This window comes from Pontibacter aydingkolensis (assembly GCF_019443125.1).
Taxonomy (GTDB): domain Bacteria; phylum Bacteroidota; class Bacteroidia; order Cytophagales; family Hymenobacteraceae; genus Pontibacter; species Pontibacter aydingkolensis.
This window is the reverse complement of sequence record NZ_JAHYXK010000020.1, coordinates 1-55,008: the sequence shown is the minus strand read 5'-3', so window position 1 is coordinate 55,008 and position 55,008 is coordinate 1. Positions and strand designations below refer to the sequence as shown.

General features: G+C 45.1%; 41 protein-coding genes and 2 pseudogenes. 12 read left to right on the top strand and 31 right to left on the bottom strand.

Features of this window, described 5'->3' with window-relative positions:
* A pseudogene (locus K0O23_RS20600) lies at nt 1-103 on the top strand (IS982 family transposase); the annotation flags it as partial.
* 13 nt (nt 104-116) lie between these two features.
* On the opposite strand, the gene K0O23_RS17400 reads toward K0O23_RS20600, so the two are convergent.
* The 9 genes from K0O23_RS17400 to K0O23_RS17360 all read right to left on the bottom strand — a co-directional run bounded on the left by K0O23_RS17400 (nt 117) and on the right by K0O23_RS17360 (nt 19,700).
* Nucleotides 117-1,175: a carboxypeptidase-like regulatory domain-containing protein gene (locus tag K0O23_RS17400; RefSeq protein WP_219878730.1), complete on the bottom strand. Its 1,059-nt coding sequence runs from the start codon at nt 1,173-1,175 to the stop codon at nt 117-119.
* Nucleotides 1,176-1,934: 759 nt separating this feature from the next.
* Complete coding sequence (locus tag K0O23_RS17395; protein WP_219878729.1) at nt 1,935-3,323, bottom strand: SusD/RagB family nutrient-binding outer membrane lipoprotein; 1,389 nt, start codon at nt 3,321-3,323, stop codon at nt 1,935-1,937.
* A 19-nt stretch (nt 3,324-3,342) separates the two neighbouring features.
* A complete protein-coding gene (locus K0O23_RS17390; protein WP_219878728.1) occupies nt 3,343-6,612 on the bottom strand; it encodes a SusC/RagA family TonB-linked outer membrane protein in 3,270 nt (1,089 codons plus the stop codon).
* A 735-nt stretch (nt 6,613-7,347) separates the two neighbouring features.
* Complete coding sequence (locus tag K0O23_RS17385; RefSeq protein ID WP_219878727.1) at nt 7,348-8,829, bottom strand: SusD/RagB family nutrient-binding outer membrane lipoprotein; 1,482 nt, start codon at nt 8,827-8,829, stop codon at nt 7,348-7,350.
* A 33-nt stretch (nt 8,830-8,862) separates the two neighbouring features.
* On the bottom strand, nt 8,863-11,928 hold the full coding sequence (locus tag K0O23_RS17380) for a SusC/RagA family TonB-linked outer membrane protein (RefSeq protein WP_219878726.1): 3,066 nt from the start codon (nt 11,926-11,928) through the stop codon (nt 8,863-8,865).
* 784 nt (nt 11,929-12,712) lie between these two features.
* Entirely contained in the window at nt 12,713-14,011 is a 1,299-nt protein-coding gene (locus K0O23_RS17375) for an autotransporter outer membrane beta-barrel domain-containing protein (protein ID WP_219878725.1), read from the bottom strand.
* A gap of 573 nt (nt 14,012-14,584) precedes the next feature.
* A complete protein-coding gene (feoB, locus tag K0O23_RS17370; protein ID WP_219878724.1) occupies nt 14,585-16,738 on the bottom strand; it encodes a ferrous iron transport protein B in 2,154 nt (717 codons plus the stop codon).
* A gap of 9 nt (nt 16,739-16,747) precedes the next feature.
* Nucleotides 16,748-16,999: a FeoA family protein gene (locus K0O23_RS17365; RefSeq protein ID WP_219878723.1), complete on the bottom strand. Its 252-nt coding sequence runs from the start codon at nt 16,997-16,999 to the stop codon at nt 16,748-16,750.
* A gap of 241 nt (nt 17,000-17,240) precedes the next feature.
* Nucleotides 17,241-19,700: a bifunctional UDP-N-acetylmuramoyl-tripeptide:D-alanyl-D-alanine ligase/alanine racemase gene (locus K0O23_RS17360; RefSeq protein ID WP_219878722.1), complete on the bottom strand. Its 2,460-nt coding sequence runs from the start codon at nt 19,698-19,700 to the stop codon at nt 17,241-17,243.
* A gap of 190 nt (nt 19,701-19,890) precedes the next feature.
* Here K0O23_RS17360 and K0O23_RS17355 point away from each other — a divergent pair, with 190 nt between their 5' ends.
* Entirely contained in the window at nt 19,891-20,841 is a 951-nt protein-coding gene (locus K0O23_RS17355; protein ID WP_219878721.1) for an EamA family transporter, read from the top strand.
* 86 nt (nt 20,842-20,927) lie between these two features.
* On the opposite strand, the gene K0O23_RS17350 is transcribed toward K0O23_RS17355, so the two are convergent.
* The 3 genes from K0O23_RS17350 to K0O23_RS17340 form a co-directional block, all read right to left on the bottom strand.
* Complete coding sequence (locus K0O23_RS17350; protein WP_219878720.1) at nt 20,928-21,230, bottom strand: hypothetical protein; 303 nt, start codon at nt 21,228-21,230, stop codon at nt 20,928-20,930.
* Between the two features lie 93 nt (nt 21,231-21,323).
* Nucleotides 21,324-23,924 carry a DUF5686 and carboxypeptidase regulatory-like domain-containing protein gene (locus tag K0O23_RS17345; protein WP_219878719.1) on the bottom strand — a complete coding sequence of 867 codons (2,601 nt, stop codon included), beginning with the start codon at nt 23,922-23,924 and terminating at the stop codon, nt 21,324-21,326.
* A gap of 226 nt (nt 23,925-24,150) precedes the next feature.
* Nucleotides 24,151-25,029, bottom strand: a complete 879-nt coding sequence (locus tag K0O23_RS17340; RefSeq protein WP_219878718.1) for a DMT family transporter — start codon at nt 25,027-25,029, stop codon at nt 24,151-24,153.
* Between the two features lie 135 nt (nt 25,030-25,164).
* Here K0O23_RS17340 and K0O23_RS17335 point away from each other — a divergent pair, with 135 nt between their 5' ends.
* Together K0O23_RS17335 and K0O23_RS17330 are read left to right on the top strand one after the other, a co-directional pair.
* Complete coding sequence (locus tag K0O23_RS17335) at nt 25,165-25,647, top strand: regulatory protein RecX (RefSeq protein WP_219878717.1); 483 nt, start codon at nt 25,165-25,167, stop codon at nt 25,645-25,647.
* Nucleotides 25,648-25,755: 108 nt separating this feature from the next.
* Nucleotides 25,756-25,995 carry a PLDc N-terminal domain-containing protein gene (locus K0O23_RS17330; protein ID WP_219878716.1) on the top strand — a complete coding sequence of 80 codons (240 nt, stop codon included), beginning with the start codon at nt 25,756-25,758 and terminating at the stop codon, nt 25,993-25,995.
* A gap of 393 nt (nt 25,996-26,388) precedes the next feature.
* On the opposite strand, the gene K0O23_RS17325 is transcribed toward K0O23_RS17330, so the two are convergent.
* Nucleotides 26,389-27,024: a DUF4230 domain-containing protein gene (locus K0O23_RS17325; RefSeq protein WP_219878715.1), complete on the bottom strand. Its 636-nt coding sequence runs from the start codon at nt 27,022-27,024 to the stop codon at nt 26,389-26,391.
* 161 nt (nt 27,025-27,185) lie between these two features.
* On the opposite strand from K0O23_RS17325, the gene K0O23_RS17320 reads away from it, so the two are divergent.
* The gene (locus tag K0O23_RS17320; RefSeq protein WP_219878714.1) at nt 27,186-28,373 is read left to right on the top strand and encodes a hypothetical protein; all 1,188 of its coding nucleotides are present in this window, start codon (nt 27,186-27,188) and stop codon (nt 28,371-28,373) included.
* Here the strand turns inward: K0O23_RS17320 and K0O23_RS17315 are convergent.
* From K0O23_RS17315 to carB, 6 genes are all read right to left on the bottom strand, one after another.
* Nucleotides 28,345-29,244, bottom strand: coding sequence for a 1-aminocyclopropane-1-carboxylate deaminase/D-cysteine desulfhydrase (locus K0O23_RS17315; RefSeq protein WP_219878713.1), 900 nt, complete (start codon nt 29,242-29,244; stop codon nt 28,345-28,347). The genes K0O23_RS17320 and K0O23_RS17315 overlap by 29 nt on opposite strands.
* A 224-nt stretch (nt 29,245-29,468) precedes the next feature.
* Nucleotides 29,469-31,910: a YfhO family protein gene (locus K0O23_RS17310; RefSeq protein ID WP_219878712.1), complete on the bottom strand. Its 2,442-nt coding sequence runs from the start codon at nt 31,908-31,910 to the stop codon at nt 29,469-29,471.
* Between the two features lie 40 nt (nt 31,911-31,950).
* A complete protein-coding gene (locus K0O23_RS17305) occupies nt 31,951-32,241 on the bottom strand; it encodes a DUF4834 family protein (protein WP_219878711.1) in 291 nt (96 codons plus the stop codon).
* 534 nt (nt 32,242-32,775) lie between these two features.
* Nucleotides 32,776-34,146 carry an IS4 family transposase gene (locus K0O23_RS17300; RefSeq protein WP_219878710.1) on the bottom strand — a complete coding sequence of 457 codons (1,371 nt, stop codon included), beginning with the start codon at nt 34,144-34,146 and terminating at the stop codon, nt 32,776-32,778.
* A gap of 570 nt (nt 34,147-34,716) precedes the next feature.
* Nucleotides 34,717-35,637 carry a hypothetical protein gene (locus K0O23_RS17295; protein ID WP_219878709.1) on the bottom strand — a complete coding sequence of 307 codons (921 nt, stop codon included), beginning with the start codon at nt 35,635-35,637 and terminating at the stop codon, nt 34,717-34,719.
* Between the two features lie 212 nt (nt 35,638-35,849).
* On the bottom strand, nt 35,850-38,663 hold the full coding sequence (carB, locus tag K0O23_RS17290) for a carbamoyl-phosphate synthase large subunit (protein ID WP_219878708.1): 2,814 nt from the start codon (nt 38,661-38,663) through the stop codon (nt 35,850-35,852).
* Between the two features lie 257 nt (nt 38,664-38,920).
* Between carB and K0O23_RS17285 the strand changes: the two genes are divergently transcribed.
* The 5 genes from K0O23_RS17285 to K0O23_RS17265 all read left to right on the top strand — a co-directional run bounded on the left by K0O23_RS17285 (nt 38,921) and on the right by K0O23_RS17265 (nt 42,572).
* Nucleotides 38,921-39,157 carry a hypothetical protein gene (locus tag K0O23_RS17285; protein ID WP_219878707.1) on the top strand — a complete coding sequence of 79 codons (237 nt, stop codon included), beginning with the start codon at nt 38,921-38,923 and terminating at the stop codon, nt 39,155-39,157.
* 232 nt (nt 39,158-39,389) lie between these two features.
* A complete protein-coding gene (locus K0O23_RS17280; RefSeq protein WP_219878706.1) occupies nt 39,390-39,791 on the top strand; it encodes a hypothetical protein in 402 nt (133 codons plus the stop codon).
* Between the two features lie 205 nt (nt 39,792-39,996).
* Complete coding sequence (locus K0O23_RS17275) at nt 39,997-40,917, top strand: M28 family peptidase (protein ID WP_246597188.1); 921 nt, start codon at nt 39,997-39,999, stop codon at nt 40,915-40,917.
* A gap of 5 nt (nt 40,918-40,922) precedes the next feature.
* On the top strand, nt 40,923-42,284 hold the full coding sequence (locus K0O23_RS17270) for a 1-acyl-sn-glycerol-3-phosphate acyltransferase (protein WP_219878704.1): 1,362 nt from the start codon (nt 40,923-40,925) through the stop codon (nt 42,282-42,284).
* A gap of 66 nt (nt 42,285-42,350) precedes the next feature.
* Nucleotides 42,351-42,572, top strand: a complete 222-nt coding sequence (locus K0O23_RS17265; RefSeq protein ID WP_219878703.1) for a hypothetical protein — start codon at nt 42,351-42,353, stop codon at nt 42,570-42,572.
* Nucleotides 42,573-42,635: 63 nt separating this feature from the next.
* Here K0O23_RS17265 and K0O23_RS17260 read toward each other — a convergent pair whose 3' ends face one another.
* The 5 genes from K0O23_RS17260 to K0O23_RS17240 all read right to left on the bottom strand — a co-directional run bounded on the left by K0O23_RS17260 (nt 42,636) and on the right by K0O23_RS17240 (nt 47,267).
* On the bottom strand, nt 42,636-43,088 hold the full coding sequence (locus K0O23_RS17260) for a hypothetical protein (RefSeq protein ID WP_219878702.1): 453 nt from the start codon (nt 43,086-43,088) through the stop codon (nt 42,636-42,638).
* Between the two features lie 59 nt (nt 43,089-43,147).
* Nucleotides 43,148-44,251 (bottom strand): DUF3616 domain-containing protein, encoded by a 1,104-nt coding sequence (locus K0O23_RS17255; protein WP_219878701.1) that lies wholly within the window; start codon nt 44,249-44,251, stop codon nt 43,148-43,150.
* 154 nt (nt 44,252-44,405) lie between these two features.
* Nucleotides 44,406-44,921: a hypothetical protein gene (locus K0O23_RS17250; RefSeq protein ID WP_219878700.1), complete on the bottom strand. Its 516-nt coding sequence runs from the start codon at nt 44,919-44,921 to the stop codon at nt 44,406-44,408.
* Between the two features lie 246 nt (nt 44,922-45,167).
* Entirely contained in the window at nt 45,168-46,436 is a 1,269-nt protein-coding gene (locus tag K0O23_RS17245) for a zinc dependent phospholipase C family protein (protein ID WP_219878699.1), read from the bottom strand.
* Between the two features lie 39 nt (nt 46,437-46,475).
* Nucleotides 46,476-47,267 (bottom strand): phosphatase PAP2 family protein, encoded by a 792-nt coding sequence (locus K0O23_RS17240; RefSeq protein ID WP_219878698.1) that lies wholly within the window; start codon nt 47,265-47,267, stop codon nt 46,476-46,478.
* Between the two features lie 143 nt (nt 47,268-47,410).
* Here K0O23_RS17240 and K0O23_RS17235 point away from each other — a divergent pair, with 143 nt between their 5' ends.
* Nucleotides 47,411-47,971: a DUF4864 domain-containing protein gene (locus K0O23_RS17235; protein ID WP_219878697.1), complete on the top strand. Its 561-nt coding sequence runs from the start codon at nt 47,411-47,413 to the stop codon at nt 47,969-47,971.
* A 13-nt stretch (nt 47,972-47,984) separates the two neighbouring features.
* On the opposite strand, the gene K0O23_RS17230 is transcribed toward K0O23_RS17235, so the two are convergent.
* The gene (locus K0O23_RS17230) at nt 47,985-48,467 is read right to left on the bottom strand and encodes a GNAT family N-acetyltransferase (RefSeq protein ID WP_219878696.1); all 483 of its coding nucleotides are present in this window, start codon (nt 48,465-48,467) and stop codon (nt 47,985-47,987) included.
* A gap of 117 nt (nt 48,468-48,584) precedes the next feature.
* Nucleotides 48,585-49,082 carry a CHRD domain-containing protein gene (locus K0O23_RS17225; RefSeq protein ID WP_219878695.1) on the bottom strand — a complete coding sequence of 166 codons (498 nt, stop codon included), beginning with the start codon at nt 49,080-49,082 and terminating at the stop codon, nt 48,585-48,587.
* A 233-nt stretch (nt 49,083-49,315) separates the two neighbouring features.
* Between K0O23_RS17225 and K0O23_RS17220 the strand changes: the two genes are divergently transcribed.
* Entirely contained in the window at nt 49,316-49,906 is a 591-nt protein-coding gene (locus K0O23_RS17220; RefSeq protein ID WP_219878694.1) for a membrane-associated protein, read from the top strand.
* A gap of 157 nt (nt 49,907-50,063) precedes the next feature.
* Here K0O23_RS17220 and K0O23_RS17215 read toward each other — a convergent pair whose 3' ends face one another.
* The 5 genes and pseudogenes from K0O23_RS17215 to K0O23_RS20595 form a co-directional block, all read right to left on the bottom strand.
* Nucleotides 50,064-51,158 carry an efflux RND transporter periplasmic adaptor subunit gene (locus K0O23_RS17215; RefSeq protein ID WP_219878693.1) on the bottom strand — a complete coding sequence of 365 codons (1,095 nt, stop codon included), beginning with the start codon at nt 51,156-51,158 and terminating at the stop codon, nt 50,064-50,066.
* A gap of 62 nt (nt 51,159-51,220) precedes the next feature.
* Nucleotides 51,221-52,468, bottom strand: a complete 1,248-nt coding sequence (locus K0O23_RS17210) for an ABC transporter permease (RefSeq protein WP_219878692.1) — start codon at nt 52,466-52,468, stop codon at nt 51,221-51,223.
* Between the two features lie 135 nt (nt 52,469-52,603).
* Nucleotides 52,604-53,848 carry an ABC transporter permease gene (locus K0O23_RS17205; protein ID WP_219878691.1) on the bottom strand — a complete coding sequence of 415 codons (1,245 nt, stop codon included), beginning with the start codon at nt 53,846-53,848 and terminating at the stop codon, nt 52,604-52,606.
* Nucleotides 53,849-53,989: 141 nt separating this feature from the next.
* Nucleotides 53,990-54,709: an ABC transporter ATP-binding protein gene (locus tag K0O23_RS17200; RefSeq protein WP_219878690.1), complete on the bottom strand. Its 720-nt coding sequence runs from the start codon at nt 54,707-54,709 to the stop codon at nt 53,990-53,992.
* 196 nt (nt 54,710-54,905) lie between these two features.
* A pseudogene (locus K0O23_RS20595) lies at nt 54,906-55,008 on the bottom strand (IS982 family transposase); the annotation flags it as partial.

Below are 55,008 nucleotides of genomic sequence, written 5' to 3'. Positions count from 1 at the left end.
CGGCTTCTTCCCCAGGAAGATCCATGCCGTCACAGCCGAAGGATTCATCCTAAAGCTAATCCTCTTTATCTTCGCCTACACGCTAGCTCAAGTAATTGAGTAGCTCGCAACTTGAGTTAATTAGTACCTGTCTGGTAAAAGTCTTTTACATTATCAGGCTGCGGTGTGAGCGGCACCATCTTACCAAAGTCAGCACCTGGATACCACGACCAGTATGGGCGGTATAATTGTCCATTCATTTTTGGTCCCCAGCTTTCATCGGAACCATAGTCTATAATGCGTTGTCCGTCAAAAGAAGCCCAGCTTTCAGGATGTGTGCCTGGCTTATATTTGAAAATATAGTAACCTTCATTATCGTAGGTGGTACCAGGAGACCGAGAGTTTGAAGAGTAACCTCCTGCATACTCATCCTGATAAGGCATCATTACAGAAGGCCTTTCGAAAGCTGCAGACAGGTTAAGCTCTACTGTTGGAGCACCTCTTGTACCTTTCTTGCTTGTGATCATCACAACTCCATTCGCTGCCCGCACACCATAAAGCGCAGTGGCAGCAGCACCCTTTAGCACAGAGATGCTCTCCACGTTATCCATGATAACTGCATTCTGATCTGTAATGGTACCATCTACTACATAAAGTGGTGGCTGGCTTGTGTTCAGGCTGTTTGCTCCCCTGATCACAATGTTACCGTTGTCGAAGTTAGAGCTTGGAGATCCTTGTATCTGTACACCAGATACTTTACCCACCAACGCTGTGCTTACGTCGTTTGATTTGGCATAGGTCAGGTTCTCGCTGCTAACGGCTCCCACTGAGTAAGGTAGCGTCTCTTTTTCACGCTGATAGCCAAGTGCGGTTACAACTACTTCATCTAGTTGTCTTGTATCCACCGGAATGGCCACATCCATTGTAGCAGCGTTACCTATACTGCGCTCTATAGTCTGGTAGCCTATAAACCGGAATACGAGTGTATTGCCGCCCTCCGGCACATTTATAGTATAAGAGCCATCAACAGCTGTAGCGGTACCTACAGTAGTGCCCTTTACCAGCACTGCTACACCTGGTAACGGCTGATTAGTAGATGCATCCGTTACTTTTCCAGTAACTGTCCTCACCTGCGCCATTGCCTGCTGTAGCAAGGCAGATAGCAAGATGAAGCATACGAGTAAGGTTTTCTTCATTGTTTAATAGTTTAAGGTTTAGTAATAAAATTAGTATATTTATCCTTTTTTAAAGAACATGAACACCAATGAGTTGATTTGTTGAATGGTTTTGCTTTAAATTCACAATTGACTTCGACATCAAAACGCACCAGCAAATACACGCAGAGATAAAGACAAAAAGCTATGTTATTGTGCAGAGCAACAGATGAAATTGCGCTTATACTTTATAAAAGCGCAAAAACCCGACTGTATGAACCCTTAAATTTTGCACATACTTCATACATTAACACAATAGGTACAATGTAAAATAAAAACCAGATACGAAAGGCGTTTGTAGCTTTTAGGGAATTAGGGAGAGAGGGGTTAGGTCTTACGTGAAATAGCAGCAACATACCCTGAGGCGATCGCTTTATATAAACTGGATGATGGAGTTATGTACTCGCGTGTTTATATTCCATATTAGTTTATTTAAGGTGAGACACTACTAATATTACGAATATTATCTTTATTGGCAAATTTAATTTTAATATTTTTTAATGTCATTTTAATATCACCTTAATTTAGACTGTTATGGGCATAAAAGTATAAACCATCAAAATCTCCATCAGCTATCTATACATGGAAATACCTGTTACTACTGCACCATATATAAGCTTTAAGAAAAAAGAAAAGCCACCGGAAACCGGTGGCTTTTGCCCAATGAAGAAGACTACTACCTAGTATTCTTAATCTATCTACTTTATTAATCTATTCACATTCTATACTGAAGACCATTCCTTATTTATTAGCCGCAGTTGCTTCAAATAAACCAGGAAGCGGGTTTGGCACATTAGGATTAGCGTTAATTTCGCTCTGAGGGTAAAGGAAACGCTGTGGTAGTTTACTAGCCGTGCCCTTCACTGGAATTCCTACACGATTGTCGGTTCTTCTGGCATCGTTAAAGGCTTCTATGTTACCAATAAATGTCACGTAACGCTCCTCCAGTATCTCATCTATAAGGGCATCCTTAACTGAAAGTGAGCCTGGATTTTCTATACCATCGATAGCAAAATCAGTAATTAGATATGGGTCGTAGTTACCAGTTTCATACCTCTCGTCTAATAATTCTCTGTATTCATTTAGCGCCTCTAATGCGCCTGTTAGGTTATCCTGTCTTGCACGAGCCTCAGCAAGAATCAACTGATTCTCTGCATACGTTACGATTGGAAAATCTTCATCGAAGCCAAAAGCACCACCATAGTTTAGATCATAAGAACCTAATTTCCCTTTATAGTAGTACTTAAAACGACCAGTCTCATCTGTTTTAGCGTTGTTACGGTTTTTACTAAAAGTGCCTTCCTGTGCCGGATCAAGTATACGTGGCGCAAAAGCATTTTCTGCAGTCATGTACCCTTCACGAAAAATCATCCCGAATGAGTAATAAACGTTCACATCATATAAAGTACCGCCGTGCGGTGTGATCATGTTTCCTTCCGGTGATGGAATACCAAGCATGGCAGCAGCTTCCGCCTTAGCATAATCACCTACATGTAAGTAATAACGGGCTTTTAATGTGTAAGCTACATTAATCCAGTTTTGAGCCTTACCGCTAAAATAGATATCCTTCTCTGCTCTTAGTATACCTTTTCCAAGCTTCAGGTTTGTAATGGCATCATCCAACAGCTTTTGCACACCAGCATAAACCTCTAACTGTGGGTCAAACATTGGGCTTTCTACTTTAGTCACCTCAGAGAAAGGCACATCACCGAAAAGTGATGCAGCCGTACCGGCAGCATGTGCCTCTAATATTTGCGCCACACCTAACACTTTAGGATTCAATTCATTTTCGGCCTTCTCCTGCGCCAGGCGAGCCTGTGTGATAGCGGCATAATAAGCTGTAGACCATGGGCTATCAAAGTCGCCGGCTGTAACAAGGTACTGGTCAAGGTTAATATACTGCCTGTCAACTCCTGAGAATTGATCGGTCCACATACCTGTTAGTCGGGCTACTTCGCCTTCTTGCAAAAGCGCGTTGCCCAGCATCACCCCCTGAATCATATTGTTTACGTCAACAGACTCACCGCTTGGGTTATTCGGATCTTCTTCAAAACCTTCTATAAACCCTTCGCAACCCATAACAGACACAGCCAGCGAGAAGATGGTTATATATCTAAATATCTTTTTCATATAAATCGGATTATTGGAATTAGAAATTAAATCTGATAGAAGCTAAATATGAGCGGGTACCAGGATTGTTAAAGTACTCCAAACCACGGCCATTACCTGTACCTGTTAGGTTTGTCTCAGGGTCAACTCCTTTAAACTCTTTAGACCAGATGGCAAGGTTACGACCTGTTAACGAAAGCTCTACAGAACGGAACTTGGTAGCGTTTCTAAACCAGTCGCTATTTAGCGTGTAAGACAAAGTCATCTCTCTGATTCGGGTCCAGCTGGCATCCTGAATAAACTGCTCACCGTTAGGACCAAAGCCACCACCCAGCGAAGTATACCACGATTGGTCAAGCGCCACGTTGTTGCCACCAAAATTGTCTATTCTTCCACGGAAGGTATAAGAACCATCTGCATTCGGAGTGTAAGCCTCTGCTACAGTTTTGCCACTGTAAAGGAATGTTTCAGCAGCCTCCTGTGCAGATAAAGTAGTCTCAACAGCTGTGTATTCTGATGTACCAAAGTAACGCAATACACCTTCTGTACCAGCCCAGATATCTCCACCTTGAGAGAATTCGAACAGGGTAAATAAGCTGAAGCCTTTGTAAGCTATTCTTGTATTCAAGCCACCTCTCCAGTCTGGGTTCGGATCACCGATTACACCTTCTGTTTGAGCATTAATTGGAAATCCAAAGCTATCTAATGCCAGGCCACCGTTTTCGTTGCGCTCCCATCTGCCGCCCCAAAGTACGCCTACTGGCTGACCTTCAACTGCTCTTGAAGATACACCTGTAAAACCTGCCAGGAATATAGATTCAACACCTTGCAGGTCAGTTACTTTGTTTCTGTTTCTGGTCCAGTTACCACCAATATTCCAGCTAAAATCATTATTGCGTATAATGGCTCCATCAAAATCCAGTTCTATACCTTTATTTTCAAGTGTCGCTGCATTAGCAGTTAGGGAGGTATATCCAGAAGATGCTGGCTGAGGCAGGTTAAAGATTGCATCAACCGTCTCATTAGTATAATATGTTGCATTCAATGAAAAGCGGTTATCAAAGAAACGTAGGTCCGTACCAACTTCAAATTCTTTTTTGCGCTCTGGCTTAAGTTCAGCGTTGCCTTTTATGTTATCCCTAACAAATGCTCCGTCGTAGGCACCGGCATCTAAACCAGGGCCCCAACTTTCACCAAAGAAGGCAGGCGCCCAGTCAGTTACTGTTAGATATGGTCCTGGCTGCACACCTACTTCACCGTAACCTGCACGCAGTTTACCAAAGCTCAATATCTTGCTATCAGCAAATGGGGCTAGGTCACTAAACTGGAATGCTACATCAGCTGATGGGTAGAAGAACACACTTTTAGTTTGAGACCCAAAAGTTGATGCATTTTCCAATCTACCAGAAGCGTTCAGGTAAAGCATGTCCTTAAATCCAAAAGTCGCAGTTGCATAACCCGCAGAAGTACGAATAGTCGATTCAGAATCGAATGGTGAAGTATTTTCGTTTGTAGCGTTTGCAAAATCACTGATTCGCTGGTTAAGAATAAAGTTACGGTACGTAGCGCCTATACTATTAAATGTCCGCTGGTTTAGGTTTAAGCCTACCAGGAAAGATCCTGTAAAGTCTTCGCCGAAAGACTTATTTGCACGTGCAATAAAGTCTCCGTTCAACTGTGTCTCGCCTAAGGTCTGCTCTGTGCCTTCGCCACCACCACCGTTCTCAGCAGAGTTTACCGGGAAGAAAGTTAAGCGCTGATCGGTGTAGTTATCCACGCCACCACGGGCTATAAAGTTTAGCCAAGTCAGAGGCTCATAGCTTAGCTCAAATGAACCGATAAAACGGTTAACATCAGAGGTGTTGCGCTGGTCATTTATAGTCCAAAGCGGGTTGTTGTAAACTGGGCTGGCCGTGTTACCAAGGTATCTTCTGTAAGAGCGTTGTCTTCCTAAGAACGCATCTCCATTACTATTGAAGTATGTACCCTTATAGTCTCTAATATCAAAGTCAGGGGCATTACGCAGGAAACCCAAGTATAAGCCAGATGTGTTAGAGCCCTGCTGAATACGATTTGAGCCGATTTTGGAATAGGTAATATTTGCTTTCGCGTTTACTGTACTAGCTAACCTTTTTTCTGCATTCAAGCGCGCAGTGGTTCTGTTGTAGTCACTGTTGTTTTTAATAATACCTTCCTGATCTAAGTTTGATAAACTCAAGAAGAAGTTGCCGTCCTGATCACCTCCGCTAAAGCTCAGGTTGTTCTCAAGGAAGTGACCGTTCTGAAAAATAGCATCGAAGTTAGAGTCACCAAAGGTCTCACGGCTGTTCTTTGTTACGATCGGGTAGTACTCTGTACCATCCTGCGCCACAAATTTTTGACCGGTTGTATTTACCTCATCCGCACCTCCTGCTCTTTCAGAAATTTTATCACCGTATGAGAAAGCAGAAGTTGGGCTATATTTCCCACTGAAACCTTGTCCGTAAGTTTCCTGCAGATCGTGCGTATAGCTTATTTGATCTAAAGAATAAGTTAAGCCATAACTGATGTTGATTTTACCTTTGGCAGACGAACCGCTTTTTGTAGTGATGACCATTACACCGTTAGCAGCACGAGAGCCCCATAGTGCTGCGGCAGATGCACCTTTCAGAATCTGCACAGAGGCAATATCGTTTGGGTTTATGTCATTTAAGCGCGACTGCTGAACTACACCACCTACACCCGAACCAATGTTGCTGTTACTTACAGGTATACCGTCAATAATAATCAGTGGCTGCACAGAACTCGTGATAGTACTTTGACCACGAATCTGGATGTAAGCACCTGCACCAGGGTCACCAGACGAACGGGTAATCTGTACACCAGAGGCCTTGCCTGACAAACCTGTAACGGCACTTGTTTCACCAGACTGAGCGATTTTTGCGCCTGTAACCTGGCTGGTTGCAGCACCCTGCTTGTCTTTGTCTTCTTTAAAGCCTAAGGCTGTTACCACAACCTCCTCTAGCTGTTGCTGGTCTAATGCGAGCTGCGCATTTACAGTGTTGGTTGTACCGATAGCTTTTTCAATCGTTTTATAGCCAATAAAACGGAATACAAGTGTGTTACTTCCAGCTGGCACGCTTATAGAATATGTACCATCGGAACTAGTGGCAGTGCCCACAGAAGTGCCTTTAGCCACAACTGTAACGCCTGGCAAAGGCTGACTTGATGTTGCATCGGTCACCTTACCGGTTATTGTTCTTACCTGCGCCACTACCTGGTTTACCATAGCAGTGAGCAGCAAGAAACTCAACAATAGTATTCTTTTCATTTTGTTTTTTGTTAAATGTGGTTTTAACTATAGAAAAAGAGATTCCACCCCTTGTGCCAGACAAGGCACAGGGTAATAAACTATTTCTGGCAGCTGTTTGATGATTCAGCTTTTAGCTGGCACCTATTTGGCTATAACGGCAAATAAACACCTACAACGCACGTACACGCACGCTGGCAAAGCCTCCAAAAAGGCAATAAGAAGCAGTGGCACCTTAAAACCATAGCTTTAAGAGCCTTGCTGATCAAGCAGTAATCAGAAAATGATTTAGAGACACTACAGATCCTACTGGAGTGCCGTGGCAGATTTTCTAGAAGAACTCTGCGGAAGGATTGAGTAAAGTTTTTAGCATATTTTTTATTTAAAGTGAGATAATCTCTAAATATATAAAAAATAAATGTTATAACAAACAATATATGCTTTGTTACAAATTTTGCACTTTAGTAACCAAGAGTATTTTAAGCCGAACAAGTAACTACAATGTATAGATAAGTTAGCCGCGCTGCTCCACATCAACTCAAGCTGACACTTTTATATCTTTCAGAAGGCACCTCTTTTTGTCTGAGCACGATCCATTAAAAACAGAAAGCTCCACTTATAAATTAAGCGTGGCTTTTATATACAAAAGAAAAGCCACCGGAGTCCGGTGGCTTTGCCCAATGAAGAAGACTACTACCTAGTATTCTTAATCTATCTACTTAATTATTTTAATTTCTTACTTTCTGGATTTACACCCTAGTCTACATCCCACCACAATGGCTTGCCGAACAGAAAGTCAACAATACCTGAGCTGGCAGCATCTACGTTAGCTTTGTTAGTGCTTCGTTCCTGGTCAGTGTAAGAAAAACGCAACGGAACTCCTTTACCAGGGAAGAAAGACGCAGGCACTTCCTTAATAGTGTTTGGATAACCCATTCTACGGAATTCTGTGAAAGCTTCGATACCATTACCAAACAGAGCGATCCATTTCTGTGTGCTGATTGCCTCAAATTTGTTAGTCTGGGCGGCATAAGCTACAGAAGGCTGCATCAGGTAAGCTTCGATTTCGGCATCTGATACACCATTTAACATCATACTTGAACGAATACCAGCATTGTACGCTTCAGCGGCAGTCATACCCACGTTCCAGCCACGCGCTGCAGCTTCAGCCAGGATAAACATTACTTCAGCATGCGTCATGATATACATTGGCGCATTAGGTGTGTCGCGGTACTTCGCACCAATTCGTGAAACAGTTGGCAATGAAGGTTGAGCTACAGCGCCATTCTGCTGACCTACATATTGCTTGCCATTTACAGTAACACCTGCAGTTGGTGATGCTGGTTTCTCTGCAGGCTTTGCATAAACTGCAATACGCGGATCATTCTTAGAGCCAAGCAAATCTACCAAAGTCTTACTTACAGCATGGTCGTCACGCGTTACAGAGTTTTCGAACCATGGGTTACGATAAGGCTGAGCTCCTAAGTAAGTTAGCGTTGCATTATCTGCGTTGCTCTCGAAGATAGGATACTTAGTGCCGTCAGCCATTATTTTCTCAATACCCTCTTTTGCTTTATCTGGAGCTACTTTAGCCATATGGATAAGCAGGCGCAGGCGCAAAGAGTTAGTAAACTTTCTCCACTTCTCTGGACTTCCACCATAGATCAAATCTCCGCCTACAGTACCACCTGCTGCAAGCAATGTATTGGCTGTTTCCAGCTGCTGCAGCATGTCCATGTAAATAGACTCCTGGCTATCATACTTAGGTGTCATTTTACCTTCAGAGCCCTGTAAAGCATCAGAGTAAGGAATATCTCCCCAAAGATCTGTAATGTTCTGGAAAATCCAGGTGCGCCAGGTACGGCCTACACCTTCCATGCTGCTGTTACCTGTTTCCTGGGCCTTGTCTATTACCAGGCGAGTGTCCAAAAGCGGCCCACTGTAAAGCTGGTCCCAGTGTGTAGAGAAGTCAGAAGCTCTGAAGTTATAGCGGTCTTCGTCGATATACTGGATCTTAGCTATGTGCTGCGCCCATGTAGATGCATAAGTTAAATTAACGCTTGCTCCAAACAGTCTGCTCACAGCAGATTGCTCCGCCGCAGGAAGAATAACACTAGCCGGTACATCTTCAGGAGCGTTAGGGTTACGGTTAATCTCCTCGAAGTCTTTATCGCACGAGCTCAGGCTAAAACCCAGCAGTAGTGCGAAGCAAAATTTATATTTTGAAAATCTAGTCATTTTAAAATCTTTTGAGTTTGAACTCTTAATGAATTAAAGTGTCAGTCTCAGGTTAACACCCCAGCTCTTAGTAGAAGGAAGTGCACCGAACTCAAAGCCCTGGCTGGCAATATCAGCACCAAATGCAGTTTCCGGATCTACGTGCGGAATGTTAGAGTGAATCAGCCACAGGTTTCTGCCAACGACATTAATGCTAGCTCCTCTAAGTTTTACTTTACTTGTGATAGATTGCGGTAAGTCATAACCGAATACAACTTCACGAAGTTTCACAAAACTACCATCAAATACGTGCGCTTCGTGCAGGCCATATAGACCCTGGTTGTAACGCTGCGCAGAAACTCTTACAGTATTTGGGTTGCCGTCAGGTCCGATACCCTCTATTAGCAGACCTTCTTCACGACCTTCAAGTGTTTCTTCTGTAACACCGGCATAAAGGCCGAACATGTGCGTTACAGAGAAGATATCACCACCTTTACGAGTGTCGATCAAGAAGTTGAAGTTAAATCCTTTGTAAGCAAAAGAGTTACGAACACCACCAGTCCAGTCTGGCATGATGCTACCCAATACTTCGTTTGGACCTCTTCTAGGACGACCTGTTGCATCTATCAACTTTCTACCCTGATCATCTCTAAGGTAAGTAGACCCAACAAGTGCACCGTACTTCTCACCTGGTCTTGCCTCAAGGCCTACACCCCAGTACAATCCTAGCTGGTAGGCATTAAGACCTTCTGTTAATGATACCACTTCGTTTCTGATGCGAGAAAAGTTCACCAATACATCCCAGCTAAAGCCACCCTCTGTTCTTACAGGAGTACCACCTAACTGTAGTTCAATACCTTTGTTAGTAATCTCACCTATGTTTACAATCTGGTGAGTAAATCCTGATGATCCAGATCTTGTAACTGGTACAATCTGATCAGTTGTACTCTTCGAGAAGTAAGTTAAATCAATAAATGCTCTGTCCTGGAAGAAACGCAGGTCAGTACCTACCTCGAAAGATGTAGTTAACTCTGGTTTCAGGTTAGCATTCGCTAGTGTGTTTGTGTATGTCAAATTTGGACGGCCATCCCATGGATCGTTGGCAGCAAATGTACCAGCTACTCTATAAGGATCTGTATCATTACCTACCTGTGCCCAGCTGGCTCTTACTTTACCATAAGAAAGTACACCAGAGTTTAAGTTAAAAGCATCCGTGAACACTAAGCTTGTGGATACTGAAGGATAAAAGAATGAGTTGTTAGCAGCAGGTAACGTAGAAGACCAGTCGTTACGAGCGGTTACATCCACAAAGAAGTAGTCTCTGAAACCGAAAGTACCAGTACCGTACAAGCTGTTCACAACGCGCTGGCTTCTGAAGTTAGAAGGTGAAGGGTTACCTACTGCGTTAGATATGTTGTAGATTCCTGGTACAGCAAGTGCTCTTACCAACACATCATTCATTCTGTAAGTATTTCGGCGCTTGTTACCACCAAAAGAGCCGCTTAGCGTAATGTCGCTTGTAATATCTTTGTTAGCTGATAACAAGAAGTCAAGGTTAGTCTCGTTCTGGTAAATAGCCTGCTCATAGAAGCGTCCGTCTGGGAAATCCAGAGTACCTTTCGCCCATACACGCTTGCGGTCATCAGTAAAGAAGTCGCTACCACCACGTACCATCAGGTTCAACCAGTTAGTAAAATCATACTTAACTGATGCGTTACCGATAACTCGGTCACGCTGGTTTGAGTTTAGGTTTTCGTAAACAATCCAGTATGGGTTGTTGTGGTAGTTGTAGTTCCAGTTAAACTGGCTTCCATCCTCATTCTTGTAGTTTCTCAGTTTATCGATATCTACCTGACGGCCAAACCACACGAACTGTTGCATGATATTATCACCTGAGTAACCATTGGCAGGACGGTTGTCGCTGACGTTCTGAATGTAGTTAACACTAGCATTAGCACTTAGTTTGTCGCTAAGCTTCATACCTGCATTAAGACCAACAGAGTAACGACGAAGGTCAGTATTAGGAATAATACCAGTCTGGTCTATGTTGCCAAGAGAAAGACGAATGTTAGCTTTATCAGTAGCTGCTGTGATGCCAACGTTAGTGTTGTGTGTAACACCAGTCTGGAAGAAGTCTTTTACGTTATTTGGGCTTGCCACCCAAGGACCATCTCCGAAGAACTGTCGCTTAGTGCTGCCATCAAAACGAGGTCCCCAGCTTTCATCCACGCCATCCATTACACCGCCACCGGCGCCATCTACGTATTCAAATAATCCGTTAAGACCCTGGCCATACTCATCCTGGTAATCAGGCAAGCGAAGAGGGGTGTCAAAAGAAGTAGTGTGGTCAAGTGAAACACCTAAACCTTGTGTACCTCTACCAGACTTAGTTGTGATCAGGATAACACCGTTGGCAGCACGTGCACCATAAAGAGCCGCAGCGTTCGCACCTTTCAGTACAGAAATAGACTCAATATCATTCGGGTTGATATCAGAAGCAGCGTTACCGTAGTCAACACCACCATAACCTCGGTTTGTGTTAGTTGAGTTACTGATCGGAACACCGTCCACTACGAAAAGTGGCTGGTTATCGCCAGTCAGGGAGTTGTTACCACGTAGCGTGATACGTGAAGAAGAACCTACCGCACCACTTGAGTTCACAATCTGAACACCGGCTACTTTACCTGAAAGAGCGTTTACCACGTTTGTTTCACGGGCTTGGTTAACGGTTTCGCCGGAAACCTCCTGCAGAGCGTAACCTAGAGCTTTCTTCTCACGCTCGATACCCAGGGCAGTTACTACTACCTCACCAAGCTGTTTAGAATCTACTCCCATTGCTACATCTATCGTGCTAGCTGCACCGATGGCTCTTTCTACTGTACCGTATCCCACAAAACGGAATACAAGGGTATTGCTGCCTTGAGGCACGTTAATAGAATAGGCACCGTCTGCACTAGTAGCAGTACCTACTGTTGTACCTTTCACCAATACCGTTACACCCGGAAGGGGTTGATTGGTAGTGGCATCTGTCACCTTACCGGTGATCGCTCTAACTTGCGCCATGGCCTGCTGCAGCAGGGTGGACATAAGTAACAAGCATAGCATTAAAATTTTCTTCATTGCGCTGTCTGTTATAGGTTTTTATTAAATTAGATTAAGGTATTGCCTTTTATTATCCTGCCAGTTCTCAGACGACAGTGGGTTTTACAGTCTTATTGATTTTTATTTGAGATTAACTAACCTCTATTATCACCTCCTTCAGTTTTGCGTAGCTACATTCACTAATGCGCTTTTACTGATCCAAAATTTTATGTAAATTATTATGGTTTACAAAATCATTTGTTACTCCTATACTTTGCCAATAGCTGTAATGCTGATAAAACAAGCCTATTAATGGCTTCTAAACCGGTTAATGTAGAGCAGTAGATCTCTAAACCAAAATCAAAAGAAGCATGAAAGCTTCAAGCAATTTTGCTTAAAGAGGGGGTACAAACCGGATTCCGGCTTCAGTTAAAAGATTATTTAAGAAGTCGCCAGTAGAAAAGAATAAGCAGGGCGACAGTAAGAATTTAGTGACTCAATCAGTGGTATAAGTCTTTCCATTATATTTTTTGTTTAAGGTGAGAGGGTCAATTTTAAGGAATATTTACGGGTATAACAAAATAATTATTGCTTTTTTTCCTTTCTCCTTATTTAAGGCACTTAAATAATAAAATAAATGCGGTACCCCATTCTCACATCTTTAGCATAGGCATCACCCTCATTCACAAGTGGATGGCAATAGGCAGAATACCATCTTTAAAAGCGTATCAGAAGATATTTTGGAATGGCTGCTTCTTATACGGCTATAAAATATAAGTGGCTGCCTCCGTCTAAAGATTTCATTAAAATTCAGGCAAGCTTTCTACAGATCAGTTACTCTCACCTGTATACCAACGCCTCCGTACACTTGCTTTAAGCTCATTTTAAAGCTTCCTTCCTCAATGTCTGAAAAATATGAGCTGGCATCAAAGAAGTTTTCTCGTTTATATAACTCCACAAACAGCATAGATCGGTCTGTTAACACGTACTTTACCTTTCCACCATATGAGTAAGCGTATCGGTCATGGAAGTAGTCATTAAGTTTTGCCGCTCCCGAGAAGGTAAACGGCTGCTCCGTGAGCAATTCATAACGGGTATAGGATACCATTGGTGTTAGTCTCAACTTTTTATTGAGAGGTATATCATACTCAGTAAATAAAGTAAAGTTAAAGCGGGTATAGGGCCAACTGCCTTGATTATTAAGAAACTGGTTTACATATGCGCTTCCCTTCTCATACCTGACTCTCATGTTTTGCTCTCCTACTTGTGAGAGTTCGTAGCTGCCACTCCCGCCAATGTAGAAGTTGCGGAACGAAAACGCCAGACCAAGGCTAGTATTTAAAGATGCAAAGTATTTAGCGGTATAGTGATAAGACATATTTCGCTCATCGGAGTCAGGCTGATTTTTTACTCTGAAGAACATAGAAGCATCGCCTGAACCGGATGATAGCCCTCCAATAAAAATTAACCCAAATGCTCTTGGCTTATATACTTGTTTTTTTTCTAGCCCTGTTTTATTTTGTTCTGCCTCAGGTGTGTGTTTCTGTGCTAGCGGAGTATTTACAGGCATAAGGTTGTGCAGCAATAAAGTCACACTCCCCCCTATCCGATTATCGTATATCTCCACTTCCTTTTGCTTTTCCTCTGGCTTAAAATGAAAAGGCTTACCATCATCCAAGAAATTGTTATTGTTGTTACTGTCTATAAAATATACAAGCTCCTGATTCTTTTTCTGTGCTATCAACATCACATTTATAACTCCCGAGCTTGGTCTTAATGGGTTGCGCAGATACCACAGTACTGCTACTGTATCAGCATAGCCTTGAAGGTCAGGAAGAGCAACAGGTAATTTGATATAAGGGATTTTGTGCTTAGGAAACTCTTTTGCCAAAGGGGTAGTATCAATCTCCCTGCCTCGGATCAATCTTGTAACTACAACTGGAACTGCCGATGAGTCTTTGGAAGGGTTGTAAGCTTCATTAAAAAGTTTGCTTGTAACAGGAGAAAATCTATCGCCCCCTATTGGATAAACTATCTGCCCTGTAGCAACTTCAGTAGTTAGTAAAAGAAGAATGCCAGATAATAGTTTTATTAAGCAGCAATATAAATATTTTCCCATCATATAGTATAAAGTAGTATGTTTTGACTAAACTACAAAAAAAACTATATGAAATCATACTTAAAGCCAAAAACTACAAATTTTACAATTTAATGATTAATATTTTAAAATATGTATTCTGCATTTGACTTCTGCAAACAACTATATTTCTTCTTTTTCCAATTAACTACCAGAAGATAAACAATAATGCCTTTTACTAAAAACTTAAAGGAAGGAAACAAGCTTTCCATAGCATCTTTACAGCCTGGAATCTAATCAAAACAGTAATAAACTAAGAGGCTGTTTTGATTTTATTATTGGAAGCGAAAAGGAGATTTTAAGGGTTCTGGCGAGACTCTTTTTGAGTGGCATAGCAGCGCTATGGCGCGAAAAAGAGACGAAGCCAGGTTTCGTAAAATCAACTTTGCAGCCAAACGAATAAATTCAAAACAGCCTCTAAAGAAGATCTACATAAAAAGGCTGACTACCTTAAGCCAAAAGAAAAAGGCCTTGAAGAAGACAGCAGAAAAAATAAATACGGAAAGCATGCACCCACATTGGATACCATAAAGAGCACATTGAAAGGCAGAAAGTAAATCAGCTAAAAATAGTATACGTAATGTAAGCCATAACATAAGCCAGGCCGGTCATGTAGAGCAACTGTGCCAGAGGCCACATCCAGCTTTTGGTTTCGCGGCGCACGATGGCCAAGGTGCTCACGCATTGCATGGCAAACAGGTAGAAGATCATCAGCGAGAAACTGCGAGCAGGTGTAAAAAACGGCTCTCCCTTGTCATCCTTCACTGTTGTGAGTTTCTCTTTGATAGTAGAAACGTTCTCTTCGTCTCCTATACTATAAATCGTTGACATGGTACCGACAAACACCTCTCGGGCAGCAAATGATGTCAATAAAGCGATCCCGATCTTCCAATCGTAACCTAATGGCTTTATAACCGGCTCCATGGTGCGGCCGATAATTCCGGCGTAAGAAGACTCTAATTGATGGGAAGCAACAAGGTTCTCTGTTTGAACCTCGTTAAGGCTGCCTTGCTCTGCCTCTGCTAATGCCCTTTGCTCTGCTATCTCAAAGTTATTACCCGGCCCGTAAGAGGCAAGCACCCAAAGTATAATAGATACTGCCACAATTACTTTACCGGCCTCAAGCACAAAGGTCTTTGATTTCTCTATAATGGTAAGGCCTACATTTTTCCAGCGAGGCATTTTATAAACCGGGAATTCCATGATAAAGTAGCTGCGCTCTCTGGCTTTAAGTATAACTTTTAGCAACAGCGCAGAGAAAATAGCCGCCAGAAACCCGATCAAGTATAAGCCCATCAGCACAAGACCCTGCAGATTCAGGAAACCCAGGTAGTACTTCTCAGGCACAACCAGCGCAATTAATACAGTATAAACCGGAATACGTGCAGAGCAGCTCATCAGAGGCGTTACAAAGATGGTGATCATCCGGTCTTTCCAGTTCTCGATAGTACGCGCAGACATTACAGCTGGCACTGCACAGGCTACACCAGATATAAGCGGCACTACACTTTTACCATTTAGGCCAAACTTACGCATGATCTTGTCCATCATGAAGGTAACGCGGGCCATATAGCCTGTTTCCTCAAGTATGGCAATAAAGGCAAAGAGTATGGCAATCTGTGGAATAAAGATCAACACACCGCCAAGGCCGGCAATTACGCCTTCGGTAAGCAGGTTAATTAACGGGCCACTAAAGTTACTTTGGATCAATCCGTTTAAACCGGCAATTCCCTCGTCTATCAGATCCATGGGGTAGCTGGCCCACTCAAAAATAGCCTGGAAGATGAAGAAAAGGATGGTGAAGAAAATCAGGTAGCCGAACACTTTGTGCGTTAGCACCTGGTCCAGGCGGTTACTGAACTTTTCGTCCTTGGTTGCCTTCTCCACACGTACTACATCCAACAACAGCTCATTTATGCGTGTGTATCGCTCTATGGTCTCGTTGGCTTGTAAGGTATTAGATTTAAAACTACTTTCCTCTATCGCTTTGTCGAGCCAGGTTAGGTCCTGTTCGGAAAGGAAGCGGAGGTTTTTATACTGGTGCGCATAATGCAGCGCCAGGTAATCGTTTGTAAGCGAAAACCTTGCTTTTATACTTTGCAGCAAAGGCGTAAGCTCCACAGGAATCTCAAAGAAAGAAGCTGAGGAAGGCTCCAGTTGCTGCGTCATTACGATTTTAAGGGCTGCCACACCTATGCCTTTGCGGGCATTCATCGGGATTACAGGCACCCCTAATTCTCGCTGCAACGCCGGTATATCAATCTTTACGCCTTCTTTTTCTGCTACATCCACCATGTTAAGGGCAAGCACCGAAGGTATTTTAAGGTCTACCAGTTGCGTGAATAGCAGCAGGTTGCGCTTCAGGTTTGATGCGTCGGCGGTAACAATTACAAGATCGGGGTAGTGCTTAGATGCCGGATCATAAAGCAAGTCTATAATCACGCGCTCATCCAGCGACTTTGGGTATAGGCTGTATGTACCGGGTAAGTCGATTATCTCGGCGCGCAGGCCCGGAGTTAGCTGGCTATAACCCGTTTTTTTATCAACTGTAACACCCGGAAAATTTCCTACCTTCTGGTTAAGGCCGGTAAGCTGGTTAAAAAGAGATGTTTTACCTGAATTTGGGTTACCTATTAAAGCAATTTTAGCCATAGTATGGCTTACAGTAGCTTTTTCGGGCCTTATTACTTCAGGCTGGGTAGTTACAGTCATGTACTTGAGTTACTGCTTAAGCAAAATCGTTTCGGCTTCGTCTAATCTCAGAGAGAGCGTGTAATCATTTACAATGATGGTGATCGGGTCTCCGAAAGGGGCACGGCTGTTAAGTTTTACTTCTGTACCAGGTATGCAACCCATTTCCAGCAGCTTTAGGCCCATTTCAGGGTCCTGGAGGCAACAGATTATACCGCCTTCTCCTATCTTTAAGTCCCGCACACTTCTGCGGCCTTTATGCTCTTCTGGTTTATGTTGCACCTCTTGCCTCTCTTTATTTAGACTGTTTATAAACAACTGCAAGTTACAAGGTGTTCAACTTTAAAGCAAAAGATTTAGTCTGCTTGAATTGCTTAATTGTTAAATAACTGATTGCTAACCACTAAGCACCAAACAATTGAGAGTATCTAATAACTTAAAAGTTGCTACAATCTTTACTAGTGATGTATTAAAGGTATTTTTAGCCAACCATTAAGCAACAGAGCAATTTAGCAATCAAACCCTACTGCGCATAAAATACCCGCTTCACGCGTGTGCTCACATTGGTTAGCAACTCGTACGGAATAGTGCCGATGCGTTGCGCCAACTCTACCAGTGTTAGCTGCGGGCCGAAAAGTATAACTTCGTCGCCGGCTTTTACATCAAGGTCAGTTACATCTACCATGCACATATCCATGCACACATTGCCAATAACAGGACAGCGATGGCCGTTTATCAGCACCTCTCCTATGCCATTGCTGAAACGCCTGTCGTAGCCGTCGGCATAGCCAATGGCTATGGTGGCAATAGTCATGTCGGTAGCGGCGATGCCTTTGCGGCTATAGCCAACGGTATCGCCCTGTTTTATACTTTTAACCTGCGATACGGTGGTTTTAAGTATACTTACCGAACGTAGTGCCTCCTGCTCAGAGCCTGAAGCCTCTACACCGTAAAGCCCTATACCGAGCCTGGCCATATCCAGCTGGTGCTCCGGAAAACGAACAATGCCTGCAGAGTTTAATATGTGTTTGATGACTTTATAACCTAGCCGTGCCTCCATCTCTGTAGCCATACTTCTAAAAGTGGCGATCTGCTGCTGCGAGAAATCGTTGTGCAAGGCCTCGTCGGCACCGGCAAGGTGACTAAAAGCGCTGGTTACCTGTACTTGTGGGTAATCTTGCAACAAGTCAAACAAAGCGTCGAAGTCTTCTTCTACAAAACCCAGGCGGTGCATACCTGTGTCCAGCTTCAGGTGGATTTTATACTTTGCGCCGGCCTCGGCTGTTTGCAGCAATGCCTGCAGCAACTCCAGCGAATAAATTTCGGGTTCCAGGTTATATTGTTTGATCTTGGCAAAACTATCCGGCGAAGGATTCATGACCATAATAGGCAGTGTAATTCCGTGCTCGCGTAGCGTTACACCTTCATCAGCATAGGCTACAGCCAGATAATCAACCCTATGGAACTGCAGCAGGTTAGCTACTTCAAAACTACCGCTACCATAGGCAAAGGCTTTTACCATTACCATTAGTTTAGTGCCCGGGTTTAGCCTGGAGCGGTAGTAGTTTAGGTTGTGTACCAGTGCATCCAGATTTACCTCCAGCACCGTGCCATGCACCTTTTGCTGAAACGCATGCACAATCTTTTCAAACTCAAATACCCGCGCGCCTTTTACAAGTATAACCTCATTCCTGAAATCGTCAGCTGAAAAATGTTGTAAAAACTCACCTGTAGAAGGATGGAACTCGGCAGGCAAACCAAACAGGCTTTTATACTTGCTGATAACCAGCCCTATGGCAATAAGACGTTCTACACTATGCGCCTGCACCAGCTCTGCCACTTTGCTGTAAAGTTTTTCTTCTGCCAGGCCAGACTCCAGCAGATCAGAAAGTATAACAGTACGCTTGCCGCGCCGCGGTTGGTTTGCCAGCAGACCTAATGCAATTGCGAGGCCTCCTAGGTCATTATTGTACGTATCGTCTATAAGGTAGCAACCATTAATGGCCTCTTTCATCTCCAGGCGCATGGCTATGGGTTGGAGCTTATCCAGCCTGTCCTGCATCACGGCTAACGAAACGCCTCGTTGAGACAAAAAAGCCAGGCAGTGAAGTGCATTCTCTATAGAGGCATCGTCGGTGAAAGGGATGGAAACCCTTTGTGTATTGCCCTGGTAAGTATAAACTACTATAGTTTCGTGGCCGGCAGTTGTAATTGAGTTTATAAAAAGGTCGGCATCTTTGCGATTTCGGCCCCAGGTAAAAGTTTTTATACTTTGCTTTTCTACGGCGCCGTGTATCTCCTGGTAATCGGAGCAATAAAACAGCAGTTCTACGCCAGAAAAGAGTTTCAGCTTTTCCTCCACTTTTTGCTGCAGCGAGCTAAAGCCTTCGTTGTGGGCACTCCCGATATTTGTAAAGATGCCGATGGTAGGCTGAATTATGAGCTGTAGTTTCTGCATTTCGCCGGGTTGCGAGATACCGGCCTCAAAAATAGCCAGCGTGTGGTTTGGCTCCAGTTGCCACACACTCAGCGGTACGCCTAATTGCGAGTTATAGCTGCGCGGGCTCTTTACTACCAGCTCATCCGGGCTCAGGAGCTGCGCCAGCCATTCTTTTACAATCGTTTTACCGTTGCTGCCCGTAATGCCGACAACTGGAATATGAAACTGTGCCCGGTGCCAGGCAGCCAGCGCCTGCAGTGCCTCCAGCGCGTTTTGCACCTGCAAAATATTTGCATCCGGATAGCTGCAACGAAGATCTTCTGCCCTGCCCTGCTCTATCACAAATTGCCTTACCCCCTGTACATACAATTGCTCCAGGTACTGGTGCCCGTCGTTATACTTCCCTTTAATGGCAAAAAACAGAGTGCCTGCCGGCTGCGATAGCTTTCGGCTGTCGGTAAGTAAATGTACTACAGGCAGTGGCTGCACAAACTGCACAAGCACTCCATTGATTACTGTAGCAAGCTGTTCGAACGTAAGCATGGTAAGGGGTTTATACTTTTATCAAAGATAGGGGAGAGTTGTAAAGTTAGAAAGTTAAAAAGGTAGAGAGTTAGAGAGGTTTAGGATGTTTAGGTGATTTTGAAAGTTAAGGGAATTTAGATTTTTAGATGGCCATTTAACATTTTAACCAATCAACAATCTGTACCTTTGCGCAGTTTATTTTTAGATTTTGGATACCGTTAACAAAAAACCATACTACGCAGCGGGCCTGGCCGCTTTTATCATCTGGGGGTTTATCCCTTTTCCACTTAAAGCACTGGCTGCATATCCCAGCGGACAGATTTTATACTTCAGGGTTGCGTTGTCGGTGGCGTTGCTGCTGCTAATTTGTTTACTGTTCAGGAAGAAGCAGGTTAAAGGCACTTATACTTTGGTAAAGGACGGCGAACCAAAAGACAGGCATAAGTTTATACTTTATACTTTCCTGGGTGGGGCGCTGCTAACGGTTAACTGGCTGTCGTTTATTTATGTAATCAACCACATTAACATACAAACAGGCTCTTTTTCTTACCTGCTCTGCCCTATTATAACTGCAGTGCTTGGCTTTATACTATTAAAAGAAGAACTGCGCCTGAACCAATGGATCGCTATCGGGCTTAGTGCCGTGAGTTGCGCACTAATAGGATCCGGCGAGATAACCAGTTTGCTGTTTAGCTTGCTTATTGCTCTGAGCTACGCTTTTTACCTGATCACGCAGCGCATACTAAAGGTTTATGACAAGATTGTGCTGCTCACGCTACAGCTGTTGCTCTCCTTTACGTTTATCGGGCCTTTTTATACTTTTTTCAGCGAGGGAGCCACTATGTCCATGGGTTCTGACTTTTACCTAAACATTGTGATGCTGAGTGCTGCTTTTACCGTGCTGCCGCTTTTCCTTAACCTCTATGCTTTAAAGGAGCTTACCTCCGGCACCATTGGCATCCTGATGTACATTAACCCGATCCTGAACTTTGTGATGGCTTTTTTATACTTTGGAGAAGAGACAACCCCAACAAAAGTGACTGCTTATGTGATCATTTTTATCTCGGTGATCATTTACAACCTGAACCTGAGGGGCCGCAAAAAGAGAGGCGACGGCTTGGTTATCCCGCCTGTGGGCACTACAGCTGTTGGAAAGTAGCCCCGACTGAATTAGCTTGAAAGTAAAAAGTATAGCCCCGGTAGTTGATCGACTACCGGGGCTATACTTTTATACTTCAACTTTAACTACTGCTTTCTTTTTTTCTTTAACTCATCCAGTTTCTGCAGTCTTCTGGCTGCTGTGTCCTGGTTAGGATTCATTTCGCCGAAGCGGTTGGCTTGGCTTGCCGTTTCAGAGGTATCTCCTATCGGGGCTGGGCGTGGGTTGTTTAGGTTGGCAGCCGAAGAGTCCATTGCCACAATGGCTTCTGATGTACTGGTGTCGTCGGTTGGGTTAGAGGCCGGCCTGTCGTAATTACAGCCAAAACCTATGGCCGCTGCAAAAGCTACGGCTACTCCTGTTTTAAATATATTTGTTATCTTTTTCATGTCCGTTTAAAATTATCTATTTGCTTATTTTTAACGGCCACTGCACTAATTAGTTATCTAAAACGCTTTTACAGAAAGTACACAAACTCCATTTTAAAAGCCTACGCCTATCATAATACCGGTTCTGGCTTTGTTGCCCTCCTGAAACGATGTCACAAAATCAACCCGCACTATTTTAAAGATGTGCTCAATGCCAAGGCCAATTTCCAGGTAATTCCTAGACTCTTTAGTGTTCAGGTAATTCAGGCTGAAGACCTCTTGCCACTTAAGCCTGCGGAACAACGGCACCTTGTTAAACAAAAAGCCATTGAAGTGATGTTCGAAGTGCGCCTCCAGGTACTTGTTGTTTGTGCTGTAGCGGTAATAATCGAGTAACTGAAACCCGTTGTACACTCCGGCAAAAATGGTGCGGTTGCCGTTAAAATGCTTGTAATCCATCAGCCGCATATCCTCTTTGCCCCAGAACGTGCCGGTTGTTACGCTATATTCACTGGCTCCGAAAAGTCCCATACTTACATTGTCGCTGATAGTCAGGTTGGCCAGGTTATACTTTACATCGCTACCCAGGGCTTTTATACTTCCGCGGTAACTCAGCGTAAATCTTGGGTATTTAGAGCCCAGGTTAATCTTATCATCAGGACGCGTTATGTACTTCATGCCGGGTTTAAAGCTTAAAGCTGTGCTAAGGGTAAGCGCCTGATGGGCTGTAAAAGATGCATCTGCCAGTTCTTCGTTTACCGGTACGTTAGAAGTAAACCGGCTCACATCTTCGCCGTCACTGTTTCTCAGCGAAAAGTCTGCTGTGTTCTGCAGCGGCATGCGGTGCGCGTAGTTAATGTTGGTGTTCAGGTTTAACCCGTTCAGCAGTTCAGTCCGGAAAGATATCTGGGCAAAGTCGCGTTGGTACAGTTTGATGTAATTTTTCTCCAGCCCCAGCGTGTACAGGGTGTTTACAAATGGCGAGATCGGCTCCAGGTTATTGATCTGGTAAACATAACGGCCACCCTCCACGGATATGTTGCTGTTTTTAAAAGGCTCGTAGCTGTAGCTAAGGCGCAACTTGGCATTTAGTTTTTGGTTAGAGAAGCCGTACCGTAAAGTTGGTTCAATGGCGTAGGTACGCCGATCTTCGAACCTTTGCACATAAGACATGCGCACATCAGCTGTCACGCCCTCCACGGTGTTATACTGCAGTATACTTGGCCCGCCGGTAACACTCAAAACAGGATCGAAGTTTAAGCGCCTGCGCTTAAACGTGTTATTGTAAGTATAGCCTCTTAGAAAGAAATTGCCAAAAGACGGTTTGTTGCGGATGTGATCGATGGAGTCCTGGTAAGCCTGTGAGTTTTTGATGACCTCCATGCTGTCTTTTTTGGTGTAGTCCTTTACCTCTTCCTGCGTAAGTGGCACAGGCCTTACAGATGCCCAGTAAGCCGAATCGCGGGTATTGGCCTCCTTTTCTACAGCCAGCACTTCCTTTTTGGTAAACAGTTTTTCGTCTACAACAGGCTGCTGCTCTTCAGGAGCTGCCTCTTTTGGCTTTATCAGTTTTACTTTTATTTTTTTGGGAGCTTTTGCCTGGGCGATGGCCTCTTTTTCAGTTTCCGGCTCTATTTCTTCCAGCACTGGTGGCTTGCTATACGCTGGCTGCACTTTATACTTGGAGTATACACCCATGGCATAGCCGCCGCCTTTAAAGCCCAGACCTGCCGCCTCAAAACTAAAACGCTGCGAAACCGGCATCCACACTTCTTTGGCAACCGGGGCATACACTTGGCGTACCCGTATCCAGTCCACAAACTCGATTCCGGCATTCTTGGTAAGCTTTAGGTCTGTGCTGTGGATGCGCCAGCTGCCGTCTACAATGTAAATGTTGCCAGAAAAAACCGGATCGTTCTTGCGCCGTGGTATAACTTTTATTTTGTTGATGGTGCGGCCATTTTCCTCGAATGTGCCCAGGTACTCGTACCGGTAAAAAAACAGCGCATTACTGGCCAGCGGCGAAACAAAGCCCCGCTCGCTCAGCCCTTGAACCTTTAGCAGATTGTCGTAAAAGCTGATATTCATTTCAGATGCCTGGTTAAAGCTGAAGCCTTTTTTCTGGCCGCTTACTTTACTCGAGATCATCCGCTCATGAATTTTATTCGGCTTTTTAAAGCTAAGAACAGATACAGACTCCGATAAGTATACGATGCCAGTGTCCACATCTACTACTTTTATACCCAGCACTTTAGGCGGCACTTTATCGAGGCGGTAAACTCCCTTCATGTATACCTGCGAGCTCCAGGCGTTTACTTCGTTTTGGTGGTATTTTCGTAGGCGGATGGCGTTGCGCATAATGGCGTAGGCCGGATCTTCGTTGGCTGCATGCACTACTACCTCTTTCAGGTTGAGCACCTCAGGTTGTAGCTGCACATTTAGCTCCTGGGTACCGTCTGCAACCGTTACCTTCTCAGTGCGGGCACGGTAGCCTACATACTTAAACTCCAGTGTATAAACGCCCGGCTCTAGTTGGAGTTGGTAAAGCCCCTGATCGTTGGTGGCGGTGCCGCTGGCGGTTTCGCTTATGTAAATGCTGGCAAACGGCAGCCCCTGACCATTCTCGTCTGTTATCCGGCCACGTATGATACCTGCCTGAGCAAGCATAGGCATAAATATCAGCAGCAATAGTAACGACAGGTAATGAGGGCGCATGTACTTAGCTTTTATAATACAGATTTAACAGCAGTTAAAGCATCATCAACTTAAAGCCATACTTGCTTTAACCTTAAAACACTACGAAAGAGATGTAATAAACGGACATATGGTTGCCTGGTTAACCAGAAAAGCCACAACCATTCTTATTTATAGTGCAATTTATACTTCTAACGGTAAACGCCGCAGCTCATGTTTATATTTTATCACGCAAAAAACATTAAACTTATACTTTCCCGTTCTCTGCAGCAGCAAGCGCTTCTTTTTTAGTCAGACGATTTTTATACCCTACATTAAGCACAACGCCTACCAACACCAGTGCCATACCAGCATAAGACCATACCGTAAACGTTTCTCCGAAGAAAATATAGCCCAGGAACAATGCGTAGATAATGCCAATGTAGTTTAGTGTAGCCACTTTAGAGAGTTCCTCCGACTGGTAGGCCATGGTCATGTAATACTGTGCCAGTTGTGTAAGTACGCCTATAAGTATAAGTATGACCCAGTCCCAGCCTTCAGGCTGCACCCAGTTAAAAACAGAATATAAGCCAGTAATAGGCAGCGCCACCAACGGAAAATAGAACACAATTACCAGCGGGTGCTCTCTGGTGTTAAGTTTCCGGATCATGTTATAGGCAATACCAGCGAATAGGGCACTTGCAATGCCCAGACCTAAGTATAAAGGCGAGATGCGCACATCAACTCCTTCAATAACAAGTATACCTGCAAACGAGATCAGGAAGAACACCCATTGCCACGGCTTCACTTTCTCTTTTACAATAAAAACACCAAGTATGGTGGTAAAAATAGGCGACAGGTATTGTATGGTTACGGCTGTAGCCAAAGGTATATTCTGCAGCGTGATAAAGAAAAGGATAAGCGCTGCTGCCCCGGCCACGCCACGTGCTATCAGCAAGCCATGGTGCTTGCCTAGCACACTTACGTTCTGCCGTTTGAGCATGGCCCAACTCATAATAAGCGAAACCCCGGAGCGGAAAAGTATTATCTCCACCGCCGGTATATGCGACACCTCCTTCACACAAACGTTCATCAAAGCAAAGAAGAACGTAGACAGCATCATGTGTCGTACTCCTTTTGATAACATAGGTAAATTGTTTTCACTACAAAGGTCTGGGTTTATACTTTGCGAAAGAAGCTTTTTATCGGAAGTATAAAGTGTAAAAACCAGAACTCTGCTTTACGGCAACTTGTTTATATTTGAGTAACCAACCATATTATTTTGGAGCGCCAGAAAAAACAGAAAACCTATACTCCCAAAGAGGCTTTGATTAAAGCTGCCGCTTATTGCGCTTACCAGGAACGCACCCAGCAGGAAGTGCGCGATAAACTCTATACTTATGGCTTAGAACCAGACGATATAGAGGAGCTGATTATACGCCTGAGCCAAGAGAAGCTGATTGACGAAGAACGCTACGCCCAGAGCTACGTGCGCGGAAAGTATGGCCTGAAAAAGTGGGGCCGCCGCAAAATTATGCAGGGGCTTAAGGCAAAAGGCATCTCGGACTACTGCATTAAGCAAGGCCTGAAAGAGATAGACCCCGAAGTATACGAGCAGAACCTGCTGCAACTGCTGGAAAAGAAAAACGCCACCGAGAAAGAAAAGAACCCCTTTACCCGCCGCCAAAAACTGACCTACTTTCTGATGAGCAAAGGTTATGAAGGGGATTTGGTGCAGGATGCGATTAAGGGACTGGAGTCTTAAGCTTCTATATATATCGGAAATAAACGCTATATTAGAGAATCTTAATTATTAGCTTCAATCATATTTAGAAGCCTGCAAACATCATTTGACTCTTAAAACGAACTTACTATGCTAAACAATTTACTCTTTATAGGTGGTATCGGCGTATCCGAGATCTTTCTTCTTTTGTTCTTTTTAGGCATTCCGGCTATACTTTGGCTTTGGGCACTAATCGATCTGCTTCGAAGTGATTTTAAGAACAGCATCAATAAGTTGATCTGGGTTATTCTTATTGTCTTTTTACCGGTTCTGGGAGCTATACTTTACCTTTTAATTGGAAGAGGGCAGAAGGTAAAAGCTAGTATTTAAGAACTCCTGATCCAGCCTCTTATGGACCTTTGGCTTTTCCTGATAAGCATACTTTTCATCATTATTGGAGAAAAAATTCCCGCTTTACCTGGTATGCCGCAGGTTTAGCGTCAGCGTAAATGTGGCTAAGTATGCCAGCAGTTTTCAACTGCTTTTCTTTTCAAAAGCAAGGGTTGCAAAGGCCGAGCTAGTACTTCATATTTTAGCACGAGGCGATTAACACACCCCTACCCCCAGAGGGGAATTTCTCACAAAGTATAAACCTCATAAAATATACTTTTCTGGTAACGTAGAAAGCCAATTACAAACTGGCATCATGTATAGCCACATTTACGCTGTCGTTAAACTTGCGGCAGAGAAAACAATTAACAATGAACAACCAACAATTAAACTCTACCTCTTCGGCGGCAGCTGCGGGTTCTCGATTCTGCGCTGCTGTACCAGCACCACCCGGCGACCTGTGATTTCCTCCAACATTGGCTTTAGCACCTTTTCGGCGTTTTCCTGTGTCTGGCGAAGTATACCAGACCGCAGAGCAGCCTTCTTTATATTTTGCTCGGCATATTTGTAACTTTCCTCTACCAGGGCAGCATCCTGAAAATAAGTATTCTCTTTGCTAAAAACCTTGGACTTGCTGTGGTCTATCTTATAGTAGCAGATCTCCGGCTCAGGCACGCCTATCTGGACTAACGAATCACCTTCGAACACAATATCAGCCCTGGTAATTTTTGTAAAATCCACACAGCCAACTGCCTCGCCATTAACAATCAGCACAACCTTAGAATTTGGCACCCACCGCGATACGTTCTTCTCAAACTCCACCACATCTTTGAAATTATAGCGCACTAACTCCATTTTACCAAGGTCTTCAACAGAGGTTAATATGGTATTATAGTTCACTACTACTTTAGGTTCTTTATTGGCTGCATCTTCCTCAAAAAAGCTTTTGGCAAAACGCCACAACACAAAGCCGGCCACCAGAACGATGATCCAGGGGATGAGTTTGATTACGAGTCGGAGTAAGGGCATGAGGCGCTTTTTTGGTGTTTATACTTTAGCTACTACTTTTTAGCAGTAACCATTATGTACTGTTCACAAAACATGCCATCTAATTCAAAGTTCAATTTTGCTATAATCCTTTTCAGGACATCACATCGCATTACCACAGAAAAGATTTAAATTAGCTGGCGATGTATCCACTATCTACCCCCTTATTTAAAGAACGACACCTGCAGTTTAGCCTGGTCATACTTTGGCTGGTGCTACAGTCTTTTTTTATCTGGAAGTACGATATACGGTTTATGGGTGACTCACAGGGCTATATTACCTACGCACAAAACATCGCAGAACACTTTTACTTTGCAGCCAACTACCAGCTTAAGTACGTCGGCTACCCTGTTTTTCTGGCTATACTTTTCAAGCTTGGCTTTGGCCTGAAAGGCGTGATCATTTGCCAGACCATTATTTCTGGGTTTGCTTCAGTCGCGCTTTACAAAACTACCAGGCAGTTGGCAGGTAATTATGTAGCTCCGGTGCTGGCAACGCTGCTCTTTATCGGTTGGTACGATCTTCAGTTTTATAACGGCTTTATACTTACCGAAAGCCTTTACATTAGCCTCTTGGTGTTTGCTTTTTACCTGTTGGTACGGGCTGAAAGTATAAAACAGTCGTTGTGGGTGGTACCAGTGCTTTTATACATAGCTTTAATCCGGCCTAACGGCTTTATAGCGCTAGTAGCGTACTTTGCTTACCTGTTTACAATTGCCTTTACTGCCACCAAAAGTATAAAGTACAGGACTGCACTTATACTTCTTGTAACAGTTGTTCCTTTAGCCGCTATACTTGTTGTAGACCAATACCTGCTACAGCAATTTACTATTGTGGAAACCTATGAAAAAGGTAAGCTTGTTTTTATGTACGATGGCCTGCTGGTGCATTCTGACAAGCCAATAGTGATGCCTCCTGAAGATGCCTCGCCTCTGGCAAAGATGCTATTATTTGTAAAAGAGAATACAGCTTACTTTTTACGGATGTCGCTGTACCGCTTTCTGCTATTCTGGGGTAATGTAAAGCCGTTTTACTCGCTGCTGCACAATGCCATTATCGTAGTAGTGCTTTACCCACTATACTTTTTCACGGTTAAGGCCATGGCTACAACTAAAAGAATGCCGCTACCGCTAAGTATGTTTGTGGCTTTTCTACTGCTACAGCAATGTTTTATTACCACCGTAACCAGCGAAGACTGGAACGGCAGATTTCTGATGAGCCTGATCTCGTTTGTTTTTATGTTTGGCGCGATTGGTATTAGCTGGCAGATAGAAAAATGGTGGCCCAAGTATAAACCAGCTACTAAAGCTGCAGTCCCAGCCGCTCCTTAAAACCGGCATTGCCCTGTAAGCCACCCGTATGCACAGCTACAATGGTGGTGCCTTTTTTAAAGTAGCCTTTCGGTATTAAGTCGTACAAGCCGTATATCATTTTGCCGGTATAGATTGGCTCCAGCGGTATGTTGTGTTGTTCCTGGAAAGCTTTGATAAACTCCAATAGCTCCGGCTTTATTCTAGCATAGCCTCCGAAATGGTAATCGGTAATAAGTTGCCAGTTGTTATACTTTTGGCCACTGTAGTGCTGCACCAGCTCCTCAATCTCCTGCTGCAGAAACTCCCCTCCTTTTAGTGCCGGAAACCCTATTATCTGCTTCTCACCTGCCAGGCCTGCAATTATTCCTGCTACAGTGCCGCCTGTACCAGAAGCACAACAGACATAGTCATAATTCATGTTAATGTCCTGCACGATTTCGGCACAGCCTTTTACCGCCAGGTTGTTGGTGCCACCTTCGGGTATGATGTAGGGATTGTTGAACTGCGCTGCCAGCTCTTTTAAAAAGGCTTCCTCGTGTTTAAGTTTATACTTTTCGCGGGAGATGTAGTGCAGCTCCATCCCGCAGGATGTGGCAAAACTGAGTGTTGGATTTAAAGGCAGGTGTTCCTCTCCCCTGATAATGCCGATTGTTTTAAAGCCATACTCTTTGCCAGCTGCTGCCGTGGCGGCTATATGGTTGGAGTAAGCACCGCCAAAGGTCAGTAGCGTTTCCTTCTTTTGCTCTCTCGCCGCCTGCAGGTTATACTTCAGCTTGCGCCACTTGTTGCCCGATATGTGCGGATGTAGCAGGTCTTCACGTTTTATCCACAGCGTTATGTCGTGCTCTTCCAGCAGCGGGTCATGTAACTTTTGCAGCGGTGCTTCCATGTTCAAAGGTACGTACTAATTTCAGGTGCTTAGCTGTCATTTCGATCTTCGGGAGAAATCTGAAATATTGCGGTGCTATGAAATGCTCCAGATTTCTCTCAGTATCCTAGCTCTCTTCGTCTCGCGCCTCAAGAATATTCGAAACGACAGTTACTGCTCTAATACTACAAAAAGAAGCCCCAGCATTGGCTGAGGCTCTGTTTATATTTTAGTTCTTGTCTTGATTACGCTTTCGAAACCATTTCTTCTTCCCGTTGCTTCTTCTTCACACCGTATGCAATGGCACCAAGCACCACTATAATAAGTATGATAGAAGAAACCAGTGAGATGGTATTGCCCAGAGAATATGCTTTAGGAGCAAACTTAAACTCGATGGTGTGTTTACCGGCTGGTACCTGCATGGCACGCAGAATATAGTTTGCACGGATGTGATCAACTGGCTCACCATCCAGATAAGCTTGCCAGCCATCAGCATAGTATACTTCCGAGAAAACAACTAAACCTTCCTGCGCTGCCTGGTACTCATACTTCAGGTTATTCGGGTCATAAGCCACCAGCTCAATATTGGCATTATCGGCAGAGAACTTCTGCTGCTTTACAGGGAATTTGTTTACGTCTACCACAGCTGTTGTACCGGCATCAAAACCAGTTAGTGCTTCCAATTCTGCATCCGGAGATTGCACGGGCTTTACTTCCTCAACAAACCAGGCATTGCCCAGCGCACCCGGCACACGCTGCACCGGCTGTTGCTGGTCGCCGGTAATGGCATAACGGGTATTTAGCATGCGGTATACTTCCAGGTTGTTCTGTGAAATGTGTCTGTCAATTATATCCTGGTAACGGCGCAGCTTGGCACCGTGGTACCCGCCAATCGACTTATGGAAGTAGGAAGTGCGGGCATCGTTAAACGGATTTGGCAGATTAATAACACGATAACTCAGGTCTTTGTCCTGAAGGATCATCTGGTCGGCCTGGGTTGGCTGGAAATAATTAGCTACCACCTGGCGCTGAAAATCGTCGTTGTTCAGGTAACGCTTGTCCACCATCCACAAATCAGCAAGTATAAGTATGCCAACTCCGGCCATAGCTATTGTAGCCGATAGCTTGTTCTTCACGAAGAAATACAACAAGCCAGCTGCCAGAAGTATAAACACCAAAGAGCGCAGCGCATCAGAACGCATCATACCTTCACGGTCAGCACGGATGGCATCAATTGGGAACTGCGCCTGCATCAATTGCTGGTCTACTGGCGAAACAAAGCTGGCAGAGCCTGCAAACAGCCACACCAGCAAGCAAATACCTCCGGTTATACCTCCGGAAATCAACAGCTTTTTATCAAGATCTTTAATCTGGCCATAGTCTTTAAACAGCCTCCACAGCGCCAGTATACCTAAAAACGGAATCGTGATCTGTGCAATGACCAACGCCGACGATACTGCCCTGAACTTGTTGTAAAGCGGGAAGTAATCGAACATGAAATAGTTAAACGCCTCAAAGTTCTTACCCCAGGCCAGCACAATGGAAAGTATGGTACCTGCCACCAGCCAGCTGGTCCAGCGACGGTCTACGATAAACAGGCCCAGTACGAACAGGAATATCACAATGGCACCAACATAAACCGGTCCGCTTGTCATGGGCTGTGGTCCCCAGTACATCGGTAAGCCTTGTTTTACGATTTGCTCGGCCTGCACAGGGGGTGCACCCAGCTTTAGTAAGGCATTATAAGTATCAGAATCTGTATCCAGTGAAGAGCTGCTGCTACCGCCGTAAAAGTCCGGTATAAGTAAGGTCATGGTTTCGCTTACGCCGTAGCTCCAGTTAAAGGCATATTCCCTGTCCAGGCCGCTGCCAACATTCTCTCCGCTGTTTGGCTGCGTTAACTCCGACTTACCCCTGATGCTGTGTTGGCTGTACTCAGCTGTAGTATAAAGTCTTCCAAAATTTACACCTACGGCAAGTATAGCGGCAATGGCCAGTATAGCTCCACGTTTCAGAAGCTCTGCAATAGTACCATTCTTCACCGCGAAGATGATCTCTACTATACCGAAAATTATCACCAACAGCAGCATGTAGTATGTCATCTGCAGATGGTTGAAGTGCAGGTTAAGCGTAAGGCCAAGTGCAAACAAGGCCGCGCCCAGCCACAGGTTACGACGCAGCGTTACAATCAGCCCAGCCAGCACCATTGGGATATAGGCAATGGTAAGCGATTTGGTGTTGTGCCCTGCCTCCAGTATGATTATGTTGTAAGAAGTAAAGGAAACGGCAATGGCCCCTATGATAGCCAGCCACGAACTCATGCCCATGGCTACAAATAAAATGTAAGCACAGAATAGTGTGATAAAGATATTACCGGCCAAAGCAGGCATATCAAAAGTAAATATGGAGTGTATGACGCCGGACCAATCGCCGGGATAGCGGGTGTTAATAAGGTAAGACGGCATGCCGCTGAACATGGAGTTTGTCCAGAGGGCTTCTTCGCCGGTTGCCTCGCGGTAATCCTGTATCTCTTTGGCGCCGCCTTTAAACTGCAGGATGTCGTGCTGCGAGAGGCCTTTGTCTTCGAAGAGCACCGGCGCAAAGTATACCGCCGTTAATAGTAAAAATACTGCTACAGCAATGATGTGCGGAAGCACATCACGCCTGAAGTTGAAGGGTGTTATCATATCTTTCAAAATCCTAAACAGGAGTTGAAAGATAGCAGTTTTATTTTACTTCTTCATAATCCACGTACTGCCCGCCCTCGAAATCCTTACGGTCTTTCTGATCCGGCACGTAGTCGATTTTAACACCGTCTTTTGTTCTGCCTTTGTCTTGGCTGTTATTTCTGTGGAAGTCCTGGTAAGCCTGCTGCTGTTGCTTCATATTGGAGTAAAAGAACGTGCCGTTGCGAAGGCTCTTTTTCAAAAACAATCCGATCAGGAACCTGAAAAGAAAAGGCGCTACTAAGCGGATAAAGAAAATAATAAGTAGGGTAACGAATATGAATTTGATCATGCTAATGCTTTCTTGCTTAACGAGTATACTGCAAAAACAGTACCTAACCTAGTTATACAAACCTCTTGCCAAAACTTTTGTTTATGACGTTTTGGCGTGATACTGCAAAGATAAGAAGTATACTTGTTTAATGCTTGGATGTTTGGCTTAGTTCCAGCGTTGTTTGTAAACGGGACTTATACTTTCGTTGATTTTACTTATACTCTCTGCTATTCTATCGAGCTAGCTCTTACCCTCAGTCTTATTTACGTCTTGTTTCATTTTATACTTTGGTGCCCTCAAGGCCGGGAGGCCCCGTCTTTGCGTATCGCGCTGTCTATCTTTCCTTTGCTCCTACGTCGCAATGCCTCGCTTGCGCTCGTCACCGGAAACCTAGAAGGCGCTCAACGTAAAGACTGAGACGGACACTTCTTAGTTAGCGGCTGTTGCAATTTGAAATAAAGTATAAATAAAACTCTTGCTATTAAACGAGGGCTTTTGCCAGGTGCACTAATGACGGTCCACTGTTGGGGGTAGGGGCCCATAGCCGTCAGGCTAAGGCGCAAACACTATAGAAAAGGGTATATTATGTGTGTAGTTACCGTTTTTCTTGCGCCTCTCTTTTAGTCCGTCCCTGGTCAGGTAATTGAAAAATTGCCTTGCAGAACTGTAGTGTTTCTGCAGCAGAATGCTATTTACAAATGCTTCCACATGCTCTGTGAGCCATACCATTGCTTTCCATTCACTTACTTCCCTTTGTTGTTTTTGCCACAGGTATATCTTTAACAAATACAGCAAGGGCATAGCCAAAAGCACCAGCAGCAGTGTCCCTGGCAGCATACATTCAAGCCGGTGCACCTGCATGGGCTTTAGCTGGGCTATCTTCCATACCGACTTCCAGGTTTTGAAAACAAGCTCTATCTGCCAGCGCAGGCCGTAGTAGTGCCGGAGCTGGGCGGCAGGCAGATTTTCCACAGCCGCATTGGTAATATAAATCTGGTAGGCGTGCCACAGGAGCTGCTCCTGGGAAACCTGCCGCCCTTTGCGGCGGGCGGTCTGGTGCAGTCGCCTGACCCGCTGCTCATACACCTGTTGGGGCACACGCTCTATGACCAGCCTTACCTGGCCTAGGGTTTCCCGCTCTGAGGCTTTCCCGCCAATGCTTGCCTGCACCTCCCAGAGTTGCAGCTGGGGCGGGAAGCCCTTGATGAGTTGCTGAAAGCACACCTGCTGCCCCTGTTGAAAAAGGCAGGTGCCGCTGCGCAGGCGGGAGATGAAGAAGGCTTTTGCCTGATGCACCTTACAGAGAAAATCCATCTGGTAGAAGCCCAGGTCCCGAATGACCAGCTCGCCGGCTTCTATGCCTGTGGCGCTGTTAAAGCTTTGATCAGCCTTTACCCCTTCTGCCAGCTGCAGGGAGAGCAGTGCTCCGCACTGGCAGTCATATTCATGAAAAAGCTTCGCAGCCGAAGCAGAGGCCGAGCCTCCTGAGCCTCTGTAATGCGCGGCAAGTTGCTCGGGCAGCGTAATGACGGTGCTGTCGCCCAGGCGCACCCTGCTGAATGCAGAGGCCTTACCGGTAAGCGTACTTCTTCTCCAGCCCGGCTGCAAGGTCAGCAAATCGGCAACGCAGGCTTTGAGAAAAGCAACTGCGGCGGCAGAGAAACGCGCATCGAGTGACTGCTTGCTTAAACACACTCCTACCTTTTCCTGCAACGAGGCACAAAGCTGGGTAAGGCTTTTAGAGCAGGCGCTGTGAGCACAGAGCAGGCAGAGCTGCAGAAAATCTAACGCTCCAAGTTTACCGGACCGCTGAATCAAACCGGTAGCTCTGGCTCTTTTATCCAGAGCAGTAGCATCAAAATAATTACTGAAGGTAGCCAGAACACGGCTTGACTTTAGACGGCTTAGAGGAAATGGTATCATAGCGGAAAAGAATAGGTAAAAGAGTTTCTACTACTCAAATCCTAATAAGGAAACAAAAAATACCTAAATTGATAGCAAATCCCTCTTAGCCTGACGGCTATGGGGTAGGGGCCCTCGATAAAGAACGTTCAGCGAGTTTGGAGCGTCCCCGAATCAAGTTCGGGATGTGCCACTTGACTTTTTTCACTCACCTCCTTTTTTCAAGGAGGGGTGCCGCAGGCAGGGTGGTCCCTTGTGTCAAGTAGAATATCCCGAACTTGTTTCGGGGACAAAAAGTAGGACCCAGCCAGCGAGGCGAAAAGCTGACTTGAAACAGACAAGGTTCTATTATAAAGAGTTGTCTTTTCATGGCATTTGCTTAACCTCCCTTCTACCAAGATCCTTACAGGATGACAGTAAAAGAGAAAACCATACTTCCACAAGCTGAAAGCTTGCCTCATGAACAGCCAGAAGATGAAATCTCGCTGCAGGAGATAGCGGGAGAGAGGCAGTCCGGCGCTGCAGTCAAGGGTGCCCGCGCCAGGAAACAACAATCTCTACTTTTTTAGAGCAGGATTAAGCTAAGTTACCTTACCTGCCCCTTCCAAAACTGGCCTGTATACCCAGCGACGGAATAAAGGTCATACCCGAGAAGCTGTGGGTGGTATTTTTAAGCAACTTATAGCTGCCGTAATCCTGATAGTAAATAGTAATAGCAGGCACGAGATACACATACTTGAAGCCTATCCTGGCATTGGCGAACAAGCCGTAAGACCCGAAGCTGTTTTCCTCCATTATCGAGCTCACCCTGTCTACCTCAGCACCTGCTCTCTCGAACAGCCTACCTGGTTCAAATCCATACTTAATAAATGTGTGGTTATATACAGCACCAAAAGCTATACTTCCTTTTTCCTCTTCAGGGCCAAAAGATTTACTGAAGATAATAGGCACGGTTATGTCTTTTCGTTTAGCAGTGAACTGCAGCACCGGCTGTAGCTTGTCCAGGAACAGGTTATCTATCCAGTCAGAGCTTTGGCCGGCATACTGTAAACCTACACTTCCATACCAGTCGCCTACACCAGGGTTTTCGGGTGTGCCCGTTGGACCCATGAACTGGTACTGCGTATCAAAAACATGCACACCTGAGGCATACTTATAACCTACGTCTAAGCGAGGTACGACGCCGTATCGAATATAAAAGTCAAAGGTAGGGCCAACCGGATCGAGGGCATAAGCCAGAAGTGCTTTGGTGGCTGTCTCTATCTCACCGTCGTAGTAAACAGAGTCTTTCTTGGAGATAGCATCTACCGTAGCTTTGGCTATATCATCTAATTGCCCGATGGGCTCGGTGGCTATGTTACCTCCAAAGTTTACACCGGCTTTAAACTTGCCTGGCGCAGTTACCTTACCAGAATTAATAACGGAACGTGGCGCCGTACAACTGGCAGCCAAAACTAATAAGAGCAGAAAGCTACAAACAGCCTTGCCCTTCCAAAGTATACTTCCTCTCATATCTATAATCTTAACGCAAAAGTTTTATAAACTAACACTACGAATAAACGAACTTACCGACTTTCAGATGCTACTCAATTATCCGGCCATACTTTGCTGTAATATTACCCTTCAACTTTAAATCACAAAAAAAGCCCTCCTCTGTTTTTCAGAGGAGGGCTTTTTTACAACAATATACTTTACCCTTCTACTTTCAGGAGGGACTGGAAAGCTTACTTACTCAAGTATAAATTCCTTTCGGAGTATACTTTAATGAAGTAATCATCCTGCAGGTCGTCAATAAAGTAGATGGCCTCGCCGGTAGATTTCATCTCCGGACCTAGCTCCTTGTTCACTTCCGGGAACTTGTTGTATGAGAAGACTGGTACCTTAATCGCGTAGCCGTTTTTGTACGGGTTAAAGTTAAAGTCCTTCACTTTGGCATGGCCCAGCATAATTTTAGTAGCGTAATTGATGTACGGCTCACAGTATGCCTTAGCAATGAACGGGAACGTACGCGATGCGCGCGGGTTAGCCTCAATAATGTATACCACCTCGTCCTTGATAGCGAACTGAATATTGATCACACCTACTGTGTTCAGGGCAACAGCGATCTTCTTGGTATGCTCCTCGATCTGGCGCATCACGTTTTCGCTCAGGTCAAATGGAGGAAGTACCGCATAAGAGTCGCCGGAGTGGATACCAGCTGGCTCAATGTGCTCCATAATTCCGCAGATGTACACATCCTCACCGTCGCAAATGGCATCGGCCTCGGCTTCTATGGCATTATCCAGGAAGTGATCTAAAAGAACTTTATTACCTGGGTGGTCTTTTAACAAGTCGATTACGTGAGCCTCCAGTTCTTTATTGTTGATCACGATCTTCATGTTCTGGCCGCCCAGTACATAACTTGGGCGCACCAGCAGTGGGAACTTCAGTTCTTTGCTTAGCTCCAGCGCCTCTTCAGCAGTTTCGATAACGGCAAACGGAGGATAAGGAATGCCCAGGTCGCGCAGCAGTGACGAGAAAGAACCACGGTCTTCGGCAAGGTCGAGTGCCTGGTAGCTGGTGCCCATTACTTTAATGCCATAGCGGTCCAGCTTCTCAGCCAGCTTCAGGGCAGTTTGGCCACCCAGCTGCACTATTACACCTTCAGGCTTTTCATGCAGTATGATCTCGTAGATATGCTCCCAGAATACCGGTTCGAAGTATAACTTATCCGAAATGTCAAAGTCTGTACTTACCGTTTCAGGGTTACAGTTGATCATGATGGTTTCGTAGCCGCACTCTTTGGCAGCCAGTACGCCGTGCACGCAGCTGTAATCGAACTCGATGCCTTGGCCAATTCTATTCGGGCCAGAGCCAAGCACTACTACCTTCTTTTTGTCAGAAACTATACTTTCGTTCTCGCCTTCGTAGGTGCTGTAAAAGTATGGCGTTTTTGCCTCAAACTCGGCCGCACATGTATCCACCATTTTGTACACACGCTTAATACCAAGCTCCTGGCGCACGTTAAACACTTCGCTTTCACGGCAGCGCAGCAGGTGCGCTATTTGCCGGTCGGCGTAGCCTTTCACCTTTGCCTCGCGCAGCAGTTCTGCAGGCAACGTAGCCAGGTTATACTTCTCTATTTCTTTCTCCATCATATCCAGCTCTTCTATCTGAGCCAGGAACCATGGGTCGATCTTAGTAAGATTCTGAATAGTGCTGGTAGGGATACCGATGCGCATGGCATCTTTTATACTGAACAGCCTGTTCCAGCTAGGATTTTTCAGACTATCGATCAGGTAATTGTAGTCAGTTTTTTCCTTACCGTCGGCACCGATACCATTGCGTTTTATCTCTAAACTCTGGCAGGCTTTCTGAAGCGCCTCCTGAAAGGTACGGCCAATGCCCATTACCTCACCTACCGATTTCATCTGCAGGCCAAGTGTACGGTTTACACCCGGGAATTTATCGAAGTTCCAGCGCGGTATTTTTACGATCACATAATCCAGCGCAGGCTCAAAGTAGGCTGATGTTGTTTTGGTGATGGCATTTTTCAGCTCATCAAGGTTATAGCCAATGGCCAGTTTAGCCGCGATTTTCGCGATTGGATAACCAGTTGCCTTAGAAGCAAGTGCCGATGAGCGCGATACACGCGGGTTGATCTCAATGGCAATGATCATGTCGTCGTCAGGGTTAACAGAAAACTGCACGTTACAGCCGCCTGCAAACTGCCCGATGCCGTTCATCATTTTGATGGCCAGGTCGCGCATTTGCTGGTATACCGTGTCTGGCAAGGTCATAGCCGGAGCAACTGTTATCGAGTCGCCGGTATGTACGCCCATCGGGTCGAAGTTCTCGATAGAGCAGATAATGATCACGTTGCCCAGGTTGTCGCGCAGTAGTTCCAGTTCGTACTCTTTCCAGCCAAGTATACTTTGCTCTACCAGTACCTCGTGGGTTGGCGAGGCATGCAGACCACGCGTAAGGGCCGCATCGAATTCATCAGGGGTATTAACAAAACCGCCCCCCGTACCACCAAGAGTAAACGAAGGGCGAATCACCAGCGGAAAACCTATTTCCTGGGCTATCTCTTTACCCTGCAGGAACGAAGTGGCTGTTTCTCCTTTACAAACGTTCACCCCGAGCTCGATCATTTTCAGTCGGAATTGCTCCCGGTCTTCGGTGGTCTCAATAGCTTTAATATCAACCCCGATAATGCGCACGTCATACTTTTTCCAGATGCCGGCTTTATCGCAGTCGATGGCCAGATTCAGAGCTGTTTGTCCGCCCATGGTTGGCAATACCGCATCGATCTTATGTTTCTCTAAGATCTCAATGATATACTTTTTCTCCAGCGGCTTCAGGTACACATGGTCTGCCGTTACCGGGTCCGTCATGATAGTAGCCGGATTGGAGTTGATAAGTATAACCTCTATTCCCTCTTCTCTTAAAGAACGGGCGGCCTGGGAGCCGGAGTAATCGAATTCGCAAGCCTGACCAATAACGATAGGGCCGGAGCCTATGATCAGAACAGATTTTATGGAGGTGTCTTTAGGCATGGTGTGGTATGTATAAATTGCTCAAAGTTAAGGCAAAATGTTGGGGGGTACAAAAGAAAAGTGTGCTTTATATATTTTTAGCTTTCCCTTGTCAACATAATCAGCTATTATAAGGTTAAGAAGTGAATAAGCTATATTGCCTGAGCAGCCCTCTGAATTTGTTTAAATGGAACAGGTGCCGCAGTTTTACTTTAAGATGATACACAAACATTCAGGCTGCATTGCGTACCTATAAGTATAACCATAAAGCTAAAACCATGAAAGATCCGAAAGAAGACGATATTATTACGAATGCAGACGAAAGCAAGCGCCTGCCCGACGAAAATCCGGAGCCTTTGAAAGGTGTAAAAAAAGATGAAGTGGAAACCAAATCTGTTGACATTATGGACAATGAGCACGAGGGCAAGGAAGAAGGGGGCAATGTAGCTGCCAAAGATGAGAAAACCACCCGTGAACTGGATGGAAGCAATGCCAATAACCTGCGCACTAAGTAGGCTCTAAAACACACAAACCCGCCATGGCCAGCATTTTTTATTAGATGTTGGCAAGGCGGGTTTTACTTTATATAAGATTTGGATATCTGCCCTCTTTGCAATTTCAAAGCAGTGTATTAGGTGTTAATAAAAATTTATGTTATTATATAATATTTTTCAGTTAAAACTTTGATTTTTAGCGAAAAATACTTACTATTACTATAAGTAACTCCACCCTAAAACCCTGCTCCAAATGGTATGTTTCGACTCAGAATATTTGCATGTAGAGTTGTATGAAGAACCCAATGTTTTGGTAACACAGTGGTATGGAAAATGCACCAGCCAGCAGTACCGCGAAGCCCTGTTAAAGTTTAATTCTTATGTCAGACTTTACAATGTAGCTTATGCCATTGCCGACAGACGTCTGCTCCCCCCGTTGTCTAAAGAAGATGCTGAATGGACGGTTAATGACTTTCTGGAATTGTTTGTAAAACTTCCTTTAAAACGATTTGCCGTCATTAACTCGTTCGATGAGGGTGCCGCTGAGCGATATAACCAATTCATTAGCAACAAGCAGCACCCTATTCCTTTTGAAGTCCAAACTTTTGAAGACCTAACCTCAGCCTACGATTGGTTGGTTTCTGTAAAGGCTTAATTTTTACATCTCTGTGCCAAAGGCACCATGTCTTTTCCTGCAAGTATAAAGTACTGGCTCTTCTTTGCCGGCCAGCTATTTATTTCTCTAAATTTCCTGCTTGCATTCTTATCGGGCTTTTCTCTTTAGATTTAGTTCGCGCTCTTTATCAAAAAGATTTACATTAAAAGAGTATATTAGGAGGCTGTTTACGATGAGTTCTCCTATGAAAACACTCTTGCTATCACTGTTTACTTACCTTTTATCTGCACCCATACTTTGGGCAAGCAATACAGATACGGTGCAACTACACAAGCATGTACTGTCACTTACCACTACCAATAAAGCCAGAAACCACCAGAACTTGCAGGAGCTTAACCAGGCTGCAGATTACATTAAAGCTGAATTCACGAAACTGCAGGGTAATGTAACAGAGCAGGTATACAAGGTAAACGGAACCGATTACCGAAACATCATTCTTTCTTCGGGGCCCGCTAATGCACCTTTGCTGGTAGTGGGTGCACACTATGATGTGTGCGGCAACCAACCCGGAGCAGACGATAACGCCAGCGGTGTGGCTGGCCTATTGGAAGTTGCCAGGTTGCTGCAAAACCACACATTACCCTTCAGGGTTGATTTTGTAGCCTACACCTTGGAAGAGCCGCCATACTTCCGCACAGCAAACATGGGGAGTTACGTGCATGCAAAGAGCCTGGCAGAACAAAAGGCACAGGTACTAGGCATGGTTTCGCTGGAGATGATCGGGTATTTTAAGGAGGAAAAAGGGACACAGCGCTACCCCATTGCGCCCATGAAGCTTGTTTACGGTAGCAGAGGCAATTACATTGCCGTAGTACAGCGCTTTGGCAACGGTAAATTCGGACGCAGCTTTTTGCGCGGCTTTAACCAAGCCGCCACCTTGCCGGTAAAATCTTTAAAGGCACCGGCAGCAATACCAGGCGTAGACTTCTCAGACCATTTAAACTACTGGTACTTCGGTTTTAGCGCCCTCATGATAACCGATACGTCTTTTTACCGCAACACCAACTATCACCAGCCCGGCGACACTATTTATACTTTGGATTTTGCCAGAATGGCAAGGGTAGTTGATGGCGTTTATCAGACTATACTTTCTCTTCGGATATAAACTCTATGCTTTATACTTTACTCAAGCTTATTTACAAAGCCGGACTATGGGTGTTCTTCAAAAAATTTGAAGTGCGCAACCGCCACCTTATCCCGGGCAAAGGGCCTTTACTGGTTGTATCTAACCACCCTAATACTTTCATGGATCCAATTGTGACGGCATCGTTGCTGGACCAGCCTGTGTTCTTTATTGCAAAAAGCACCGTTTTCGGAGGCAAGTTCCAGAACTGGATGTTGCGCCAGATGCACCTCATCCCGATAAACCGCCGCGAAGACAGCCCCGAGCAGGCCATTAGCAACGAAGAAGCCTTTGCAGCCAGTTACCGGGCATTGGAGCAAGGTAAAACCATACTTATTTTTCCGGAGGGTAACAGCTTTAACCAGCGTCGCCTGCGTAAAATAAAAACCGGCGCAGCGCGCATTGCCCTGGGTGTAGAAGCAGAAAACCAGCATACACTCGGCCTTAGAATTCTGCCTGTTGGCTTAAACTACTCTGCCCCTACCCGCTTTCAGAGTGAGGTATTCGTAAATTTTGGAGAGTCCATTGCTGTTGCAGATTATGCCGAAGCATTCCAGAAAGATGCTCAGGGCACTGTGCTTGCCTTAACAGAAGAGATAAGAAACCGAATGGAAAGCCTGATCATACACACCCCTACAGACGAGGAGGACGAACTGGCCCGGCACGTCGAAGTGCTGTACAAAGAGAAAATAATGACGTCTGCACCTGTTATTACCCCGGCTCACGAACATGATTTTATACTTAGCCGCGCCATTGTAAAAAGTATAAATTACTTTAGCCAAACTGCCCCTAAACGGGTAGAGCGCCTTAAGCAACGCATTGGCAACTACATGTTGCAACTAAAACGCCTGCAACTCCAGGACGCGGTATTGGGCAAGGGCCACGAAGACATTGTTCGCCAAAGCATAAAAGGTTTGCTGCTGATGGTGTTGGGTTTTCCGGTCTACCTGTATGGGCTGGTGCATAATTATTTGCCTTATATTATTCCCTCAAAAGTAGCCCGTGCCGTTACAAAAGAGGAAGAATGGTACGCACCTATCATGCTTACTGCGGGCATCTTCAGTTTCCCGTTGTTTTATGCGCTGGAAGTATGGCTTGTGGAGTACTGGTTCGATCTTGGTTTGCCTTGGCTTATATTTTATGCTTTTAGCCTGCCTTTAAGCGGCTTTTTTACCTTGGGTTACTGGAATAGGGCACAGCACACCCAGGACCATTGGCTGCTACTGCGCCTGTTCTTTAAGCGCCAGCATGTGGTAAACGATTTGCGGGCACAGCGCACTGCCATTGTAACAGAACTAGAACAAGCACGGCAGGAGTATTTACAGCAACGTGAAGAACCCGCAGCTTGAAAATGCAGTCAGCCCTATCAATTTAAGGCATAGCTTCGTAATAGTATCAAACCAAAACCTGAAACGATGAAAAATACATATGCATTTATACTTGCCGGGGCCATGCTTTTTAGCACCACCCTGTTTAGCTGTTCCACTGAAAGCACCACCGGCGTAGACACCCAAACAACAGAAAATGAGGCAGATGGCCGCTTGAACAACGAAATGGAGGGCGATACAACCAACGAGAACATCAGCCCGTTAGATACTGCCAATACACAAGGCGACACTACTACAGGAAGAATGTAAAGTATAACCAAGGAAGCATCAGGTTAATTACCTATCTGCCGCTTCCTTGGTTTAGTAATTTAATCAGTCATCGCTATCGTCGCTGCCAAGAGCGTATCCTAAGGCCGCTGCCACTAGGCCACCCAACAGGTAATAGCTTACGGTCATTACCTGGGTTTTAGTTGTTTTGTTACTTGGTTCCTCGCCAAGCCCCAGCGGCCCCGGCAAAAGCACGGCGCCAGCGCCTGCAGCTGCTCCCAGTGCCACACCACGCCACCAGGCATTTTTACCTGTGCCTGCCAGGCTATAGTACAGCGAGTTAGAAACCACATCGCCGGCAAGTGCCCAGTTATGCAGCTCTTCTTTATCGTGGGGTGGCTCCTGGTCTGCCTTGGTCATCAGCTTTTCGATGGAGCGCATACCCAGTACATCCATGCGGGGCGCATTGGGCACAAACCTACGCAGTGTTTCGTGCACAACGGTAAGCACCACGGCTCCTGCCAGGCCACTTGCCATGGCTTTTAATGCATTGTTCATAGTTTATACTTTAGAGTTTTGGTTCTGTTTATACTTTTAACTGAACCCAACTGCAAAGGTTATACTTGTATAACAGGATAATCAATTACTTTCATTACCAGGGCCTCCACGCCATCCTGACCAATCTTACGCTCATCGGTGGGGCTATCGAACACAACAAGCACATGTTTCTCATCGAAAACGGCCAGACCTTCGGCTTTGTCTTTACCGGAATTGGCTCCTGTGCCATGTGGTACTTCGTGCAGGCGTTCCAGTTCATTGTGGTGCACCATGTGCTCCGTTTTTCCTTTCAGGGCACCGGGCCAGCGGTAAATGGCAATTACACCGTCCAGGTCCATGGTGGGGCCGGCAAGTATGTACAGATCATCTCCGAAAACACGCAGTTCCCGAATGCCTTTGCCGCGCAGGTTTAGAAAATGTTTTTTATAGTAATGCTCTCCTGCCAGCTTCTTAAGATGAAGTATACCTTTTTCGTCTTCTTCTACCTCTACCTCCAAAATAACGGCCCAGCCTCTGAGCACCGGCCCGCGAAGGCCTAGGTAAATGCGGCTGCCATGCGTTGCCAGGCCTTCTATATCAAACCCATTATCTTTGCCGGGGATGTTCATAAAAGGCCCCAGATGCTCATCGTTCTGCAGCACTTCTGTTAAAAGGCTGCTGGTGGTATCGCCGCGCAATTGGGCTGCCCTTAGCGTATGGCCATGGTTTTTAGGATTGTCTGTTTCTTTATGCAGCTCATAATGGCCTGTAGCTTCATTTTTTAGAATCGGAATACGAGCCAGTATGTAACGGTTGGGATCGGTGGTTACCTCTGAGAGCCGCTGCAGTTGCTTTTTTATACTTTGGTGGCGCTTGGGCTTTCTGCGCTTCAGGCTGTGCGAGCCAATTATCCACAGGTAGTTATTAGCCATACCAATACCCTCAATGTCTATTTCGCTTTTATCGCTGGCAGGCAGTTCCAGGTAATCAGCTACCTCAAAAGAAGTATGATCTGCAAAAGAGCCGTCCTTCTGAATCGATAAGCGCTCAATGGTGGTTCGCTCGTCGCAGGTAAGCCAGAGGTCGTTTTCAGTGCGAAGAGCTGCCGAAAGTCCGTCTCGCACATGCTTTTCGTTTACAAGGCTTAGTTTGTTCTTGAAGTTAAGCATAATCTTTTTAGCCATACTTTGTCTTACTGAATAAGATATTAATGTACGTTAAAGTATAATTGATGTATGGCTGGAAGCAAGTTGCAAGTATAAAATTATACTTTACCAGAAGGCAAAAAAGCGCCGGACATTGTTGCCCGGCGCTTTCAATTTATTTTTAAATCAGCCTTTATCTTGTACCAATGTTCGGTGAGCCGCCTTTATTCTTTTTTGACTGCTTAGAGGCTAGCGAACTTACTTTGTTTTTGATGTTCGCTTTGTTCTTAGAACCCATTGCCAGCCAGCCAGCTCCTAAAGCCAGTAACGAACCACCTATCACCTTCTGAGTAGTGCTCAGGCTATTCACTTTCTGCATAGCTGTATTTCCGAACTGCTGCAGCTTGTCCTGTACGTTCTTCATCCCTGCCTGGCCTGAAGAGCCCTGCTGGTTACTACGCCCTTGCATAGATCCAGAGCCTGAACTTTTGCCCGACTGATTGGACTGCTGGTTAAACTGCGAAGATCCGGATGGTGAAGAACTGCTTGATCCGGTCATGTTACTTGCGTTTCTGTTCTGCGAAGATCCTGAAGGCTGGTTACTGCTTCCTGAAGACCCTTGCATACCACTTTGAGGACCTGAGTTGGCTCTGTTCTGTGGTTGTGATTGCTGATTTCTATTACTTGAACTATTCTGATTGTTTTCCATAATCTTATTTAATTTAAAGTTTATTTCCGATAGCCATCCATCTGTTTCCTGCCCCTAATCTGGCTAATCGCACAAAGAGCATCAGACTTATTTTATCGCTAAATATGTGTAAAGGGTTGCGTTTTATTAATCTTTCTACAAATCAAGGTAGCTAAAGCCTGTTATATTTATATATAGAATAACCGTTCAGTAAAGCCGTTTCAAAAAGAGCATGCCATATATTTAGTGCAATTTTACTAAACCGTTTTACTGCTGTAGCCCTTTTAGCTTAGAAAGGGCTTCCATTGTTTTCTGCCAATCATCCAAATCATCTTTCCCCTGGGCTGGAGCTTTAGCATCACTGTAAAACCTGAGAAGGTCATCCCTCAGACTGGCAGTCATGTGTTCAAAATCTTTTTTTTCCAGTTTATCCAGAAGTTTGGTATAGGTTTCATCGGCTAGCTTATACTTTCCTGCCGCAATGGGTTGGCCGGTGTCTAGTTGCAGATTCTTAAAATTGGGTTTATCGCTTGTTTTTAATTGCTGCAGAGTGCCACTGTATGCATCCACTGTTTTGTTAAAGCTTTCCATGAAATATTTCTCGGCTTCAGGGGTAGGTGGCACTAAAGCCAACGGCCTTAACGGTCCTATCTTTGGCAGTACTCTGATGATCCAAGCGGTAAAGCGATGAAAAATGTTAGGCCTCTCGTAGTTGTTGCCCCACTCTTCGTGGTAACGCGCCATGCGCATTCGGTATACAAACTCATTGCGGGTAGCTCCCGGATGTTCCTCCCTGATCTCGTTTTTTTTAGCATGCCAGGCTGCTTTGGTAAGCTCGGGTATCAAGCCTCTTATAGTATAGCGGTAAGAGCCGATTGCCATGGGCAGACTAACAAATACATCCTTCAACTCTAAACCGTAGGTCTCCAGAAAAGCTCTTTCCAGCACCTCAGGAGCCACCTCAAAACCGATAAATGCTTTATAGTTCTCCGGCGCATAGTTGCCTCTTGCCACCTGAAGCACATCAAACCCAAACTCTGTTTTAACATGCGACACAGGATCATCGGCATAGGTAACGTTGTCGCCAAACTCGGCTTTTACTTTTGGGTATACCAATGGCACTGCTCGGTTTGTGCCAATGGGGTGGCCGTAGATATCGGCGTTATAGTGCGCCAGTGCCCCCAGGGCAAAGCCAAACTCATCTAAGGTTTTAGAAGAGGAGATCAGGTTTTCTACAAAATCCCCGGTACGCACATAATGCACCAGGTCTGTAAAAAAAGCATTGCCAAACGGGAAGTATCCCATATCCTGCACAATAGAGCCTCCGTAGGCATGTGCCCGGGCTTTTCGCAGGTCTTCTTCGGTGGCATGGGGATAACGCTTAAGCAACAATGGCTGAAGGCTTTTCTCCCAGGCGGCATCTATAATGGCCTGGTGTGTAAGTACACTATAGGCAGATGCAGGCGCAGGCATAAGCATACAACCTAAAAGTATAAGGGCGAGGCAGTAGAAACTGCGCTGTAGTTTAGATAGCATAACACAGAAAGTACGCATACCACTGCAAAAAGTATGGATTTAGGATTTGTTGTTGAGCGGAGGCTTGTTTCTGCGGTACATCATTACCTCTACCAGGCTCACTCCTACCAGCATCCACAACAAGCCCAGCAGAAACCCCGCCAGCACATCAGACAGGTAGTGCACCCCCAGGTATATCCTGCTAAACCCAACCAGAAGTATAAGTATAACGGCCAGCCAGAGACAAAGACGCTGATACCGGTTTTTATCGTAATGCCGGTACAGAAAATAGGCAAGCAAACCATAAAGTGCGAGCGCGGTAGTGGCATGCCCACTGGGAAAAGAATAATGCACCACTTCGTAATAGGCTACATCGGCAGGCCTTGCCCGGCTGATAAAAGTTTTACCGTACCTTACCGATAAGCCCAGGCCTCCCATTACCAGCCAGAAGGCGATAAGCGCAACAAAACGCCGCCGGTATACAAAGATCGCCGTAACAACCGCCCCAAGAATAAAGACAGCCTCCCGCTCTCCTAATTGGGTTATCACATAGAAGAACTTACTTAGCCACGGCTGGCGAATGTTGTACAACATAGAAGTAAATTCCTTGTCTGCCACCACTATCCACTCTGCGTCCATTACGCTTTCGGTAAGCTCAGACAGCAAACCTATGTTTAAAAAAGCCAGAACCGCAACCAGCGTTAATGGCAAACCGATAAAGCTTTTAGTATGAAAACGAGCTCCTATAAACGAAGCCAGTTTGGGGAACCTGTGTTGGAAAACTCTAATAAACGAATGGTCCAGAACCCAACGCTTTGCTTTTCTTACTTTATGAGACAACAGGTTTTTCATGGCGGCATGAGGCTGATTAAACTATACGCAGCTCTTTTGTTTTGTTTGCTAGCCTGCGCTATTGCCTGTTATTAAAGATCAATACACCCTTAAAAACAAGCCATAACACAACTCAACCGCTCTAAATAAAGTACATATTTAGTATGAAGGGGATAGATCATGTATTTGACAAGATAATGCTCGCAACAGGAATCGCCTTGTTGATCCTGTTTTGGTGGCAGTTTCCTGCTATGCCTTCCCCAGACAGACAGCATTATGCATCTTACAATTCTGCTACGGAGGTGATTACCTCTACATCTAAATGGACTTATCTAAAGCCGGATAAGGCACTTACGCCACGCCAGGTTATACGCATACAGATGCGCGCGCTCCAGGAAAACGATCACCAGGATAGCGGCATTATAACGGTATTCAACTTCTCGTCGCCTAAGAACAAAATGCACATTGGCCCTATAAACCACTTTAGATTAATCGTAAGAGACCCTGCCTATCGCACCATGCTAAACTTTAAAAGTTACAAAACCGGGCAACTGGTGATAACTGAAGACAAAGCTTACCAGTTGGTAGTAGTTACTGGCAGAGACGGAACTGAGGATGTGTACCTTTTTATACTAGCCAAGCAGCGCAGAGGCAGTTATAAAGGATGCTGGATGACAGAAGGCATTGCACGCATGGAGCCTGGCAGGCAAACAAGCTTAACGTAGGCAGATTTTATACTTACAAAGCGAGTTCCATCTTAATATCGGCACGCTCATAGATGCTGGGGGGCATAGGCACTTCTACAAAACCGAGGCGCTTATAAAGGTTTAGTGCGGTTTCTAAGCGCCTGTTAGAAACAAGGTATACCTTTTGTGCCCCTACTTGTTTGGCTCTGTACAGGGCAGCCTCTCCAAGCATTTTACCGATCTTCATACCCTGCATTTTAGGGGCAACTGCCATTTTAGCCAGTTCATAAACCCCATCACCCTCGTTTAGCAAGGCGCATGTGCCAACAGGTTCGCCGTTAAACAGCGCAATCAAAATATGCCCACCCTTATTTATAATATAGCCCTGCGGATCTGAGAGCGATTTGATATCAGCATCCTCCATTACAAAATATTTGGATATCCACTCGTGGTTAAGGTCGTAAAAAGCTTTTGCGTAAAACAGGTTAAAATCTACGATCTGTATTGCCGACGGAGTGTTGTAATGCTGTGCCATGGTGCGTTAGAGTGCGAAAGCTGCAAAATTACACTAAGGCAAACTCTCTTACAAACAAACAGCCTGCACCGCTGTAAATGTGATGCAGGCTGTTTGCTTACAAAAAGAAAACTATCCTTAATCTACAAGCTGGCCTCTTAGTTCGCCATTCGGATAAGTGGTGCTGTGTACGTTTAAGTACCATCTGCCATCTAGCAATTCATCTTCTTCTGCTTCTGTTAATGGCCGGGTGCTCCCGGAAGCAGAACCCTGATAGGTACGGTTAGAGGCAACCGGGGTAATATCTATTACAACCGGTGCGTTTGCTGTAGTAGAAGCCGGGCCATGGAAATGCATCCCTGTTAAATTATCGCTAACGTTACCCAATGTCCAGGTAACTGAGTAAGTAATGATATTGGTATCGCGGTCATAGGTAGCATTAAGTGTTCCTGAGCCGGAGGATGTAACGGCTGGAACCTCGTTAGCGCCTAAAAGCTGTATGTTGTCAAACTCAACTTCATCATCCGGCAAAACATCAATATCATCGTCGTCATCGTCGCAGGCAAGGGCGAAGCAGCTTAAAACCATCAGGCAATAAACCAGCATCTTTCTCAAATCAATGTTAAAATCTTTCATGGTATTATATATTAAGCAATGATAATCAATACATTACATGTTATTTTTTACTATACCACAGCTAATTAGTTAATCCTATATCAGGTTATTCCGTAAGTCGCACTTAATATAGTATAAGGCTATAGTTTGAATTGGTAAACGCAGCATTTTTAAACACCTGATGTTATGGCCAGTTAAGCTGATGCTGCCACTCTTGTTTGGTTTGAACGCTCGATAATTTAATGCACCTGACTATGGACGCTGCTGTACCGCTGTGGCTAAAACTTGCCTATACTCTGTTTGTGATGGTGCTGGTGCCTGTGTATTGGGTAAAGTATAAACCCGCTAACTTTCTGTGGTTTTCTGATATTGCGCTGTTCTCTGTAGGCATTGCCCTCTGGACCGAAAGCCGTATGATGGTAAGCATGGTGGCCGTGGGTGTGTTGGCCCTGGAACTATTCTGGAACGTGGATTACTTAGGCAGCCTTATGCTTCGCAAGCCGTTATTTGGGTTAAGTGACTATATGTTTGATAGTACCAAAAGCTTTTTTCTGCGCGGTTTATCACTGTTTCATGTGGTGCTGCCCGCAATTGTTATCTGGCTGCTGCTAAACTGGGGATACGATACAAGAGCAATCTACTACCAAACTCTACTTATCTGGATTGTGCTACCCATAGTATACCTTTTTACTGACCCCAAGGAGAATATTAACTGGGTATTTGGCCCCGGGAGCAAACCGCAAAACAAGATCCCGCGCGTCTTATATTTCTGGATCATGATGGTGTTTTTCCCGCTAGTGGTTTTCCTACCGTCTCATTTTATGCTTAAGTGGCTTTTCAATTAGCCATAAAGTATAAAAGCGGATAATAAACCCGCTTTTATACTTTGAGTTTATACTTCGCCAGACAGGAAGTACCAATAGCCTGAAGTATTAACAGAAAGCTTAAACAGATAATACTTTAGCCGTTTGTGCTTTGTCAAATATTCTTTTGTCTGGGCTCCTAAATGGTAGCAATATTAGCATCCGGCACTTTGATCTTCTCTTTTTTCTCCAGACCTGAAATGATTTCAATGTTTATACCATCCGACAATCCGGTTTTAACTTCCCGCTTCTCAAAAACCTGCGGTGCTGTTTCTACCTCTACGTAAGGCTGGTCTTTTTCGAACTTCAGCATGCTTTCTTTGATCGCAAGCACTTTGTCGCGCTTGTCCAGCACAATATCGGCGTTGGCGCTGTAGCCTGCCCTTATAAAATCTCTCTCATCCAGCAACACCTGTGCACGTATCGGGAATTTGATAGAGCCTTCTTCCAGCACGCCTTTTGGGGCAATGTACTCCAGCTTGGCATTAAATACACGGTTCTCAATAGCACCAATAGTAAGTAGCAGGTCCATGTTCTCTTTCAGCTTGCCTACTTCCGATTCGTCTATCTTGCCCTCAAAAATAAGGCTGCGCATATCAGCCACGGTGGCAATGGTAGTGCCCTCGTTAAAGTTGTTGCGCTCAATAATAGAAGTACCCACTTTTACAGGCACATCCAGCAGCATACCGTCTATGGTAGAGTATACCAGGTTAGTTGATTGGCTACGCTTACGCGATGTGCCTTCGCGCACCAGTTGCAGGTTGCTTTCAGCAGCTTTCAGGGCCTCTTGTTTTAGATTATAGTCGGCTTTATACTTGCGGTACTCCTGCTCTGGTATAACTTTTTGCTCATACAGTTGCTCGTAACGTGCCAGTTCGCGCTTTGCCTCATCAAAGTTTAGCTTAGCGGTTTGCAGCTGCGTTTCGGCGTTGTTCACGCTTACCATGTTCGGCACGATCTTGATTTTGGCAAGTAACTGCCCCTGCTTTACTACCTCACCGGCCTCCACATACAGCTCTTCCACGATACCCGACACCTGCGACTTTACCTGCACCTCCTTGCGCGGCACAATAGAGCCCGTGGCAACGGTTTTCTTTACAATTTCTGTTTCGAAGGGAGCTTCTGTTTTATAAACCACAGGATCGGTGTTCGACTTTTTGTAGAAGTAATAGCCTAACCAGGCCGATAGGCCAAGGAACACCACAATAAACAAGCCTAATAAAACCTTTTTCATACTTCGGGTATCAGTTAACAGTTGTTAGTTATTCGTTGTTAATTATGATCTCTCATTAATCTTTATTCGTCGCGAAGTGCCACTACAGGGTTTACTCGCGCTGCTTTTGTAGCAGGTATAAGACCTGCCAAAGCGCCAGTGAGCACAAGCAGGATAGTGGCCGTTACAGCAATTCCGAGGTTTACTTCCGGTATACCAAAAAAGCCCGCCTGCACATCAAACTTAACCATCAGGTATTCTATAAGCGCGATCAAACCTGTACCAGTTAACAAGCCAACGTAACCGGCAAAACCGGTTATCACAATAGACTCCTGTATGATCAGGCTGATAATGGACAAGGGTGTTGCCCCAAGCGCCTTCCTGACACCTATCTCTTTGGTGCGTTCTTTTACCACGATCAGCATAATATTACCCACACCAATAATGCCCGCGAAAATGGCACCTATACTTACCAGCCAGCTAAAGCCTGCTATACCTAAAAACAGCCCCTGCACATCCTGAAACTCCTTCTCCACGTTGGCAGAGCCAAAGGCTTTGAGATCATCGGGAGCTACATTATGGCGCTTCATCAGCAGCGTCTTCACTTTATCTTCTATCACTGCGGCGGGTATACCTGGTTTAGGTGTAAGCGCCATAGAGCCGACTTGGTTAGGCTGGTTAAAAGTTTGCTGCAAGGCTGTATTAGGCAGAAAGATAATCTTAGAGTCTTCTACAATATCCTCGCCTTTACCTACAGGCTCGAAAGTGCCCACCACCAGAAAATAACTCCCTTTGATATTGATGTATTCGCCTATAGGATCTGTGTCTTTAAAGAGCAACTCCAGTGTGCGGGGGCCTATAACTGCCACTTTCCTGCGCTCACTTATGTCTTTTTGGTTGATAAACCTGCCACTCATTATCTTGGTTGGCCTTACCTGCAGCATCTCCGGGGTTTCGCCACGCACAGTAAAGGCAGCGCTTTTTGTTTCGTAATGCACCGCAAAATCTCCGCGCAGCTGGTTGTTTGGAGCAATAACAGCTACCTCAGGTATACTTGAACGTATAGCAGCCACATCATCGTTCGTCATCTGTATAAACCGGCCCGCCTTTAAACCCATATAAGGCATGCTGGTGCGTTGGGTCCAGATAAACACTGCGTTCTTGGCAACATTAAACTCACTTACCACACCATTCTCCAGGCCTTTGCCAGCCCCCAACAGCACCACCAACATAAAAATGCCCCAGAACACGCCAAAGGCAGTCAACGCCGTACGAAGCTTATGCTTCTTTACAGTGTTGTAGATCTCGGTCCATTTATCAATGTCTATCATGCCTTTGTTAATTTTGAATGACTGATTGTGTGAATGAGTGAGTATTTAATTGTTGAATGGTTTAATTATTAACTTGTTGACTTATTGATACTTGCCACAATTTCTTACCCCCCTCTATTTATTCACTCATTGAACCTAGTCAGCCCTTAACGCCTCTATCGGTTTAATTCTGGCAGCTTTTAGCGCTGGCATTAAACCTGCAATGGCTCCACTCAATACCAATACTACCGTAGCCGATATTGCCACATCAGGGTCTACTTCAGGGTTGGCAAAGAACGGCATATCGGCCCCCGACGATTCCATGGCATACTCCATTAAAGCCAGTAACCCTGTGCCAGCCAATAACCCCATATAACCCGATAGCCCCGTGATCACGATTGACTCCTGAAGTATAAGGCTCACAATAGAGAATGGCGTTGCTCCCAGCGCTTTCCGAACGCCAATTTCGCGGGTACGCTCCTTTACAATGATCAACATAATATTACTCACGCCTACTATGCCGGCTATTAAAGTGCCGATGCCCACAACCCACACAAACATGCGGATGCCGTTAAACAAGCCCGTCACTTTCTTGAACTCCGCTTCCGTGTTCTCAATACCAAGGGCCATATCGTCGTCTTCAGAAAACTTGTGGCGCTGTGCAAGTATAGTTTTCAGGCGAATTTCCATTTCTTCAGCGGGCACACCGTTCTCAGCAGTCAGGATCATCATCTGCACCTGGTTTGGCTGGTTAAACGTACTCTGGATGGTAGAAAAAGGAATATAGGCGCGTTCTTCGCGGCGAGCGCCGTTGTTGCCTCCCACGCTAAATGTGCCTACCACTTTAAAATGGATGCCCCGTATAGTTACATACTCTCCGATTGGGTTTTGCTCACCAAAAAGCACTTCTGCCGCCTGCTCCCCCAGCACCACTACTTTCCGCTTTTCTGCCTCATCATTTTGGTTTAAAAGGCGACCTCGGGCAGCAATTTCGCCATTCATTATCATAAAATCCGGTTCAGCCCCAAACACCTGGAAAGACCCGTTCTGCTTTTTATAGTTAATGGTATACTCCCCCATTACACGGTTGCGCGGGGCCATCATGTTCAAGCTTTCCACTTCCCGGTCAATTGTCTGCAGGTCCTGGTTGGTTAACTTTATCTCACGACCCGGGCTCATGCCCTGATGTGCCAGCGCAGTTTTACCGCTCCAGATATAGATGCTGTTCTTGGCTCCATGCCCAAAACGATTAACTACACCGTTCTCCAGACCTTTACCTGCTCCCAGCAATAGCACCAGCATAAATATGCCCCAGAACACCCCGAAGGCCGTCAGGAAGGTACGCAGCTTGTTTTTCTGCATGGTCCCTAGTATTTCCTGCCATTTGTCTAAGTCGAACATTAATTTAATTGTGAATGAGCGAATGAATGATTGAGTGAATAAGTAATTTTTAAAACTTGTTTTTAATGAAATTTACGCCTCATGAACTCTTGCTATGTAATAAAGCGAATGGACGAAGTGTAAATTCACACATTCACTCATTCAAAACTTATTAAAGGCTTCTCTCTCTGCAACAGCAGTTTCCAACATGCCATGATCATCGTTCACTATTAAGCCGTCTTTTAACCTGATAACACGGTGTGTCTGGGCAGCAATGTCGTTTTCGTGGGTCACGATCACTACGGTCATGCCTTTGCGGTTCACTTCTTTAAAGATATCCATCACTTCATAAGAGGTCTGGGTATCGAGTGCGCCGGTTGGCTCATCGGCAAGTATAAGCTTAGGTTGCGAGATAAGTGCCCGGGCAATAGCCACGCGCTGTTTCTGGCCGCCAGACAGTTCGTTTGGCGAATGCTCTGCCCAATCCTTCAGCCCTACCATATCCAGGTATTCCAGCGCCATTTTGTTGCGGTCTTTGCGTCCTACTTTTTGATAATAGAGCGGCAAGGCCACGTTTTCCATGGCATTTTTAAACGATAGCAGGTTAAACGACTGAAACACAAAACCCAGAAATTTATTGCGGTAGTAAGCAGCCTTGGTAGCAGACAAGTTTTTGATGGATGTGCCGGCCAGCATGTACTCGCCCTTATCATAATCATCCAGTATACCCAGTATATTGAGCAGTGTGGACTTACCGGAACCCGACGAACCCATGATTGAGACAAATTCTCCCTCACGCACATGCATATCTATACCTTTAAGCACATGCAGCTTATTTTGCCCTACTGCATAGTACTTATGTATGTTGCTTAAGTGTATCATAGGCTGTAAGCTAGTTATATGGCTGTACAATTATTTACGGTAGTTTGCTATGCAAGGCACTATAAAACAAGTATATTCTAACATACATTATACTTATACCCAGAATCTCTCTGTAAAATACTCCCTTATGTCTATGAAATTGCTGAACAGATAAAAGTTTTAAAGCTCTTACATATTAAATAACTCAAGTTGCGAGCTACTCAATTACTTGAGCTAGCGTGTAGGCGAAGATAAAGAGGATTAGCTTTAGGATGAATCCTTCGGCTGTGACGGCATGGATCTTCCTGGGGAAGAAGCCG

Excerpts from the sequence above, each read along its gene's own strand:
- K0O23_RS17360 (WP_219878722.1), bottom strand. The coding sequence starts at position 19,700 with ATGCTTACGTTCGAACAGCTTGCTACAGTAATCAATGGAGTGCTTGTG.
- K0O23_RS17300 (WP_219878710.1), bottom strand. The coding sequence starts at position 34,146 with ATGATACCATTTCCTCTAAGCCGTCTAAAGTCAAGCCGTGTTCTGGCT.
- K0O23_RS17375 (WP_219878725.1), bottom strand. The coding sequence starts at position 14,011 with ATGATGGGAAAATATTTATATTGCTGCTTAATAAAACTATTATCTGGC.
- K0O23_RS17395 (WP_219878729.1), bottom strand. The coding sequence starts at position 3,323 with ATGAAAAAGATATTTAGATATATAACCATCTTCTCGCTGGCTGTGTCT.
- carB (WP_219878708.1), bottom strand. The coding sequence starts at position 38,663 with ATGCCTAAAGACACCTCCATAAAATCTGTTCTGATCATAGGCTCCGGC.
- K0O23_RS17235 (WP_219878697.1), top strand. The coding sequence starts at position 47,411 with ATGAAGGGGATAGATCATGTATTTGACAAGATAATGCTCGCAACAGGA.
- K0O23_RS17350 (WP_219878720.1), bottom strand. The coding sequence starts at position 21,230 with ATGAAAAAGATAACAAATATATTTAAAACAGGAGTAGCCGTAGCTTTT.
- K0O23_RS17265 (WP_219878703.1), top strand. The coding sequence starts at position 42,351 with ATGAAAAATACATATGCATTTATACTTGCCGGGGCCATGCTTTTTAGC.
- K0O23_RS17345 (WP_219878719.1), bottom strand. The coding sequence starts at position 23,924 with ATGCGCCCTCATTACCTGTCGTTACTATTGCTGCTGATATTTATGCCT.
- feoB (WP_219878724.1), bottom strand. The coding sequence starts at position 16,738 with ATGACTGTAACTACCCAGCCTGAAGTAATAAGGCCCGAAAAAGCTACT.
- K0O23_RS17390 (WP_219878728.1), bottom strand. The coding sequence starts at position 6,612 with ATGAAAAGAATACTATTGTTGAGTTTCTTGCTGCTCACTGCTATGGTA.
- K0O23_RS17320 (WP_219878714.1), top strand. The coding sequence starts at position 27,186 with ATGTATCCACTATCTACCCCCTTATTTAAAGAACGACACCTGCAGTTT.
- K0O23_RS17330 (WP_219878716.1), top strand. The coding sequence starts at position 25,756 with ATGCTAAACAATTTACTCTTTATAGGTGGTATCGGCGTATCCGAGATC.
- K0O23_RS17225 (WP_219878695.1), bottom strand. The coding sequence starts at position 49,082 with ATGAAAGATTTTAACATTGATTTGAGAAAGATGCTGGTTTATTGCCTG.
- K0O23_RS17310 (WP_219878712.1), bottom strand. The coding sequence starts at position 31,910 with ATGATAACACCCTTCAACTTCAGGCGTGATGTGCTTCCGCACATCATT.
- K0O23_RS17285 (WP_219878707.1), top strand. The coding sequence starts at position 38,921 with ATGAAAGATCCGAAAGAAGACGATATTATTACGAATGCAGACGAAAGC.
- K0O23_RS17385 (WP_219878727.1), bottom strand. The coding sequence starts at position 8,829 with ATGACTAGATTTTCAAAATATAAATTTTGCTTCGCACTACTGCTGGGT.
- K0O23_RS17215 (WP_219878693.1), bottom strand. The coding sequence starts at position 51,158 with ATGAAAAAGGTTTTATTAGGCTTGTTTATTGTGGTGTTCCTTGGCCTA.
- K0O23_RS17315 (WP_219878713.1), bottom strand. The coding sequence starts at position 29,244 with ATGGAAGCACCGCTGCAAAAGTTACATGACCCGCTGCTGGAAGAGCAC.
- K0O23_RS17250 (WP_219878700.1), bottom strand. The coding sequence starts at position 44,921 with ATGGAAAACAATCAGAATAGTTCAAGTAATAGAAATCAGCAATCACAA.
- K0O23_RS17245 (WP_219878699.1), bottom strand. The coding sequence starts at position 46,436 with ATGCTATCTAAACTACAGCGCAGTTTCTACTGCCTCGCCCTTATACTT.
- K0O23_RS17220 (WP_219878694.1), top strand. The coding sequence starts at position 49,316 with ATGGACGCTGCTGTACCGCTGTGGCTAAAACTTGCCTATACTCTGTTT.
- K0O23_RS17295 (WP_219878709.1), bottom strand. The coding sequence starts at position 35,637 with ATGAGAGGAAGTATACTTTGGAAGGGCAAGGCTGTTTGTAGCTTTCTG.
- K0O23_RS17270 (WP_219878704.1), top strand. The coding sequence starts at position 40,923 with ATGCTTTATACTTTACTCAAGCTTATTTACAAAGCCGGACTATGGGTG.
- K0O23_RS17240 (WP_219878698.1), bottom strand. The coding sequence starts at position 47,267 with ATGAAAAACCTGTTGTCTCATAAAGTAAGAAAAGCAAAGCGTTGGGTT.
- K0O23_RS17230 (WP_219878696.1), bottom strand. The coding sequence starts at position 48,467 with ATGGCACAGCATTACAACACTCCGTCGGCAATACAGATCGTAGATTTT.
- K0O23_RS17305 (WP_219878711.1), bottom strand. The coding sequence starts at position 32,241 with ATGATCAAATTCATATTCGTTACCCTACTTATTATTTTCTTTATCCGC.
- K0O23_RS17260 (WP_219878702.1), bottom strand. The coding sequence starts at position 43,088 with ATGAACAATGCATTAAAAGCCATGGCAAGTGGCCTGGCAGGAGCCGTG.
- K0O23_RS17400 (WP_219878730.1), bottom strand. The coding sequence starts at position 1,175 with ATGAAGAAAACCTTACTCGTATGCTTCATCTTGCTATCTGCCTTGCTA.
- K0O23_RS17340 (WP_219878718.1), bottom strand. The coding sequence starts at position 25,029 with ATGTTATCAAAAGGAGTACGACACATGATGCTGTCTACGTTCTTCTTT.
- K0O23_RS17325 (WP_219878715.1), bottom strand. The coding sequence starts at position 27,024 with ATGCCCTTACTCCGACTCGTAATCAAACTCATCCCCTGGATCATCGTT.
- K0O23_RS17380 (WP_219878726.1), bottom strand. The coding sequence starts at position 11,928 with ATGAAGAAAATTTTAATGCTATGCTTGTTACTTATGTCCACCCTGCTG.
- K0O23_RS17210 (WP_219878692.1), bottom strand. The coding sequence starts at position 52,468 with ATGATAGACATTGATAAATGGACCGAGATCTACAACACTGTAAAGAAG.
- K0O23_RS17205 (WP_219878691.1), bottom strand. The coding sequence starts at position 53,848 with ATGTTCGACTTAGACAAATGGCAGGAAATACTAGGGACCATGCAGAAA.
- K0O23_RS17280 (WP_219878706.1), top strand. The coding sequence starts at position 39,390 with ATGGTATGTTTCGACTCAGAATATTTGCATGTAGAGTTGTATGAAGAA.
- K0O23_RS17275 (WP_246597188.1), top strand. The coding sequence starts at position 39,997 with ATGAAAACACTCTTGCTATCACTGTTTACTTACCTTTTATCTGCACCC.
- K0O23_RS17255 (WP_219878701.1), bottom strand. The coding sequence starts at position 44,251 with ATGGCTAAAAAGATTATGCTTAACTTCAAGAACAAACTAAGCCTTGTA.
- K0O23_RS17200 (WP_219878690.1), bottom strand. The coding sequence starts at position 54,709 with ATGATACACTTAAGCAACATACATAAGTACTATGCAGTAGGGCAAAAT.